Annotated in this window: 56 protein-coding genes, 2 tRNA genes and 2 pseudogenes (1 of these 60 only partly in view); 39 read left to right on the forward strand and 21 right to left on the reverse strand. The window is 63.2% G+C overall.

What is annotated here, in order from left to right:
• A partial coding sequence (locus tag R3E49_RS13055; RefSeq protein WP_371295457.1) for a peptide chain release factor 3 occupies positions 1 to 1,319 on the forward strand: 1,319 nt, incomplete at its 5' end.
• Between the two features lie 15 nt (positions 1,320 to 1,334).
• Here R3E49_RS13055 and R3E49_RS13060 read toward each other — a convergent pair.
• The 9 genes and pseudogenes from R3E49_RS13060 to R3E49_RS13100 all read right to left on the reverse strand — a co-directional run bounded on the left by R3E49_RS13060 (position 1,335) and on the right by R3E49_RS13100 (position 8,789).
• A complete protein-coding gene (locus R3E49_RS13060) occupies positions 1,335 to 1,820 on the reverse strand; it encodes a glutathione peroxidase (protein WP_290742100.1) in 486 nt (161 codons plus the stop codon).
• Positions 1,821 to 1,905: 85 nt separating this feature from the next.
• Positions 1,906 to 3,090, reverse strand: coding sequence for a fatty acid desaturase (locus tag R3E49_RS13065; protein ID WP_371295458.1), 1,185 nt, complete (start codon positions 3,088 to 3,090; stop codon positions 1,906 to 1,908).
• 68 nt (positions 3,091 to 3,158) lie between these two features.
• Positions 3,159 to 3,932, reverse strand: a complete 774-nt coding sequence (locus R3E49_RS13070; protein ID WP_371295459.1) for an endonuclease/exonuclease/phosphatase family protein — start codon at positions 3,930 to 3,932, stop codon at positions 3,159 to 3,161.
• 143 nt (positions 3,933 to 4,075) lie between these two features.
• Complete coding sequence (locus R3E49_RS13075) at positions 4,076 to 4,315, reverse strand: hypothetical protein (protein ID WP_371295460.1); 240 nt, start codon at positions 4,313 to 4,315, stop codon at positions 4,076 to 4,078.
• Between the two features lie 28 nt (positions 4,316 to 4,343).
• A pseudogene (locus R3E49_RS13080) lies at positions 4,344 to 4,445 on the reverse strand (hypothetical protein); the annotation flags it as partial.
• Between the two features lie 22 nt (positions 4,446 to 4,467).
• Positions 4,468 to 5,421, reverse strand: a pseudogene (locus R3E49_RS13085) (glutamine synthetase family protein); the annotation flags it as partial.
• A gap of 101 nt (positions 5,422 to 5,522) precedes the next feature.
• Entirely contained in the window at positions 5,523 to 6,371 is an 849-nt protein-coding gene (locus tag R3E49_RS13090) for a helix-turn-helix transcriptional regulator (protein ID WP_290742088.1), read from the reverse strand.
• 100 nt (positions 6,372 to 6,471) lie between these two features.
• Positions 6,472 to 7,041 (reverse strand): transglycosylase SLT domain-containing protein, encoded by a 570-nt coding sequence (locus R3E49_RS13095; protein WP_371295461.1) that lies wholly within the window; start codon positions 7,039 to 7,041, stop codon positions 6,472 to 6,474.
• Positions 7,042 to 7,076: 35 nt separating this feature from the next.
• Positions 7,077 to 8,789: a proline--tRNA ligase gene (locus R3E49_RS13100; RefSeq protein ID WP_371295462.1), complete on the reverse strand. Its 1,713-nt coding sequence runs from the start codon at positions 8,787 to 8,789 to the stop codon at positions 7,077 to 7,079.
• Positions 8,790 to 9,098: 309 nt separating this feature from the next.
• Here R3E49_RS13100 and R3E49_RS13105 point away from each other — a divergent pair, with 309 nt between their 5' ends.
• The 28 genes from R3E49_RS13105 (at position 9,099) to R3E49_RS13240 (ending at position 32,343) form a co-directional block, all read left to right on the forward strand.
• Positions 9,099 to 9,533 (forward strand): HU family DNA-binding protein, encoded by a 435-nt coding sequence (locus tag R3E49_RS13105; RefSeq protein WP_290742079.1) that lies wholly within the window; start codon positions 9,099 to 9,101, stop codon positions 9,531 to 9,533.
• 191 nt (positions 9,534 to 9,724) lie between these two features.
• On the forward strand, positions 9,725 to 10,012 hold the full coding sequence (locus tag R3E49_RS13110; RefSeq protein ID WP_290742076.1) for a zinc ribbon domain-containing protein: 288 nt from the start codon (positions 9,725 to 9,727) through the stop codon (positions 10,010 to 10,012).
• Between the two features lie 45 nt (positions 10,013 to 10,057).
• Positions 10,058 to 11,836 carry an aspartate--tRNA ligase gene (aspS, locus tag R3E49_RS13115; RefSeq protein WP_371295463.1) on the forward strand — a complete coding sequence of 593 codons (1,779 nt, stop codon included), beginning with the start codon at positions 10,058 to 10,060 and terminating at the stop codon, positions 11,834 to 11,836.
• 93 nt (positions 11,837 to 11,929) lie between these two features.
• A complete protein-coding gene (gene ruvC, locus R3E49_RS13120) occupies positions 11,930 to 12,448 on the forward strand; it encodes a crossover junction endodeoxyribonuclease RuvC (protein WP_290742070.1) in 519 nt (172 codons plus the stop codon).
• Between the two features lie 15 nt (positions 12,449 to 12,463).
• The gene (gene ruvA / locus R3E49_RS13125; protein ID WP_290742067.1) at positions 12,464 to 13,078 is read left to right on the forward strand and encodes a Holliday junction branch migration protein RuvA; all 615 of its coding nucleotides are present in this window, start codon (positions 12,464 to 12,466) and stop codon (positions 13,076 to 13,078) included.
• The gene (gene ruvB, locus R3E49_RS13130; RefSeq protein ID WP_290742064.1) at positions 13,078 to 14,136 is read left to right on the forward strand and encodes a Holliday junction branch migration DNA helicase RuvB; all 1,059 of its coding nucleotides are present in this window, start codon (positions 13,078 to 13,080) and stop codon (positions 14,134 to 14,136) included. The genes ruvA and ruvB overlap by 1 nt, the downstream gene beginning before the upstream one ends.
• Positions 14,133 to 14,546 (forward strand): tol-pal system-associated acyl-CoA thioesterase, encoded by a 414-nt coding sequence (gene ybgC, locus R3E49_RS13135; protein ID WP_290742061.1) that lies wholly within the window; start codon positions 14,133 to 14,135, stop codon positions 14,544 to 14,546. The genes ruvB and ybgC overlap by 4 nt, the downstream gene beginning before the upstream one ends.
• A gap of 15 nt (positions 14,547 to 14,561) precedes the next feature.
• Positions 14,562 to 15,272, forward strand: coding sequence for a protein TolQ (tolQ, locus tag R3E49_RS13140; RefSeq protein ID WP_290742057.1), 711 nt, complete (start codon positions 14,562 to 14,564; stop codon positions 15,270 to 15,272).
• A gap of 38 nt (positions 15,273 to 15,310) precedes the next feature.
• A complete protein-coding gene (gene tolR / locus R3E49_RS13145; protein WP_290742562.1) occupies positions 15,311 to 15,703 on the forward strand; it encodes a protein TolR in 393 nt (130 codons plus the stop codon).
• A complete protein-coding gene (gene tolA, locus R3E49_RS13150) occupies positions 15,700 to 16,527 on the forward strand; it encodes a cell envelope integrity protein TolA (RefSeq protein WP_371295464.1) in 828 nt (275 codons plus the stop codon). Before tolR ends, tolA begins: the two co-directional genes overlap by 4 nt.
• Entirely contained in the window at positions 16,527 to 17,828 is a 1,302-nt protein-coding gene (gene tolB / locus R3E49_RS13155) for a Tol-Pal system beta propeller repeat protein TolB (protein ID WP_290742051.1), read from the forward strand. Before tolA ends, tolB begins: the two co-directional genes overlap by 1 nt.
• Positions 17,829 to 17,877: 49 nt before the next feature.
• On the forward strand, positions 17,878 to 18,402 hold the full coding sequence (pal, locus tag R3E49_RS13160; protein ID WP_371295465.1) for a peptidoglycan-associated lipoprotein Pal: 525 nt from the start codon (positions 17,878 to 17,880) through the stop codon (positions 18,400 to 18,402).
• Between the two features lie 14 nt (positions 18,403 to 18,416).
• Entirely contained in the window at positions 18,417 to 19,373 is a 957-nt protein-coding gene (gene ybgF / locus R3E49_RS13165) for a tol-pal system protein YbgF (RefSeq protein WP_371295466.1), read from the forward strand.
• 13 nt (positions 19,374 to 19,386) lie between these two features.
• Complete coding sequence (gene queE / locus R3E49_RS13170) at positions 19,387 to 20,082, forward strand: 7-carboxy-7-deazaguanine synthase QueE (protein WP_371295467.1); 696 nt, start codon at positions 19,387 to 19,389, stop codon at positions 20,080 to 20,082.
• Positions 20,066 to 20,767, forward strand: coding sequence for a 7-cyano-7-deazaguanine synthase QueC (gene queC / locus R3E49_RS13175; RefSeq protein WP_371295468.1), 702 nt, complete (start codon positions 20,066 to 20,068; stop codon positions 20,765 to 20,767). The genes queE and queC overlap by 17 nt, the downstream gene beginning before the upstream one ends.
• Before the next feature lie 75 nt (positions 20,768 to 20,842).
• A tRNA-Lys gene (locus R3E49_RS13180) sits at positions 20,843 to 20,918 on the forward strand.
• A gap of 150 nt (positions 20,919 to 21,068) precedes the next feature.
• Positions 21,069 to 21,749 (forward strand): Crp/Fnr family transcriptional regulator, encoded by a 681-nt coding sequence (locus R3E49_RS13185; RefSeq protein ID WP_371295469.1) that lies wholly within the window; start codon positions 21,069 to 21,071, stop codon positions 21,747 to 21,749.
• Between the two features lie 139 nt (positions 21,750 to 21,888).
• Complete coding sequence (locus tag R3E49_RS13190; protein WP_371295470.1) at positions 21,889 to 23,457, forward strand: acetolactate synthase large subunit; 1,569 nt, start codon at positions 21,889 to 21,891, stop codon at positions 23,455 to 23,457.
• A gap of 131 nt (positions 23,458 to 23,588) precedes the next feature.
• Complete coding sequence (locus R3E49_RS13195) at positions 23,589 to 24,107, forward strand: fasciclin domain-containing protein (protein WP_290737996.1); 519 nt, start codon at positions 23,589 to 23,591, stop codon at positions 24,105 to 24,107.
• Between the two features lie 166 nt (positions 24,108 to 24,273).
• Positions 24,274 to 25,293 (forward strand): hypothetical protein, encoded by a 1,020-nt coding sequence (locus R3E49_RS13200; RefSeq protein ID WP_371295471.1) that lies wholly within the window; start codon positions 24,274 to 24,276, stop codon positions 25,291 to 25,293.
• Positions 25,294 to 25,435: 142 nt separating this feature from the next.
• Positions 25,436 to 27,154 carry a DUF4331 domain-containing protein gene (locus R3E49_RS13205; RefSeq protein ID WP_371295472.1) on the forward strand — a complete coding sequence of 573 codons (1,719 nt, stop codon included), beginning with the start codon at positions 25,436 to 25,438 and terminating at the stop codon, positions 27,152 to 27,154.
• A 21-nt stretch (positions 27,155 to 27,175) separates the two neighbouring features.
• Complete coding sequence (locus tag R3E49_RS13210) at positions 27,176 to 27,433, forward strand: hypothetical protein (RefSeq protein ID WP_371295473.1); 258 nt, start codon at positions 27,176 to 27,178, stop codon at positions 27,431 to 27,433.
• 55 nt (positions 27,434 to 27,488) lie between these two features.
• Positions 27,489 to 28,394, forward strand: coding sequence for a tetratricopeptide repeat protein (locus tag R3E49_RS13215; RefSeq protein WP_371295474.1), 906 nt, complete (start codon positions 27,489 to 27,491; stop codon positions 28,392 to 28,394).
• Positions 28,395 to 28,397: 3 nt separating this feature from the next.
• A complete protein-coding gene (locus R3E49_RS13220; RefSeq protein WP_290737983.1) occupies positions 28,398 to 28,925 on the forward strand; it encodes a sigma-70 family RNA polymerase sigma factor in 528 nt (175 codons plus the stop codon).
• Positions 28,922 to 29,623 carry an anti-sigma factor domain-containing protein gene (locus R3E49_RS13225; RefSeq protein ID WP_371295475.1) on the forward strand — a complete coding sequence of 234 codons (702 nt, stop codon included), beginning with the start codon at positions 28,922 to 28,924 and terminating at the stop codon, positions 29,621 to 29,623. The genes R3E49_RS13220 and R3E49_RS13225 overlap by 4 nt, the downstream gene beginning before the upstream one ends.
• A 192-nt stretch (positions 29,624 to 29,815) precedes the next feature.
• Positions 29,816 to 31,060: a hypothetical protein gene (locus tag R3E49_RS13230; protein WP_290737977.1), complete on the forward strand. Its 1,245-nt coding sequence runs from the start codon at positions 29,816 to 29,818 to the stop codon at positions 31,058 to 31,060.
• 2 nt (positions 31,061 to 31,062) lie between these two features.
• Positions 31,063 to 31,926, forward strand: a complete 864-nt coding sequence (locus R3E49_RS13235; protein WP_290737975.1) for an oxidoreductase — start codon at positions 31,063 to 31,065, stop codon at positions 31,924 to 31,926.
• 81 nt (positions 31,927 to 32,007) lie between these two features.
• The gene (locus R3E49_RS13240) at positions 32,008 to 32,343 is read left to right on the forward strand and encodes a YegP family protein (RefSeq protein WP_371295476.1); all 336 of its coding nucleotides are present in this window, start codon (positions 32,008 to 32,010) and stop codon (positions 32,341 to 32,343) included.
• A 2-nt stretch (positions 32,344 to 32,345) separates the two neighbouring features.
• Here R3E49_RS13240 and R3E49_RS13245 read toward each other — a convergent pair whose 3' ends face one another.
• The 9 genes from R3E49_RS13245 to R3E49_RS13285 form a co-directional block, all read right to left on the reverse strand.
• Complete coding sequence (locus tag R3E49_RS13245; RefSeq protein WP_371295477.1) at positions 32,346 to 33,557, reverse strand: EAL and HDOD domain-containing protein; 1,212 nt, start codon at positions 33,555 to 33,557, stop codon at positions 32,346 to 32,348.
• Between the two features lie 158 nt (positions 33,558 to 33,715).
• The gene (locus R3E49_RS13250; RefSeq protein ID WP_371295478.1) at positions 33,716 to 35,998 is read right to left on the reverse strand and encodes an arylsulfatase; all 2,283 of its coding nucleotides are present in this window, start codon (positions 35,996 to 35,998) and stop codon (positions 33,716 to 33,718) included.
• Positions 35,999 to 36,058: 60 nt separating this feature from the next.
• Positions 36,059 to 36,718, reverse strand: coding sequence for an EthD domain-containing protein (locus R3E49_RS13255; RefSeq protein WP_371295479.1), 660 nt, complete (start codon positions 36,716 to 36,718; stop codon positions 36,059 to 36,061).
• A 17-nt stretch (positions 36,719 to 36,735) separates the two neighbouring features.
• Entirely contained in the window at positions 36,736 to 38,280 is a 1,545-nt protein-coding gene (locus R3E49_RS13260) for an arylsulfatase (RefSeq protein WP_371295480.1), read from the reverse strand.
• Positions 38,281 to 38,379: 99 nt separating this feature from the next.
• On the reverse strand, positions 38,380 to 38,823 hold the full coding sequence (locus tag R3E49_RS13265; RefSeq protein WP_371295481.1) for an ion channel: 444 nt from the start codon (positions 38,821 to 38,823) through the stop codon (positions 38,380 to 38,382).
• 19 nt (positions 38,824 to 38,842) lie between these two features.
• Positions 38,843 to 39,898, reverse strand: a complete 1,056-nt coding sequence (locus R3E49_RS13270; protein WP_371295482.1) for a DUF2955 domain-containing protein — start codon at positions 39,896 to 39,898, stop codon at positions 38,843 to 38,845.
• Positions 39,898 to 41,046 (reverse strand): HlyD family secretion protein, encoded by a 1,149-nt coding sequence (locus R3E49_RS13275; RefSeq protein WP_371295483.1) that lies wholly within the window; start codon positions 41,044 to 41,046, stop codon positions 39,898 to 39,900. Before R3E49_RS13275 ends, R3E49_RS13270 begins: the two co-directional genes overlap by 1 nt.
• Entirely contained in the window at positions 41,043 to 42,563 is a 1,521-nt protein-coding gene (locus tag R3E49_RS13280) for an efflux transporter outer membrane subunit (RefSeq protein WP_371295484.1), read from the reverse strand. Before R3E49_RS13280 ends, R3E49_RS13275 begins: the two co-directional genes overlap by 4 nt.
• Before the next feature lie 9 nt (positions 42,564 to 42,572).
• The gene (locus R3E49_RS13285) at positions 42,573 to 43,670 is read right to left on the reverse strand and encodes an AI-2E family transporter (protein ID WP_371295485.1); all 1,098 of its coding nucleotides are present in this window, start codon (positions 43,668 to 43,670) and stop codon (positions 42,573 to 42,575) included.
• Between the two features lie 122 nt (positions 43,671 to 43,792).
• Here R3E49_RS13285 and R3E49_RS13290 point away from each other — a divergent pair, with 122 nt between their 5' ends.
• Positions 43,793 to 45,091: an NADH:flavin oxidoreductase/NADH oxidase family protein gene (locus R3E49_RS13290; protein ID WP_371295486.1), complete on the forward strand. Its 1,299-nt coding sequence runs from the start codon at positions 43,793 to 43,795 to the stop codon at positions 45,089 to 45,091.
• A 19-nt stretch (positions 45,092 to 45,110) separates the two neighbouring features.
• Here R3E49_RS13290 and R3E49_RS13295 read toward each other — a convergent pair.
• From R3E49_RS13295 to R3E49_RS13305, 3 genes are all read right to left on the reverse strand, one after another.
• Positions 45,111 to 45,184, reverse strand: a tRNA-Gly gene (locus tag R3E49_RS13295).
• 68 nt (positions 45,185 to 45,252) lie between these two features.
• On the reverse strand, positions 45,253 to 46,167 hold the full coding sequence (locus tag R3E49_RS13300; protein ID WP_371295487.1) for a cation diffusion facilitator family transporter: 915 nt from the start codon (positions 46,165 to 46,167) through the stop codon (positions 45,253 to 45,255).
• 69 nt (positions 46,168 to 46,236) lie between these two features.
• Complete coding sequence (locus R3E49_RS13305) at positions 46,237 to 47,058, reverse strand: DUF429 domain-containing protein (RefSeq protein ID WP_371295488.1); 822 nt, start codon at positions 47,056 to 47,058, stop codon at positions 46,237 to 46,239.
• Positions 47,059 to 47,194: 136 nt separating this feature from the next.
• On the opposite strand from R3E49_RS13305, the gene R3E49_RS13310 reads away from it, so the two are divergent.
• The 9 genes from R3E49_RS13310 to R3E49_RS13350 all read left to right on the forward strand — a co-directional run.
• On the forward strand, positions 47,195 to 48,439 hold the full coding sequence (locus R3E49_RS13310) for an NADH:flavin oxidoreductase (protein WP_371295489.1): 1,245 nt from the start codon (positions 47,195 to 47,197) through the stop codon (positions 48,437 to 48,439).
• 22 nt (positions 48,440 to 48,461) lie between these two features.
• Positions 48,462 to 49,256, forward strand: coding sequence for an SDR family oxidoreductase (locus tag R3E49_RS13315; protein WP_371295490.1), 795 nt, complete (start codon positions 48,462 to 48,464; stop codon positions 49,254 to 49,256).
• Positions 49,257 to 49,361: 105 nt separating this feature from the next.
• On the forward strand, positions 49,362 to 50,498 hold the full coding sequence (locus R3E49_RS13320) for a diguanylate cyclase domain-containing protein (RefSeq protein WP_371295491.1): 1,137 nt from the start codon (positions 49,362 to 49,364) through the stop codon (positions 50,496 to 50,498).
• A 92-nt stretch (positions 50,499 to 50,590) separates the two neighbouring features.
• Positions 50,591 to 51,769 (forward strand): acyl-CoA dehydrogenase family protein, encoded by a 1,179-nt coding sequence (locus R3E49_RS13325; protein WP_290737921.1) that lies wholly within the window; start codon positions 50,591 to 50,593, stop codon positions 51,767 to 51,769.
• Between the two features lie 18 nt (positions 51,770 to 51,787).
• Positions 51,788 to 52,927, forward strand: a complete 1,140-nt coding sequence (locus R3E49_RS13330) for an acyl-CoA dehydrogenase family protein (protein WP_371295492.1) — start codon at positions 51,788 to 51,790, stop codon at positions 52,925 to 52,927.
• 17 nt (positions 52,928 to 52,944) lie between these two features.
• Positions 52,945 to 54,654 carry an AMP-binding protein gene (locus R3E49_RS13335; protein WP_371295493.1) on the forward strand — a complete coding sequence of 570 codons (1,710 nt, stop codon included), beginning with the start codon at positions 52,945 to 52,947 and terminating at the stop codon, positions 54,652 to 54,654.
• 43 nt (positions 54,655 to 54,697) lie between these two features.
• Entirely contained in the window at positions 54,698 to 55,948 is a 1,251-nt protein-coding gene (locus tag R3E49_RS13340) for an acyl-CoA dehydrogenase family protein (RefSeq protein ID WP_371295494.1), read from the forward strand.
• A gap of 61 nt (positions 55,949 to 56,009) precedes the next feature.
• The gene (locus tag R3E49_RS13345; protein WP_371295624.1) at positions 56,010 to 56,468 is read left to right on the forward strand and encodes a MaoC family dehydratase; all 459 of its coding nucleotides are present in this window, start codon (positions 56,010 to 56,012) and stop codon (positions 56,466 to 56,468) included.
• 58 nt (positions 56,469 to 56,526) lie between these two features.
• Positions 56,527 to 57,039, forward strand: partial view of an SDR family NAD(P)-dependent oxidoreductase gene (locus R3E49_RS13350; protein ID WP_371295495.1) — the 5' portion only. Its footprint extends 408 nt past the window's final position; only the first 513 of its 921 coding nucleotides appear in the window; the start codon lies at positions 56,527 to 56,529; its stop codon lies beyond the right edge, outside the window.

The raw sequence follows: 57,039 nt of genomic DNA on the forward strand, positions 1-57,039 counted from the left end.
CGGGTCACGAGGATTTCTCCGAGGACACCTATCGAACGCTGACGGCCGTCGACTCGGCGTTGATGGTGATTGACGGCGCGAAAGGGGTGGAGGACCGCACCATCAAGCTGATGGGGGTCTGTCGCCTGCGCGATACGCCGATCTTCAGCTTCGTCAACAAGATGGACCGGGATATTCGCGATCCGATTGAGCTGCTCGATGAAATCGAGTCGGTACTGGACATCGCCGGCGCACCGATCAACTGGCCCATCGGCATGGGCCGGGACTTCAAGGGTGTCTACAACCTGTATACGGATGTGATCCACGTGTTCACTCCGGGACAGGGCAGCACACTGCCCGACGACCGCCGCATCGAAGGCCTGGCGAGTGCCGAGGGGCGCGCGCTGCTGGGCGATGACTGGGAGGCGTTCGCAGAGGAAATCGAGCTGGTTCGCGGTGCCAGCCACCCCTTCGATCAAGCGGCGTTTCTCGCCGGCAAGCTGAGCCCGGTCTTCTTCGGCACGGCACTGGGCAACTTCGGCGTGCGTGAAATGCTGGACGATTTCGTCGAGTGGGCACCGGCTCCCCAGGGTCGGGAAGCGACCCCGCGCCAGGTGAGTGCGGCGGAACCGACCTTTTCGGGCTTTGTGTTCAAGATTCAGGCCAATATGGATCCACGGCACCGGGACCGCATTGCCTTCCTGCGCGTTTGTTCCGGTCGCTACCAGAAGGGCATGAAGATGCGCCATACCCGTATCGGCAAGGATGTGCGTGTGGTCGACGCGGTGACTTTCAAGGCCGGCGAGCGGGTGCTGGTGGAGGAGGCTTTCGCCGGCGATATCATCGGCCTGCACAACCACGGCACGATCCAGATCGGTGACACCTTTACCGAGGGCGAGGAGCTGCAGTTTTCAGGCATTCCGCACTTTGCGCCGGAACTCTTTCGCCGCATTCGCCTGCGCGACCCGATGAAGTCCAAGCAACTGCAAAAGGGGCTGCAGCAACTCTCCGAGGAAGGCTCGACCCAGGTGTTTGCACCCCTGAATTCATCGGACCTGATTGTGGGTGCGGTCGGCCAACTGCAGTTCGATGTGGTGGTGTACCGACTGGCGGACGAGTACAAGGTGGAGGCGGGCTATGAGCCGGTCAACGTGTACACGGCGCGCTGGGTACACAGCGACGATCCGCGCAAACTGGAGGAGTTCCGCAAGAAGGCCTCCGACCAGCTCTCGATTGATGGCGGTGGGCACCTGACCTACCTGGCGCCTACGCGGGTCAACCTGTCGCTGATGGAGGAGCGCTGGCCGGACATCGACTTCCTGGCCACGCGCGAGCACTAGCCCGCAGCGGCCGCCTCAGGGCAGCAGGGATTCGATATCCCGGGCGATATCTTCCGGGCGCGTGGTCGGTGCGTAGCGTTTGACCACGTTGCCCTCGGTGTCGATCAGGAACTTGGTGAAGTTCCACTTGATGCCCTGTGATCCGAGTGCCCCGGGTGCCTGCTTTTTCAGGTGCTGGAACAGGGGGTCCGCCGAGGCGCCGTTGACGTCCACCTTGGCAAACATGGGGAAACTGACCCCGTAGTTCACCTGACAGAACTCCATGATTTCATCGTTGCTGCCGGGGTCCTGCTTGCCGAACTGGTTGCAGGGAAAACCGAGCACGGCAAAACCGCGTTCGCTGTAGGTTTCATAGAGTTTTTCCAGCCCGGCAAACTGGGGCGTGAAGCCGCACTTGGACGCGGTATTGACCACCAGCAGCACTTTGCCGCGGTAGTCTTCCAGGGTGGCGGCCTTGCCATTCGGCAGGGCGCAGGTGAAGTCATACAGTGAACGGGTCATGGGGCGTCTCCTGTGTGGGCGGTCGCTGGCACTGTAGCGCTGCGCCGCCGGTGTGGGACTGTTACGCGCGAGGGCGCCTGCGGGATCAGGCGCTCGCGGCGGCGGCAGGCATCTGCAGTTGCTGCAGCAGCATGCCCAGCCGCTTGCGCTGGTTCTCCAGTGCGTACTCCAGCTCCTTCAAACGAGAGCGCAGGGCTGCGTGCTCCCATTTGTCCAGCATCTGCAGGCGGCGTGCTTCCAGCGCATCGCCGAGGTCCGCCACCTTGCGTTCATAGCGCTCGGATTGCAGTGCCCGCCACTGGTTGACGGATTCGGTGAACAGCTGGTACTCGCGCTCCAGCAGCTCGCGCAATGTCTCATTGCCTGCCTTGGCCTCCAGCTCGCGCCGTGCCCGGGCAAACTGGGTGTCGAGCATGGCCCGCTGGATACGGAAGTCCGGCACCCGCACCAGGTTGCGCGCCAGTCCCACGCTGGCGCACAGTCGAATCATCCACTTGGTGGGATCCCACTGCCACCAGCGTATGCCGTTGCGGTAGTCATTCTGGAAGATGTGGTGGAAGTTGTGATAACCCTCGCCGTAGGTCAGGAAGGCCAGAAAACCGTTGTCCCGGGCGCTGTTGGCCTCGGTGTAGGGGCGGCTGCCCCAGAAATGCGCGAGTGAGTTGATGAAGAACGTCACGTGGTGGTTGACCACCAGTCGCAACAGACCCACCAGCAATACGGTACCCACCACGTCACCCAGAGCCAGGCCCAGCAGCAGCGGCAGTCCCAGGTTCATGAACGTGGTCAACGCCACGTAATGGCGGTGTTGCCACATCACGATCGGGTCCCGCTCCAGGTCCCTGGCGTTACTGAAATCATTCTCGCCACTCGGGTAGTTGCGCAACATCCAGCCCATGTGGCTGAACCAGAGACCACGCCCCGCGGAGTAGGGGTCCTTGTCATTGTCGTCGACGTGCCGGTGGTGCCGGCGGTGATCGGAGGCCCAGATCAGGATGCTGTTCTGCAGTGCGCCGGCACCCCAGAAGGCGAAAAACCACTTGAGTGCGGGGTGTGCCTCGTAGGCCTTGTGTGCCCACAGGCGGTGATAGCCGCCGGTAATCGACAGACCGTTCAGGTACAGGAAGACCAGTGCCCACAGCCACTGCGGGGCGGAAAACCCGTGGTATATCGCCCAGAGGGGCACCAGGATCAGGGCCAGCAGGGGAAAGCCGACAAAAATCACCGTGTTGACGGCAATCAGTGGGGGTTTAACTACGTTCTCGGGCATGGATTGCAATGCTCAGGCAGGTGGAATTCTGGGGGGCATACTAGCGTGCCGCGGTGAAAAAGTCTTGCTCACGGCAACCGCAGGCTGACCAGCAGCGGGTTGTGATCAGAGGTCTCCACGGGGATCACCACGGCGGATGCAGTCTGCAGGCCGCGCACCAGCACATGATCCAGCGCGTTGCCGAAAACGGTGGTGCGCAGGTCGGGCAGGAAGCGCACGGCGCTCAGGTCGTGGGCCGCCATGAAGTCGTTCAGTGCCTGCATCCGGTAGTTGTTCCAGGTGTTGAGATCACCAGCGATCAACACCGGGCCGGTATGGCGCTGGATCAGTGTGGACAGCGCCGCCAGCTGCTCCCGGTACCGCTGCAGGCCGAAGCTGAAGTTCACCGAGTGGATGTTGATCGCCAGCAGGCGTTCGTCGCGACCCGCCAGGGGATATTCAGTCACCGACGCCGCCTTGGGGGTTTGCAGCAGGGGCTCATCGGAGGAAAAGTCGCACTCGAGGCTGGGTGGGTACCGGCTCAGGGTGAGCACACCGGTGACGTCGCTGTCATTGCGGTAGCCCGGCGCGAAAGCGAGGAAACCCGCCTCCGGCAGGTTGCCGGGAATGGCGGCGGAGACGGAGGCCTCCTGCAGGAAGGCCAGCTCGGCGCCGCTGGCGAACAGCTGCAGGTCTTCCGCCCAGCCCGGGTTGCCTGCCTTCTGTATGTTCCAGCTGACGATATGGATATCAGGGCCCAGCGGCACCGCGTTCTGCCGCTGCTCAGCGCCCAGCCCGGCAATGCAGTGCGCTGTATCCTGTGACTCCGCTCCGGCCAGGACGGCCTGGCACAGCAGTAGCATGCCCAGCATGCAGCGGGCGATAGCGGCGGTTGCAGGGGAAGGGAAAGGGGGTTGTCATGATGCGGAGTATACTGCGCTTTGGGGCAAAAAGGGCGGGTGTAGACCCTGCCACCTGCGGGAGCGGCCGAAGGTTCCCGCGGTGCTCAGGTGCGTTCCAGGTAGGACTGGTATTCCAGTAGCGAGACCCGGCGGCGGAACTCCGCCACCTCCTGCTCCTTGGTGAGCGTGAAGATGCGCTGCATCTCGCCACCCAGCGAGGCGCGGATAAAGTCGGAACTGCGGAAGCGGTCCAGTGCCTCGTGCATGTAGCCGGGCAGCGAGCCGGTTTTCTGGGAGTAGCCATCGCCGCGCGTCGGGGCTGCCCGGCGAGGCCTGGGTTTCAATGCCTTCCAGCATCGCCGCCAGGATCACGGCGAGCAGCAGGTAGGGATTGGCGTCCGCACCGGGAACCCGGTGCTCGAGACGGCGAGCGGCATGGAGAACCCGCCGGCACCCGAACTGCGACTGTGCGATTCTCGTAACCCCAGCTGGGGTAGGTCGGTGCGTGAGTACCCGGCTGGAAGCGGCGGTAGCCGTTGTAGCCGGGGGAGAAAATGATCATGGAGTCGCTCATGTGCTGCAGGCAGCCGGCGATGGCCTGATGCAGCAGTGGTGTGCCGCGTTCCGTGCCGTCGTCAAAGACGTTCCGACCTTCGCCATCAAGCATGCTGACATGCACGTGCATGCCGTTGCCTGCCTCTTCTTCAAAGGGCTTTGGCATGAAGCTGGCCACCAGCCCGTGCTGGTGCGCGACGCCCTTGATCAGGCGCTTCATCATCAGGATCTGCTTGGCGGCAAGCACCGGGCTGGGCACGTGTTGCATGTTGATTTCGTATTGTGACGGTGCCGACTCCTTGACCACGCCGTCGAAGGGCAGGTCCTGCAATTCGCAGGCGATGCGCAGGTCCTCCATCATCTGCTGGTGTTGGTTGAGGACGTCCAGGCCGTACATGTTGCCCCCCACAGGGGAACCGCCGGCCGGCGATGGGCAGGTATGCAGGGGCACCACGTTTTCCCAGCGTACCAGGCTGAATTCGAGCTCGGCGGCGACCACCGGGGTCCAGCCGGCTTCCTGGAAGCGCGACACCACCTGCTTCAATACATGGCGCGGGTCGCCGAGGTAGGGCATGCCATCGGCATCGAACATCGACAGCATGATCTGCCCGTGCTGACCGCCGGGCGACCAGGGTGTAGGCAGCAGTGAGCCTTCCACGGGGCGACAGATACCGTCAGCATCACCGGAGGCGAACACCAACTCTTCGACATCGCGGCCCCAGATGTCCAGGCTCAAGGCGGTTTTGGGCAGCTTCAGCTCCCCGTCGAAGATCTTTCCGAGTTTGTGTCTGGGCAGCCACTTGCCGCGCATGATGCCGTTGCAGTCGGGCAGCAGCGCCTCGACGGTGGTGATCTCCGGGTGGGCCCGCAGGAACCAGTCGGCTTCAAGGGACATTCGGACACCGCGACTCAATCGTGTAAAGCGGCACTATCGGCAAAGTCGCTCCGTGCTTCAATGACCCACCCGGGGCAGGGTATCCACTTGCGCTGGCGCGCTCACTGAGAGGGTGCCATGTAAATACGCAGCGGGTCGTCGCCCGCCGCCTGCCCGAGACAGGTGAGCGAGTTGATGAACAGTGAAAACAGGTCAGTCTGTGAGCTCACGTCGAGCTTGCGGTAGATGCTCTTGCGATGCCGCCGAACCGTCTCCAGGGCGATCCCGAGGCGGTCGGCGGAGGTGTCCGTGCCGTAGCCGCGGAGCATCAATTCGAGGACATCTTTCTCACGCGGTGACAGCATCGAAGCGCCAAAGGTGCGAAACGCCAGGTCGATCTGGTGGTCAATGCCCGGCTGGATCAGGTGGGTAACCGCGAAGTCGTCGTGCTCACTGTGGGTCTTGATCAGTTCGGATATCGGCTCCGCGAGCAGGTACAGCGTTTCATACTCCTGTTCGGTGAACGCCCCGGTGCGCGGCAGGCGCATCATGCACACGTTGATCACGTTGCCGGCGCGCAGGCGCGACAGGTAGATGGCCTCGTCTACGGTCCCCGTATCGGCATAGTAGTCGCGGTAATACTGTGTTTCGCGCAGCTTTCCCGCAGTAATCCGCGACAGTCGGTAGAACTTGGAGCGCGGCTGGTTCATCGACGTCTGGTAGAAAGGGTCCTCCCGGTAGGGGCCGTCGAGGTAGGTGTCCACCTGCGCGCCCAGGGCGTCGGCAGGGATTTCGTGATACAGCACCTGCGGTGGCAGGTCCTTGTGATACAGCCATATCTGGGGGTAGTCGAAGCGAACCTGGCCCTGGATCGCGGCGATCAACGCGGGGAAGAAAGCGTCGGTGCCAAGCGCGGCAATCGCCTGGGAGAGGTCGCGGTTCCACTTGCTCAGTTGTGTTATGTCGGTCATCGCAGTGGGGTTGCCTGAGTCTGCGTACAGTGGCGCATAGTGGGCAGGCTGACGAGGCTTGTCAAATAGTGGCCCCGGCGTGGTTCGCCGTCAACGCGCCCTACCAGGGCAGGGGTGCAGTGCGCCAGCGTCTGGACCAGGCCTCATAGACCTTGTTGCTGTAGCGACGGCTGCCGAGGCTGCCGTTGTAGGCGGCCAGCGCGCGGTGCAGGTCGCCCTTCTCCCTTTTCAGGTAGAACTGCAGGATACGGCTGCCATACTCGAAATTGGTGCGGTTGAGAGTGAGGTTGTCGTCCGCCCGCCCGATCTCGTTCTTCCAGAAAGGCATCACCTGCATCATGCCCTGGGCGCCGACGCGGGAAATCGCGAAGCGATCGAAGTGGCTCTCCACCTCGATCACCGCCAGCACCAGTTCCGGCGGCAAGGAGGCGCGTGTTGCGGCCGAATGTACCTGGCGCAGAATCAACAGGCGCTCTTCCGGATCCTTGATAAAGCGCTCGAGGCGCGACGACATGTCAACCAGCCAGACCTCCGCGTCGTAGCGGTCCTGAAAACTGTTGGCGCTATTGATGGTTTCATTCAGGAAGGCGCGCAGGGCTTCGCGCTCTTCCGGGTCTTCGGGCTGGGCGAACGCTGTGCCCGCCGTGACCAGGGTGAGGATCAACCCCACCAGCCAGTGTATCCCGCCGGTGCGCCGGCTCCGCATCAGCCTTGCAGGCGCTCGAGTACGCGAGCCAGGGCATCGGCGACGGGCAGCAGTGTGGCGTCTTCGTCGCGACGTCCCTTGTACTCCAGGTGGCCCTCGGCGAGCGTCCGGTCGCCGATGACGAGGCGGTGGGGGATGCCGATGAGCTCCATGTCGGCGAACTTCACGCCGGGGCGCTCATTGCGATCGTCGAGCAATACGTCTACGCCCGCCTCGCGAAACTGTTGGTAGAGCGCCTCTGCACAGTCCGCCACGGCCTGCGATTTCTGCATGTTGAGCGGCACCAGCACGAGCTGGAACGGGGCCATGGCGGCGGGCCAGGTTATGCCGCGCTCGTCGTGGTTCTGCTCAATGGCCGCAGCCACAATGCGACTGACGCCGATACCGTAGCAGCCCATGGTCATGGTGACGCTCTTGCCCTGTTCGTCGAGTACCGTGGCGTTCATGGCTTCGCTGTACTTGCGGCCAAGCTGGAAGATGTGCCCCACCTCAATGCCGCGACGAATCAGCAGATGTCCCTTGCCATCGGGGCTCGGGTCGCCTTCAACCACTTCGCGCAGGTCCTCGACACGGGTCAGCGGGCAGTCGCGCTCCCAGTTGACGCCCGTGAGGTGGGTATCATCGCGGTTCGCACCGCAGCTGAAATCCGCCAGCTGGGCGGCGCTGTGATCGACGATGATCGGCAGGGGCAGGCCGACGGGGCCCAGGGAGCCAAAGCCGGCACCGCAGGCGGCGCGCACGGCCTCTTCGCTGGCCATGGTGAGCGGGTTGCCGACGCCGGCCAGCTTTTCTGCCTTGATGCTGTTCAGCGTATGGTCGCCGCGCAGCACCAGTGCTACCAGCGCGCCGGGCTCCTCGCCGTGCACCACCAGCGTCTTCACCGTCGCCTCCGCAGGTATTGATAGCTGCCTGCTCAGGTCTTCGATGCTGCGCACGCCCGGTGTGGGTATCTCGGTCAGGTCGGCTGTTGGTGGACGGCGTTCACTATTGGGCGGCAGCGCCGCGGCCATTTCCACGTTGGCGGCATAGTCACTGCCATCGCTGAACGCTATCGCGTCCTCGCCGGCGTTGGCCAGCACATGGAATTCGTGTGAGCCGCTGCCCCCGATGCTGCCGTTGTCGGCGATCACCGGGCGGAACTCCAGTCCCAGGCGGGTGAAGATGTTGCTGTAGGCCTGGTACATCGTCTGGTAGGTCACTTCCAGCGACGCCTGGTCGATGTGGAAGGAATAGGCGTCTTTCATCAGGAATTCGCGCCCGCGCATGATGCCGAAGCGCGGCCGAATCTCGTCGCGGACCTTGGTCTGGATCTGGTAGAGGTTGAGCGGCAACTGCTTGTAGCTTTTTACCTCGTTGCGAATCAGGTCGGTGATCACTTCCTCATGGGTGGGTCCCAGGCAGAAATCGCGCTGGTGCCGGTCCTGGATGCGCAGCAGTTCCGGCCCGTACTGTTCCCAGCGTCCGGACTCCTGCCACAACTCCGCGGGCTGCACGACCGGCATGCTCACCTCCAGCGCGCCGCTGGCATCCATTTCCTCCCGCACGACCTGTTCGACCTTGCGCAGGACACGCAGGCCCAGCGGCAGCCAGGTGTAGAGTCCGGCGGCCAGCTTGCGCACCAGGCCAGCACGCAACATCAACTGGTGGCTGATAACCTCCGCGTCGGCGGGGGTCTCTTTCTGGGTGCTTATGAGGTACTGGCTGGTGCGCATGCAACGGGTTCCGGGGCAGGGTTTCAGAGCCGCCCAGTTTACGTCTGAAGGGCGCTGCGGTACAGCGCCCCGGCGTGGCAGATTGGTGCAATCGAGGCCCATCCTGGGTAGCAGTTGCGCCAAAACGAGCCGAAACCCGATTAAAACAGCGTTTTTTTCGTCCTCGACCCCCTAAAACCCTTGTATTGTAGCGTTTGATGGTTAATATCTTGCGGAGAGCCTGTTGGCAGCGGTGCTGTTGCGCGAGCGGCAGTGGTCAGTGTGGCTTCAATGCGGGTCCCTACTCAACAAGACGAAGGTTTAAAGACTATGGCGACGAAAAAAGCAGCAGCGAAAAAAGCACCTGCCAAGAAAGCGGCGGCCAAGAAAGTAGCCAGCAAGGCGGCACCGGCCAAGAAAGCCGCGGCTCCGGCGAAGAAGGCCGCTCCGCTGATCAAGGACAAACTCACCAAAACCCAGATTGTGGCATCCATCGCGGAGAGCACGAGCCTGAGCAAGAAGCAGGTGTCTGATGTTCTGGCTGAGCTCGAGTCACTGATGGAGCGCAGCCTCAAGAAGCGCGCTGTGGGCGAGTTCACCCTGCCGGGCCTGATGAAAATCACCACGGTGAAAAAGCCCGCCAGAAAGGCGCGCAAGGGCATCAACCCGTTCACCGGTGAAGAAACCACCTTTGCCGCCAAGCCCGCCAGCGTTGCGGTCAAAGTGCGTGCGCTGAAGAAAATGAAGGACTTCGCCGACAGCTGAGCGCGGCCCGACTGGCCCGCTCTCGGCGAGAGCGGGCATCCCCAACTCCCCGCCTTGCGCCTTCCGGTGCAGGGTCTTACTCCCCACCTTGTTTTCCACCGGTTTTTGCGGTATTGGCCTTCGACTTGCCTTGGGGTAGAATCCGCGCCTCGATTTTTCGCTGTCCTTTCTTCTACAGGCGAGCACACAACATGCCGATATACGAGTACCAGTGTCAGTCCTGCGGCCATTTGCATGAGGCCCTGCAGAAAATCAGTGATGCGCCGTTGGTGGATTGTCCCGCCTGCGGCAAGGCCGAGTTGCGCAAGAAGGTCTCGGCCGCGGGCTTCCGTCTCAAGGGCGGTGGCTGGTACGAGACCGACTTCAAGACCAGCGGCAAGAAAAACCTGGCAGCGGGCGGCGGCGACGGCGGGGCAGCACCTGCTGCGTCGGCGGACAGTGGCAGCCCCAAGGCCAGCGAGGCCAAGCCGGCCAGTTAGCTTCCCGGCCCCCGGGCCTCATTCGACATAGACGGAAACGGAATTATGCGCAGTCACTATTGCGGCGCCCTGGGCACGGCCGACATCGACCAGACAGTCACCCTCTGCGGATGGGTGGATCGGCGTCGCGATCACGGTGGGGTGATCTTCCTCGACATGCGTGACCGCGGCGGCATCGTGCAGGTGGTTTTCGATCCGGATACCGAGGAGCACTTCCGCGCCGCGGATCGTGTGCGCAGCGAGTACGTGCTCCGTGTCACGGGGCGTGTTCGTGCCCGGGCAGCGGCGACGGTGAACCCGTCGATGGCCACCGGCGAGATCGAGGTACTGGGCAAGGAACTGGAGATCCTCAATTCCGCTGCCACGCCGCCGTTCCAGCTTGATGAGCACACGCAGGTGGGGGAGGACGTTCGCCTGCAGTACCGCTATATGGATCTGCGCCGCCCGGAAATGCAGAACCGTTTGATCCTGCGCGCGAAGATCACCACCGCCGTGCGCAATTTCCTCGACGGTGAAGGCTTTCTCGACATCGAGACCCCGATACTGACGCGTGCGACGCCGGAGGGTGCACGCGATTACCTGGTGCCGAGCCGCACGCACCCGGGCCAGTTCTTTGCCCTGCCGCAGTCGCCCCAGCTGTTCAAGCAGCTGCTGATGGTGTCCGGGTTCGACCGCTACTACCAGATCGCCAAGTGCTTCCGGGACGAGGATCTGCGCGCTGATCGCCAGCCCGAGTTTACCCAGATCGATATTGAAACCTCGTTCATGGACGAGGACGGCATCATGGGTATTGCCGAGCGCATGGTGCGCCAGTTGTTCGAGACGGTGCTGGCCGTGGATCTCGGCGACTTTCCACGTATGTCCTGGGCCGAGGCGATGGACCGTTTCGGCTCGGACAAGCCCGACCTGCGCATCGACCTGGAACTGGTGAGCATTGACGACCTGATGCAGCAGGTCGACTTCAAGGTGTTTCGCGGTCCCGCCGATGACCCGTCTGGTCGCGTCGCTGCGCTGCGCGTGCCGGGTGGTGCGAGCATCAGCCGCAAGGAGATTGACGATTACACCCGTTTCGTGGGTATTTACGGGGCACGCGGCCTCGCCTGGATCAAGGTCAATGACCTCGCGGCAGGTATTGAGGGATTGCAGTCGCCGATTCTGAAGTTCATGCCCGACGCGGTGGTCGCGGAAATGATGCAGCGTCTGCGGGCCGAGAACGGCGACATCGTTTTCTTCGGCGCGGATAAAACCTCCGTGGTCAACGAGTCGCTCGGCGCGTTGCGCCTGAAAGTGGCGCAGGATCAGGGCCTGGTGCGCGACGGGTGGGCCCCGCTCTGGGTGGTCGACTTCCCGATGTTTGAAGACAACGGCAAAGGTGGCCTGACGCCCCTGCACCATCCCTTCACCGCTCCGTCCTGCACGCCGGAGGCGCTGGCGGCCGACCCGGCAGCGGCGCTTTCCCGGGCCTACGACATGGTGCTCAACGGCACCGAGCTCGGCGGTGGCAGCGTACGTATCCACCAGCGCGAGATGCAGCAGGCGGTCTTCCGTATCCTCGGCATCAGCGATGCAGAGGCGGAGGAGAAATTCGGCTTCCTGCTGCAGGCCCTGCAGTACGGTGCGCCACCCCACGGCGGGCTCGCCTTCGGCCTGGACCGCCTGGTCATGCTGATGACCGGTTCGCAGTCCATCCGTGACGTCATCGCCTTCCCGAAGACACAGAGCGCCCATTGTGCACTGACCGACGCGCCGGGTGATGTTAACGATGCCCAGCTGAAAGAGCTGAACATCCGTTTGCGACAGGCCCGGGTGACGGCCGCTGAGTGACGGGCGCGCTGCTGTCTGTGGCGGTTGGAACCCGCCCCATAATACTGTAAATTTATACAGACAACGGTTTCCTGGCAGCGCTCGGAGCACACTATGGCGGTCATCCTCGGGATCGACCCCGGGTCCCGCAAGACGGGCTTTGGCATCATCAACCACGTTGCGGGGCGCAGTGAGTACATCACCAGTGGGGTGATTCGGCTGCCCGCCGGCGACCTCCCCGAGCGCCTGCGCATCATTTTCGAAAGCGTCACCGAACTGGTCCTGCTGCACTGTCCCGCGGAGCTGGCCATCGAGCAGGTGTTCATGGCCAAGAGTGCGGGGTCTGCCCTCAAGCTGGGGCAGGCACGCGGCGCGGCAATCGTCGCCGGTGTCGCACAGAACCTCGCGGTGGCCGAATACTCGGCGCGACAGATCAAGCAGGCCGTGGTGGGTACCGGCGCCGCGGACAAGGCGCAGGTGCAGCATATGGTCAAAGTGCTGCTCCAACTCCCCGCCAACCCGCAGGAAGATGCCGCCGACGCGCTGGCAGCGGCCCTGTGTCACGCGCACAGCCAACAAAGTATGATACACATTGCCGGCGCCACCGCGGTGCGCCGGCGCCGGATGCGCTAGGAGGCGACCGCAGGCATGATTGGCAGGATTCGTGGCACCCTGGTCTACAAGCAGCCCCCGGATATTCTGGTGGACGTGGGGGGAGTGGGCTACGACATCCAGGTGCCAATGAGCACCCTGTTCCAGTTGCCCGCGCTCGGCGCCGATGTCACGCTGTTGACGCACTTTGTCGTCCGCGAGGACGCCCAGCTGCTCTATGGCTTTGTCGATGAGCGCGACCGCGCGCTGTTCCGGCAGCTGGTCAAGGTGAGCGGTGTCGGCCCCAAGCTGGCGCTGACCATCCTCTCCGGCATGGATGCGGTGGCTTTCGCGCGCTGCGTTGAGCGCGACGATCTGTCTGCGCTGGTGGCACTGCCCGGCGTGGGCAAGAAAACCGCTGAGCGCCTGCTGGTTGAAATGCGCGACAAACTCAAGCATCTGCTGGGCCAGTGGGCGGGTGCGGATACCGGCCCGGTCGCCGATCCGTACATGGCGCACAGCGACCACGTGGCGGATGCCGAGGGCGCGCTGATTGCGCTCGGCTACAAACCCGCGGAGGCCGCGCGCATGATAGCCGCGGTAAACGATGACAATGCGATGGACAGCGAAGCCCTGATTCGTCGCGCCCTGAAAGCCGTGGTACAGCGCTGATGATTGAAACCGACCGCTTGATCGCGCCCCAGGCAACGGGTGACCGTGAGGAGGCCATGGACCGCGCCATCCGCCCGAAATCGCTGGCCGAGTATGTCGGCCAGCCGGCGGTGCGCGACCAGATGGCCATCTTCCTGCAGGCTGCGCGAGGGCGAGGCGAACCGCTGGACCACACGCTGGTATTCGGGCCGCCGGGTCTGGGCAAAACCACACTGGCCAGCATCATCGCCAACGAAATGGGCGTATCGCTGAAAACCACGTCCGGGCCCGTGCTGGAGAAGGCGGGCGACATCGCGGCGCTGATGACCAACCTGGAGCCCGGTGATGTCCTGTTTATCGACGAGATCCATCGGCTCAGTCCGGTTGTCGAGGAGATCCTCTACCCCGCCATGGAGGATTACCAGCTCGACATCATGATCGGTGAGGGGCCCGCCGCGCGCTCGATCAAGCTCGATTTGCCGCCGTTCACCCTGGTGGGTGCGACTACCCGCGCCGGCCTGCTGACCTCTCCCCTGCGCGACCGGTTCGGCATTGTGCAGCGCCTGGAGTTCTACCAGGTGGAGGATCTGGCACAGATCGTGGCGCGCTCCGCGGCCATCCTCGGCATCGGCATGGACAGCCACGGCGCGATGGAAATCGCGCGCCGCGCACGGGGCACCCCGCGCATTGCCAACCGGCTGTTGCGGCGGGTGCGGGATTACGCGGAAGTGAAGGCAGACGGTCACATCACGGCCGAGGTGGCGGATCATGCGCTGGATATGCTGAGTGTCGACCACCGCGGCTTCGATCACCAGGACCGCCGCCTGCTGTTGGCCATGATCGAGAAATTCGACGGCGGCCCGGTCGGGGTGGACAGCCTGGCCGCGGCGATATCCGAGGAGCGGGGTACGATTGAGGATGTGCTGGAACCCTACCTCATCCAGCAGGGGTATATGGTGCGCACCCCACGCGGGCGCATGGTCACCCGCAGCGCGTACCTGCACTTCGGTCTGCCGGCTGCGAGCCACCCGGAAGTGGCACAATTACCATTGGAGCCTGATCAGGACGACAGCGCGTGAGCACGGCGGAATTTTCGATTAAGCTGCGCGTCTACATAGAAGACACCGACGCCGGTGGCATCGTCTACTACGTCAATTACCTGAAATTCATGGAGCGCGCCCGGACGGAGTTCATGCGCAGCCTGGGCTTTGGCAAAGACTACATCTTCAACCACGACCTGATGTTCGTGGTGCACGACGTGGCCGTTCGCTACCACCGGCCGGCCCGTCTGGATGATGAGTTGCAGGTGAAGGTTCGCCTGCGGGAGGCGCGCGGTGCCACGATGCGCCTGCAGCAGGAGGTCTGTCTCGACAACGCGTTATTGGCCTCGGCAGAGGTCACGATTGCCTGTGTTGACCGCTCTGGACTCAAGCCCCGGCGGTTGCCACGCATCATGTTGGATACCCTGCGCAGCGCGCAGGTTCACTGAGGGGGAGCCCGACACTTGGAAGCGCAATTAAGTATTGTTCACCTGATTATGGAAGCGGGTGTCACCGTCAAGCTGGTGATGCTCACGCTGCTGCTCGCCTCTATGGCCTCCTGGTACATGATCGTTCAGCGCTTCATCTATTTCCGCAACAGCCGGGAAGATATGTACGACTTCGAGGAACGGTTCTGGTCGGGCATCGACCTCTCCCAGCTCTACCGTGAGGGCAACGAGCGCGCCGAGGACGGTGCACTCATCGTCGGTATGGAGAGCATTTTCCGCGCGGGGTTCAAGGAGTTCTCGCGGCTGGCCAAGCAGTCTGAGATGGATTCGGAAGCCGTCATCGAAGGCTCGCGCCGCGCCATGCGGGTGGCCATGTTGCGCGAAGAGGAGCGGCTGGAAAAGCACCTGTCGTTTCTCGCCTCGGTAGGCTCCACCAGCCCCTATATCGGCCTGTTTGGCACGGTCTGGGGCATCATGAACTCGTTCCGCGGCCTGGCCAATGCCACCCAGGCGACGCTGGCCACGGTGGCGCCCGGTATATCCGAAGCGCTGATTGCCACGGCCATGGGCCTGTTTGCCGCAATACCCGCGGTGCTGGCCTATAACCGGTTTTCCAACCGCATGGACAACTTCCTGAATCGCTACGACACCTTCGTCGATGAGTTTTCCAGCATCCTCTACCGGCAGGCCTACGCCCTCCGGTCACGTGATCGCAAAGCAGGGTAGCCGCCACCGTGTCCAGATCGCGCGATAAACACCGTGCCATGGCCGACATCAACGTCGTGCCCTACATCGACGTCATGCTGGTGCTGCTTATCATTTTCATGGTGACCGCCCCCATGCTCATGCAGGGGGTCAAGGTCGACCTGCCGACGGCAGACGCAGACCCGGTGGAGAACCAGGACAGTGAGCCGCTCATTATCTCTATCGACAGTGCGGGCCAGCTGTTCCTCAACCTCGGGGAGGAGCAGGAGCAGGCGCTTACCCTGGCCACCATCTCCCAGCGCGTCGGCGCCGTGATGCGACGCAGCCCCGAGAAGCCGGTGCTGGTCTGGGGTGACCGCGCGGTGCCCTACGGTGAAGTGGTCACGCTCATGGCCGCCCTGCAGGAAGCCGGTGCACCCAGCGTTGGACTGGTGACAGAGCCCCCGCAGTGACATCGCTGTATGCCAAACCGGTCACGCCGCGCATTATTGTGCGCCCTGCGCTGGCGACTGTCGCCCTGCACGGGTTGGTCATTTTTCTGTTGACCGCGAACTGGACCTTGTCCGATGAGCGCGTGGTGAAGCCGAAGCCGGCTCCCAAGGTGATCAATGCAACGCTGGTGACCATGAACGAGGCCCAGCCGAAGCCGGCACCCAAGCCGGAGCCCAAGCCTGTGGCCAAGCCGCCACCGAAGCCCGAACCGAAGCCGGTGCCGAAGCCGGTGCCAAAACCGGAGCCCAAACCGGAGCCCAAACCGGAGCCCAAGCCCGCGCCGAAGCCGGAACCCAAGCACGAGCCCAAGCCCGCTCCCAAGCCGGAGCCAAAGCCAGCCCCCAAGCCGGCGGAGAAACCCAAGCCCGAACCCAAACCGGAGCCCAAGGGGCCGACGGCGCAGGAACTGGCCGAGCAGGCACGCCAGGAAGCCGCGCGGCGCGAGGCGGCAGCCCAGGCCGCGCGCGCTGCGGCGGCGGCAGCGGAGCTGGCGGCCAGCTATGCTTCACTGATCCGACAGACGGTGGAGCAGCGCTGGAGCCGGCCGCCCACCGCGCGCAACGGGATGGAGGTTTTGTTGTCCATACAATTGATACCCACGGGCGAGGTGGTCAGTGTCAGCGTGCTGCGTAGCAGCGGCGACACGGCGTTTGACCGCTCGGCCATCGCCGCGGTGGAGCGCGCCGGGAACTTCCCGGAGTTGAAGAACCTGCCGCCCCGTGAGTTTGAACAGAACTTCAGGCGCTTCCGCCTGTTATTCCGACCAGAGGATCTACGTTACTGATGAAACACCTGACAGCAGTGCTGGTCGCGACTGTGTTCGCGCTGGCAACGACGAGCGCCCGGGCCGAATTGGTGATTGAGATCACCCAGGGCATGGATAACCCCACTGCCATTGCAGTCGTGCCGTTCGCTTGGCAGGGCAGTGGAACGGCGCCCGAGGATGTCGCGCAGGTCATTGACAACGACCTGGCGCGCAGCGGCCAGTTCGATCCGGTGGGGCGCGGCGATATGCTGGCCCGGCCCTCGACACAGCAGGAAGTGTTCTACCGCGACTGGCGGGCCATCAACACTGAGTATGTGCTGATTGGTCGGGCCTCGGTGACCGGGCAGGTTCAGATGCGCATTGAGTATGAGCTTTTCGATGTCAATCGTCAGGCTCGGGTCCTGAGCGGTTACGAGGAGGGGCATGTCAACGACGCCCGCATGCTCGCCCACCGCGTCGCCGACGAGGTGTACGAGACGCTCACCGGCATCCCGGGCGCCTTCGCCACCCGTCTGCTGTACGTATCGGTCACGCGCAATCCCGGGGGCAAGGACTTCTACCGCCTGACGCTGTCCGACTCCGACGGGGCCCGCCCCATCGTGCTGCTGGAGTCGCGCGAGCCGATCATGGCGCCCTCCTGGTCGCCGGACGGCAAGCACATCGCCTATGTCTCGTTTGAAACCAGCCGACCCGCTATCTACCGTCAGGAACTGGCCACGGGGGCCCGGGTGCAGCTCACCAATTTCCGCGGTCTTAACGGTGCTCCGGCCTGGTCGCCGGACGGCAATTCCATGGCCATGGTGCTATCCAAAGATGGCAACCCGGATATCTACCTGATGGATCTGCGCACCCGCGAACTGACCCAGTTGACGCGACACTACGCCATCGATACCGAGCCCACCTGGATGCCGGATGGTCGCTCCATCCTGTTCACGTCGGACCGCGGCGGACGCCCGCAAATCTACCGGTACGACCTGCGTAGCGGTGCTACCGAAAGGCTGACCTACGAAGGCAGCTACAACGCCCGGGCGCGGGTCGCCCAGGACGGTCGCAATCTGGTGATGGTGCATCAGGCCGGCGGGCAGTTTCATATCGCCCTGCAGGATCTGGTCACCAACCGTCTGCAGATCCTGACGGGTACTGATCTGGACGAAAGTCCCAGTATCGCGCCCAACGGCTCTATGGTATTGTACGGCACCAAGTCTGGGGATCGTGGCATTCTGGCTGCTGTATCCGTGGATGGAGGCGTGAAATTCCGTTTACCGGCGCGCGAAGGCGATGTCCGTGAACCGGCATGGTCACCGTATATGAGCCGCTAACGCGGCTCTTGTAACCAATGTCATCATTTATCCGAAGGAAAGCAAAGCAATGAAACAACTGACTGTTGCCGGTAAGGTGTTCACCCTGCTCTTCGCGGCAGTGTTTCTGGCCGCCTGTTCGAGCAAAGACACGAAAGACGAGTCTTCAGCCGCCGATGCCGCTGCCGCCGAAGCTGCGGCACGCTCCGCCGCTGAGCGGGCTGCCATGGAGGACGCCGCGATGGCTGAGCGTCGTCTGCAGGATGCCGTTGCTGCTGTGGGCAACGTGTTCTATTTCGACTACGACAGCTCCACGTTGAAGCCCCAGGCGCAGGCCGCCCTGGACGCCCACATCGCGCTGCTGCGGACCAATGACCGCAGTGTTCGCCTTGAAGGCCACACCGACGAGCGCGGTACCCGTGAGTACAACATGGCGCTGGGCGAGCGTCGTGCCAACACGGTTCGCGACTACATGGTGGTTAACGGCATCGCCAGCTACCGCATCGAAACGGTCAGCTACGGCGAAGAACAGCCCATCGCTTACGGTTCCGGCGAGGCCAACTGGTCCCAGAACCGCCGCGTTGAGCTGAAGTAAGGCGCGGGTAGCGCATGCTGTTGTTTGGCAAAGCGTTCACTCGAACGCTGCTGGCAAACGGGCTGGCCCTCGCGGTCGGCCCGTTCTGCGTTCTGGCTCAGGCCCAGGAGTACATCGACCTCGAGGCGGAGCGCGCAGCCTCCGAGGGTCGTCCGGCCAGTGCCAGCGGCACGCAGGCTGCACAGCCGGCTCAGGCCTATCCGGTAACCAGCTATGGCATCGGCACCTCGGCCAGGCCGGAGCAGTCCGCGTCCACCGCCCCGGCCACCACCGTGGCCCCGGCGCCCGTTGCCGCCAGCGGCGCTAACGCGGGGCAGTTGATGCTGCAGGTCCAGCAGTTGCAGCAGGAAGTCATGCGCCTCAATGGCATTGTGGAAGAACAGGCCCACGAGCTGCGAACCCTCAAGAGCCAGAGTCTGGAACGTTACCTGGATATCGACCGTCGCCTGAGCCTGCTGGCCGGTGGCAGCGTTGATGAGGTGGCGCCCCTGCCGACCGAGGGTGCGACCTCAACGGGCTCCCCTTCGGCGCCGGCCGCGTCTGCTCCGGCGTCCGCCCCTGCGGCCCAACCGACGGCGGCCCAACCGGGCGAGTCGGCGGCCTACCAGGCGGCATATGGGTTGGTGCGCGAGCAGAAGTTTGATGAGGCGGTCAGCGCATTCCAGCAGTTCCTGCGCGATTATCCGGCCGGTCGCTTTACGCCGAACGCGCACTACTGGTTGGGAGAACTCTATCTGGTCACCACGCCACCGGACGTGGAGGCGGCGCGGCAGTCCTTCATGCTGCTGCTGGACCTGTATCCCGCCGATTCCAAGGTGCCTGATGCCCTGTTCAAGCTCGGCAAGATTCACTACACCAAAGGTAACCGCGACCGGGCTCGGGAGTTTCTCGATCGGGTAATCAACGAGTATGGGTCCTCCAACAGCGCGGCGGTCAAGCTGGCGCAGGACTTCATCAACGACAACTACTGACCCCGGTCAGACCATGACATACCTGGCATCCATCACAGGCGGCGGCGCAGCTGATACCGCCGCAGAAACGACGCTGCGGATCACCGAGATCTTCTATTCCCTGCAGGGTGAGGCGCGCACGGTAGGCCTGCCAACCGTGTTTGTCCGTCTCACCGGCTGCCCGCTGCGCTGCGTCTACTGCGATACCGCCTACGCCTTCAGTGGCGGTGAGCAGCGTGGACTCTCGGATGTGCTCGCCGAGGTCGCCCGCTTTGCACCCCGCTTTGTGACGGTCACCGGCGGTGAGCCACTGGCGCAGAAGAGCTGCCTGCCCTTGCTGGCCGCACTGTGTGATGCAGGCTACGAGGTGTCGCTGGAGACTTCCGGGGCGCTGCCGGTCGCGGAGGTGGATGCGCGCGTGGTGAAGGTGCTCGACCTGAAGACACCGGCCTCCGCAGAGGCTCACCGGAACGACTACGCCAACATTCAGTACCTGACCCCCCGCGACCAGATCAAGTTTGTGATTTGTGACCGGGCTGACTACGAGTGGGCGCGCTTCAAACTGGACGAATACGACCTGGCCCGCCGTGTGTCGGATGTGTTGTTTTCCCCCAGCCATGGCCAGCTGCACGGGCGCGACCTCGCCGAGTGGATACTGGCTGACAAACTGCCTGTACGCCTGCAGTTGCAACTGCACAAACTGCTGTGGAACGATGAGCCCGGCCACTGAGAGCCCCGGCCGTGGGCGGCGCGCGGTCATCCTGGTGTCGGGTGGCCTGGACTCGACCACGGTGCTCGCGATGGCGCTGAGGCAGGGCTACGAATGCTATACCCTGAGTTTTGACTACGGTCAGCGCCATCGCGCCGAGCTGGTGGCCGCGTCGCGTGTTTCCGCCGCTGCCGGGAACGTGCAGCACAAGGTTGTCACCCTGAACCTCGACAGTATCGGTGGTTCTGCGCTCACGGACCCGGAGATCGCCGTACCTGAAGTAGCCACTACCGGCATACCCGTGACCTATGTGCCGGCGCGCAATACGGTGTTTTTGTCCATCGCGCTGGGCTGGGCCGAAGTGCTGGAGGCCCGCGATATCTTCATTGGCGTGAATGCCGTGGATTACTCCGGCTACCCGGATTGCCGGCCCGACTATATCGCCGCCTTCGAGGAGATGGCCAATCTTGCCACCCGGGCCGGCGTGGAGGGGCACAGGCTCACCATCCACACGCCGCTGATGCACCTGTCCAAGGCGGAGATCATTGCCGCTGGCATCGCACATGATGTCGACTACTCCCTGACCGTCTCCTGCTATCAGGCAACGGACCAGGGCCTGGCCTGTGGCCGCTGCGACGCCTGCCGCCTGCGCCGCGACGGATTTCTGCAGGCTGGGGTTCCCGACCCGACGCGTTACCGGCCATAGCGGGATTATTGCAGGCGTTGGCGTAAAAACCCCTTGAGTTTTATTGCCAAATCCGTACTATACGCTCCTCTTTCGGGGCCGTTAGCTCAGTTGGTAGAGCAGTTGGCTTTTAACCAATTGGTCGCTGGTTCGAATCCAGCACGGCCCACCATAACCCGAAAATGCCGCCTCACAAGGGCGGCATTTTTTTTGCCTGATTTTTGGCGACTCCTGCGAATATCGCCGGCTGTGATTGCGGCTGGTACGGTCTCTGTCTTTTCTGCTTTACTGTGCCTTCGGCGATGGTTTCATGGGTCAGGGCATGTATTTGTGGCAGCAGGACTGGATTGGCGAGCTTCCCGGAGAGGTGCAGGAACAGGTTCTTGCGGGCATGCCTCGTCGGCACTATCACAGCGGTGAGACGATCTACCGCTGTGGCGACGCTGGCGATGAGTTGTACCGCGTTGAACAGGGTGTTGTGCGTATCTACAACGTCACTGATGCCGGTAAAGAGCTGCTTTATGACCTGTTCCCGCCGGGGACCTGCTTCGGTGAGTCCAGCCTGATTGACGATGATGTTCGACCGCACAGCACCCAGGCGGTTGGGGAGGTGGTCCTCCGAGTCCTGTCGCGCAGTCTGTTCCAGCAGCTCTGGCGTACGCACGAGGAGATACCCTGGGCGGTTGCGCGACTGCAAACGGCGAGGGCGCGGCGTTTCTACCTCATTTATGAACAGGTCAGTCTCGGCGTCCTGTGTCGACGTATCGCACGCCGTCTCTACGGGCTGGCGCGGACTGTGGGTCGCAAGCACGAGGATGGCGGGATTCATTTTGATATCCGTCTCACCCAGGAGGATATCGGGGCGCTGGTGGTAGGTTCCCGCCAGTCGGTCAACAAGGTGCTGCGTCAGTGGCAGGAGGATGGGATGATCGACCTGACCTATGGCTCGTTGCTGATTCGTGACCTTGACGCACTGGAACAACTGGCGCTGGAAAACGACTGAATCCACATCCAGATTATCGCCTGGCTGACAGTCTTGCGATGGGATATAACGTATTGTCGCCACAGTCGGAGCTGCTGCAGGGCAACTCCTCCCGCGGATACGTCGCCAGCGACGGCGACACGAACAATAAGGAATCGCCATGAACGGTGCAGAAAGTCTGATTCAAACCCTGGTCAACGGTGGTGTGGATGTCTGTTTCACCAACCCGGGCACCTCCGAAATGCACTTTGTGGCTGCCCTGGATGAAGTGGATGGCATGCGCTGCGTGCTGTGCCTGTTCGAGGGCGTCGCCAGCGGGGCAGCGGCGGGTTACGCCGCGATAGCAGGCAAGCCTGCGTCCACGTTGCTGCACCTGGGGCCGGGGCTGGGGAATGCGCTGGCCAATGTGCACAACGCGAAAAAAGGCAACCTGCCCATGGTGAATATCGTGGGCGACCACGCCACCTACCACCTGCAATACGATGCGCCGCTGACGTCCGATATCGCAGGCATCGCAGGCCCGGTGTCGCACTGGGTGCATGCGTCAGGCGCCGCAGCAGACATCGCCCGGGATGGCGCTGAGGCGATTCGCCAGGCCGGCCGGGGTCAGGTAGCCACGCTGGTGCTGCCGGCTGATGTGTCCTGGGGTGACAACCCCTCCGGTGCAGCTGATGCGCCGGTCCTGGATGCCGCAACTCCCGTACCCGAGGACCGGCTGGACAAGGCCGCCAGCATGTTGGGGAACGGCAAGGCTACCGTTATCATGCTCGGCGGCCGTTGCGTCAGCCAGGCACAGGGAGAGCTGGCCGGCAGATTGGCCCAGGCCACGGGTGCCCGCGTGCTGACCGAGACCTTCCCGGCCCGGGTGCGCCGCGGTGCCGGAACCGCGGCGATTGAACGTCTGCCCTATCTGGCGGAGCTGGCGATCGCGGAACTGGAGGGTACGGAACAGTTGCTCCTGTTGGGCGCCAAAGCGCCGGTGTCTTTTTTCGCCTACCCGAATGTGGCCAGCGTGCTGTCGCCGGAGGGCTGCGACATCCTCAGTCTGGCAGGCCCGAACGACGACATTGAGGGCGCATTGCAGGCTCTTGTCACGCGTGTGGGCGCCGCCAGTCAGGCGCCAGCGCTGCGTGAGCTGCAGTTGCCCGAGGCGCCCACGGGCGAGCTCAATGCGGGCACCGTCGCCCAGGCGTTGGCCTGTTACCTGCCCGAGAACGCCATCGTGGTTGATGAGGGCATCACCTCCGGGCTGGCCTGTTTTCCCGCGACGGCGCATGCCCGGGCCCACGACTGGCTGAACCTGACCGGTGGCGCTATCGGGTGGGGGCTCCCGGCGGCCGTGGGTGCGGCGATCGCCGCGCCGGAGCGCAAGGTGCTCTGTCTGGAGGGTGACGGCAGTGCCATGTACACAATTCAGGCGCTGTGGACCATGGCGCGCGAGCAGCTGGACATCACCGTGGTGCTGCTCAACAACGGCAAGTACAGCGTACTTGAGGTCGAGTTTGCACGCACCGGTGCCCGCGGGGGCAAGCCGGGGCCGAAGGCGGCCAGCTCGCTGGCCATTGGCAACCCCGGCATGGACTTTCAGGCGATGGCGGCCGGTATGGGTGTGCTGGCCACGGTGGCAACAACTGCGGAGGCGTTCAATGAGCAGCTGGCGTCAGCGATGGCGGGCAGGGGCCCGCGTCTGATAGACGCCCGTATCCCGCCGCTGGATCTGAACTGGTAAGGTCTTGCCCGGGGCCGTCTGGCGCATGGGCAAAAGGTCTACAGTGCAGGTCTGGGCTGCAGGGCACCTCGTAAGTTCCTGTGACGTTGGGTCGTCGATCCAACATATCTGGTAACTTGCGAGGTTCCATCATGCGATTCATTACGAAGTATCTGTCCTTGGCCGCGATCAGCGGTCTGCTTCTCACGTCTTTTGCCGCGACGGCAGGTGATCATGAGCACCACGGGTCAATGGCCAAGCCGACGATTGTAGAGATCGCGGTCGGCAATCCGGATTTCTCCACGCTGGTCGCCGCGTTGCAGGCGGCTGGCCTCGTTGAAGCCCTGTCTGGCGAAGGTCCGTTCACCGTATTTGCACCGACCAACGCTGCCTTCGCGGCGTTGCCGGCCGGCACGCTGGATGATTTGCTCAAGCCCGAGAACAAGGATCAGCTGACGGCTATCCTGACCTACCACGTGGTATCCGGCAAAGTGATGGCGGCTGATGTGGTCACCTTGACGGAAGCGACCAGCCTGCAGGGCGACACCATTGCCGTATCGGCATCCGATGCCGGCGTGAAAGTGGATGCCGCAAACGTCACAGCGACGGATATCAGCGCCTCCAATGGCGTGATTCACGTCATCGATGCGGTGATCCTGCCCAACAGCTAGCATCTGCTGCTACCGATGGTCTATCGGGACTATCGGTAGCACCCCTCCCTGTTTACTGGCCGCTCGGCGAATCCACGTTCCTTGCGCAGGGCGTTCTGCCCTGATTTTGTAGTTAAGCGCATCGCGTCGTATCATGTGGAGCTGCAACACGGCTGGAGGGAGAAGAATGCTCACACTCCGATATCTCCTCGTTTTACTTTGTACTGCCGTATTGGGTGCGTGCAAGATTTCAATCTCGGTGCCTGAAGGGGGTTCTGTCACCACCCGCTCCGGGTCACTCAGCTGTCCCGGCGGCGAAACCTGTGTCGTTAACGTGGTAGATCTCCTTTTTGATGAAACCTTTGTCGCCCGGCCTGCGGACGGCTACCGCTTCGAAGGATGGCGCAAGCAACACCGGGGTCTCTGCGGTGGTACAACTGCCCCCTGTCGCCTGTTCACCTCGGGGTTTGCAGGCAATGATGCGCTGATGGCCTTCCTCGCCAGCGACGAGGTCTTCTTCCTCAACCCGGTGTTCGAGGCCGCCTCTGGCAATGACTATGGCACGCAGCCGTTAAGTGCCTGTTTCAGTCCGGATCTTTTCCGGCAAGGTACGCGGTTCGTGTCTGAGTACCGCAGGCCAGGGCCCGGTGGTGGCTATTTTGTTGCCGAGTTCGATCAGGTGATTGACGGCACGGGGCTTTTCCAGGGTAACCCTGCTATCCGCATGCGGCTGGAACAGCGCAGCGAGGGGGAGCTGTTGGCCACCAATTTGACCTGGTTTTCGATCAACCCGGGAGCCCAACGGTTGCGATATTATGGCAGCGAGGTCGAAACCGCTCAGCCTCCGCTTACGTCGGCAACGTTGACACTGGCGCCGTTCAAACTCAACCGTTGGGATTTGGCGGCAGGGCAGAGCTTTCAGCAGAATTATTCTTCGACGCTGCAGGACAGCCGTGGTAGCTCTTCAAGCCAAACCGTCGAACTGAAGACCACTTACCTGGGCACGGAGACCATCACCGTGCCGGCTGGCACTTACACGGCCTGCCGGGTACTCGAGGAGTCGGTGGAAACTGGCGGTACTGGCGTTCCCGCTCGCTCCTCGGAAACACAGTGGTATGCATTGGGCACTGGAATATTGTTGCGCTCGGAATCCGAGGATTCGTATCAGGAGTTTTTGCGCGGCGCGATCAATGGGGTCCCACAGTGATCCGATTGCACCAGACTCACCCGATTTGAGCCGATCAAGCATTTCCCCGTTTCTACGGCCACTCCTTTCGGGAGAAGTAGTGCTGCGTTGAAGCCTGTTGCCGGCCGATTCCCGAGGGCTGCATCGGTTGGCAGGGCTCCGTGTGCGCACCCCGCCACGAACGCCGATTTCTGAGCGGTTGAAAATTTTTTACGCACGCTATGCATCTTTTGCTCTTCCGGGGGACGTAACGCCAGTGAAATCCCGGAATTGGCAGGAGATGCACATGCAAAAACTGGTACTGGCGGCTTCGGTCGCGATGACGTTATCGCTCCACGCGGGGGCGTCCAGCCACCGCGAGGCCCCATTCATCACGAAATATCCGCAGGTCGACGCCACGGATTTCTATCTCTTCATGAGTTACGAGCCCGCCCGATCGGGTTACGTTACGATGATCGCCAACTATATCCCGCTGCAAGCGGCGTACGGTGGACCAAACTACTTTCCACTGGACAGCAACGCACTCTACGAAATTCACGTCGACAATGACGGGGATGCGGTCGAAGACAAGACTTTCCAGTTTCGCTTCAGCAGCAACGTGCCCGCTGGTGGCGTAGTACCCCTGACCATTGGCGATAAATCGGTCACGTCTGTACTGCGCAATATCGGGCCGGTATCCGCTGACAGCGCGCCCGGTTTAAGCCACTTCGACACGTATAGCGTCGATATGGTGGAAGGCGCGCGCCGCAGCAGCGGCGAGTCAGTCACTGATGCGCGCAACGGCAGCGCAGAATTTGGCAAGCCATTCGACTACGCGGGGACCAAGACGTTTGGCGGTCCCGGCAGTTACGAAACGTATGCTCGCAGCTTTGTGCATAGGATTGATATCCCGGGCTGCAATCAACAGGGACGGGTTTTCGTTGGACAGAGGTATGAGGCGTTCAAACTGGCGCTGGGGGAGATTTTTGATCTCGTCAATTTTGTGCCCGTGGAGGGCGACAGTGCCCCGGGAGCTGGTGATGGCGGGGGATTTCCGGGCGGCATAACCCAGGACCCGGCGCGGAATGTCCTGTCACGCCACAACGTCACCTCCATCGCACTGGAGGTGCACCGCGAGTGTCTTGCGGGAGACGAGGGCATCATCGGTGCATGGACGACGGCGAGCCTGCCGCAGGCAACGATCCTGAATCCACAAGCGACGCTTGAAAAACCCGAGGTTGGTGGCGGAGCGTGGACTCAGGTCTCAAGGCTCTCCGCCCCGCTCGTGAATGAACTGGTCATCGGTTACGACCAGAAGGACAGGTTTAACGGAAGCCGACCTGCAGACGATGGACAGTTTGCAGACTTTGTCACGAATCCGGTGCTTCCCGCGATTCTTGATACGTTGTTTCGCGATGCCGTCAACGCAACGCTCGGCACATCGCTGACAACCCTGGCGCCGGTGAACCTTCCGCGCACGGACCTTGTCGCGGCCTTTCTAACCGGATTTGCCGACGTGAACCAGTTTTCCAATGCTGTGCCAGCGGAAATGTTGCGACTCAACACCATGGTTGAACCCACCCCGCGTTCACAGCAGCAGCCTCTGGGGCTTGCTGCGGGTGATCTTGCGGGGTTTCCCAATGGCAGGCGGCCTGGCGACGATGTGGTGGATATCGCGTTGCGCGTGGTGATGGGCGCGCTGTGCCACGACTTGCCGTTGGGCCCCGGGGGATCAGGTGTAAACCTCGGTTTCTGCCTGCCAGAGGACGCGGCGATCGGCAATGTCGCCCTGACCGACGGTGCGCCACTGTCTGCGTCGGAACTCGACAATCGCTTTCCGTATCTGCTGGAACCGTATCCCGGTAGTCCCGCTGACGCGCCGCTGCCAACACCGACGTCCTGACAGGCAGAAGGAGTTATGTTTATGAGACATTCATGTGTGATTCTGCTCGTTTCCCTGTTCCTGGTTGCTTGCTCAGACGGCGGTGACCGGGTGGTAGTCCCGGCTCCACCGCCGGGCGGACAGCCGCCCGTGGCGCCCGAGCCGCCGCGCCTGCAGAGTTTTTCCGCCTTTGTGCGCGATGTGTTTGCCGATCCTGCAGACGCGTCGCCGCGTGACATCAACGATCTGGAGTTTGTTTCTGATGCTGAGGATGACGATTTCGCCGACCTGTTGCGTTAGCCTTGTCGCGCTCCTCCTGCTCGTTCTCGTCCAGCCGGAGGCTGATGCGCACAGTGTGCATCGACACACTGGCGCGGAAGCAGACTCGACGACCCGTGCGGCTACGCCACGGGATCTTCTGCAACGCTACTCGGTGTCTGGTGACGATCATTTGCTGGCCGTGGCCAGGCAGGCACTGGCAGACAGCACGGGTGCAAGTGCCGCAGAAAAACTGCTGTACCTCGCCTGGCTGGCGCAGGCGGAACACGATTTTAAGCAGGCCAGCGTTCTCCTGGGACGCTTGCTGGCCGAGCAACCCGGCAATGGCCAGGCATGGTTGTTGGAGGCTGCCGTCGCCCAGGTTGTGGGGGATATTGATCGGTATCGAAGGGCGTGTTCGCGAGTGGCACTGAGTGTTTCGCCCATGGCCTCGGTCACCTGCTTTGCGCGTCAGGCTGTTTCGCTGGAAGAGCGCAGACGCGCCTACGAGAGGCTGCAGGATCTGAACGCAAACACCGATGACGTCAACCTTATGGCGTGGCACTTTTCGGTGAGAGCTGAACTGGCGTGGAGTCTGGGCGAGATGGCTGCGGCAGAGCGGGACCTCCGCTACGCGATCGCGGCAGTTCCCTCAGTACAACGGCGTGCCGCACTGATGGATTTGTTGTTGCAGCAGCAGCGCTACACAGACGCACTCGCGGTTGATCCCGCGGCACACGCCGTCCCGGCGATTGCGGTGCGACAGGTGCTCGCAAAGCGCGGCCTTGGATTTCCCGTTGATCTCACTGTGCGCACTATGGATCTGCGCTTCAAAGAATGGCTGGACGCAGGCGATTACCGGCACGCTCGCGAGATCGCGATGTTTTATCTGGATGTCCTGCCTGATCCGGAGCTGGCCTATGATGTTGCGCGCAGAAATGCGAGACTGCAGCGCGAGGCCGAGGATATGGCGCTTCTCGCCAGGGCAGAGGGCATGCAGTAGCGGATGACACATCAGGCTGAGTTGGAAGTCATGCTGGCGCGGAGCGCGCTGGGGGACAGAGACGCCTTTCAGAGGCTCTACGAGGCGACGGCACCGCGCGTCTACGCCGTGCTGCTCAGCATGCTTCGTGACTCAGCCCTGGCCCAGGATGTGATGCAGGACGCTTACGTCAAGGTGTGGGGGCAGTCGCGCGACTACCACGCCGACCGCGGTCTGGTACTCTCCTGGATCATCGCCATCGCTCGCTATCGTGCGCTGGACTTGCTCCGGGCCTCGAAGCGACGGGATGCCCTGGAAATGGAAGCTGTCCAGCAGCAGTCGCTGACTGAGCCCACTCAGGAAGGGTTTTCGGACCTTCTTCAGGAATGCCTCGGCAAACTGGCAGACTTGCAGCGCCGGAGTATAGTCGCCGCATTTGTTAACGGCTTCACCCATGAAGAACTGGCGGCCAGGGAGGCGACCCCTGTGGGTACGGTAAAGAGCCGGATTCGGCGCGGCATGCAGCGGCTGAGAGAGTGTTTGCAACAGTGAACTACGATAGCGCAAGGCTGGTCGACCTCCTCGCTGGCGAATATGTTTTGGGGACTCTCCGCGGTGGCGCACGACGCCGTTTTGAGCGCCTGCTGCACCAGCGGCCGGATGTGCGTAGCGCTGTGTGGCGTTGGGAGTCCTCCCTGGGTGAACTCGGCCTCACGCTGGCTCCCGTGTCACCACCCTCGGCTGTGTGGTCGGCCGTTGCGCGCCGCATTGAGCCTGCGGATCTGCACCCTGCCTGGTGGCGCTCAATAGGACTCTGGCGTGCCTGGAGCCTGGCAGCCAGCACGGCGCTGGTTGTTCTCCTGGTGGTGTCTTCCCCGTTCACCACGTCCCCGCCGCCTCCTGATTCTGCGCCCGATCACGTCAGTGTGATCGGGGATGGCAGCGAGCCCCTCTGGTTACTCAGTGCAAACCTGGAGACAGGGGCAATCACAGCACGTGCGGTAAACGCCGTAGCGGCCGATGTCGATAAAGTCTTCGAATTGTGGATGCTGCCCGAGTCCGGACCTCCAATTTCAATGGGGCTGCTGCCGGTGGGTGGTGAATCAGTGACCCGCTCGCTGCCCGCGGGACTGCGAGCGCTGCTCAGGCAGTCCAAGGGTATCGCGGTAAGTATCGAGCCTGCCGGGGGTTCGCCGACCGGCGCGCCGACCGGCCCAGTGGTGCACACGGCCCGGGTAGTCTCTCTGTAGCCCTTGGAACCCGTGGTGCACCAAAAGTGTGCAATTCGGGTCGATAAAGCATACCGCCAGTGGGCATACGCATGCGCTGATAGGCAGAGCGGAGTGCTACATTGAGTCCCGTTGCCGGCCGCTCACCGAGGGTCGCAACAGACACTGTTAACGAGACCCGGTTTGTAGCCGGGCGAGTGAAGGGATCTCTGTATGCCACGCCCCAACAACCCTATCAGCACCGACGAACAGCGCGCCCACGAATTGCTGGCGCTGGAGTATTTCAACCACCCGGAGATTGTCAGCGCACGTGAGGCGGTGCGGACATTCTGGTTGGAGCACGCTGCACCCAGTGATGCCATGCGTCGCGCATTTGCATGGGCGTTTGAGGAAGTCATGTTCGGCGCCACGGTCTGGGCGCTGAACCAGGACCCACTGTATCCCAAGGTCATCACCATCAGCCGCCTGCCGCACACGGTAGCGGGAAAGCGTATCCCCGGCAGCCGCTGGGGCATCGACAATCCTGACTCGGTGTACCGGGTGATTCCCATCAGCGGTGCGGAGCGCTACGTGATTCGAGGCCGGGTTTCCGAGCCGCGTCTGGTGGAAAACTACTTCACACTGTGGGACCCCACCATGAAAACGGTAGGACTGCTGGATGGCAAACAGCTGAAGGTGGATGCGGAGGGATATTTCGAGATCACGGTGGACGGGAGTCCGGCGGCTGGGCGCGCCAACCACGTACAGGCGCCGCCAGAGAGCCATGAATTCTACATACGCGACGTGATCGCCCGCTGGGGAGAAGATCGTGTCAATGAACTGTCTATCGAGCGGCTCGGTTCGCCGCCCGCGCGGGCACCGTTCAGCGAAGCGGAAAACCTCGAGCGCATCAAGACCTACATGCGTCGCTGGGCCACAGAGACCACACGCTGGAATCGTCAGGCGATGGACAAGCCCGCCAATGGTTTTGAGTTCACGATTGATCGCGACAGTGACGGCGCGTTGCGCAACCAGATTTATATCATGGGCTACTTTCGGCTGCCGGACGCGGATACTGCCATGGTGCTGGATATCAACCTGGGTGGCGCGGACTACTTTATCGCACCCATCACCAACATCTGGGGCACGACCAATCGCATCACCGACCGCAATGGCTGCCTGAATCGACATCAGTCTCTGGCCAATCCGGACGGCACCCTGACCTATGTCCTGAGCCTTACCGACCCGGGCGTACACAACTGGCTCGATCCCTCAGACCTCGACGAGGGTATCCTGACCCTGCGCTGGGCCGAGTTCGCCGGTGGGGAGCCGGGTGCCGATCTGTCTGTACAGCAGCGGCTGGTGCCCCTGGCCGACGTGCAGCAGCATGTCTGCGAGAATCAGCGCATGACTGCGGCGCAGCGCGCGGAGCAGCTGCGCGAGCGGGCCGCGAGTTACGCGTGGCGACTGGAGGAATGAGCATGCCCGTAGTGCAGGATTCAGTGTGGTTGATTTCCGGGTGTTCCACCGGCTTCGGGCGCGAGATAGCGCGGACGGCCCTGGAGCGTGGCGCACGGGTGGCAGTGACGGCGCGGCGTCCCGAAGCGGTTGCCGATCTGGTAGAGGCCTGGCCGGAACGCGCGGTGGCGCTGGCACTGGATGTGACCGACCAGGGTTCCATCGCCGCCGCGGTTGCCGACACCGTCAGCACCTTTGGCCGTATCGATGTGCTGGTCAATAACGCCGGTTATGGTTACGTGGCAGCGGTGGAAGAGGGAGAGGATGCGGCGGTTCGCGCCATGTTTGAAGCCAATTTCTTTGGTGCGCTCGCACTCACGCAGGCCGTGCTTCCCCATCTGCGCGAACAGGGCAGCGGCCATATCATCAACAACTCGTCCCAGGCAGGCATCATGGCCAACCCGGGCACAGGCTTTTACAGCGCCTCGAAGCACGCTCTGGAGGGTTTGATGGAGGCGCTGGCGAAGGAAGTGGCGCCGCTGGGGATCCGGGTGACCTCGGTGCAGCCGGGCGCATTTCGCACCGACTGGTCCGGCCGTTCCATGCAGCGCAGCGGCGTGCGGCTGCCTGCCTACGAAGAGCATGTGCACAGCCGCCTCGATATGATCGCGCAGATGGATGGCAAGCAACCGGGCGATCCCGTGCGCGCTGCCGGGATCATGGTCGACCTGTATGCCATGGAGGATCCGCCGGTGCAGCTGCTGCTGGGCGCCGGTGTTCTGGCGGCGTACCGCGACAAGCTTGGCGCGCAGCACGCCAACCTGGAGCGCTGGCAGGCGCTGACGCAGGCGGCGGATTTTCCGGCGGATGAGGGTCAGGGCACATAGCTTCTAAGGTGTCCGGCAGTTGGCGGCACCGCAAAGCTGTATTAAGCTGGTTGCGTCCCATTCACAGGAGAGCAGTGCCCCATGGCCGGTAAATATGACCTGAAGAAAAGCCCCAGTGGAAAGTTCATGTTCAACCTGAAGAGCGGGAATGGGCAGATTGTCCTCACCAGCCAGCTCTACGACAGCCGCGCCGCGGCGGAAAAAGGGATTGCCTCGGTACGCAAGAATTCGCCTGAGGATGTCCGCTATGAGCGCAAGGTGGCGACCAGCGGCGAAACCTACTTTGTGCTGAAATCCGGCAACAGCCAGGTGATTGGCAAGAGCCAGATGTACAAGAGCAAGGCTGCGATGGAGAACGGTATCGCCTCGGTGAAGAAGAACGGCGCCGAGGCCGGCGTGGTCGATAACACCGCCTGAGGCTACTCCAGCCCGGCCTGGCGGGCGGCAGTATCGGCCCATTGCACGGCTGACATGTAAATGTCAGCCAGTTCCAGTGCGTCCAGGTTGCGAAAATCCACAGCGCCCGCTTCACCGGCCTCCAGGCTGAGGGCACAGCTCAGGGCTTCTCCCCGATCGCCGAGTCGCTGTACCAGCGCTTCCTGCAGTTCCTCGGGCAGGGGCAGGTATTTCAGCGCCTCTTCCAGCGGAACATCGAGCAGTGCGTCCAACACGGAAAACAGGCCGACGGTGAAGTAGCTGTCGGCGTTGGGCAGGCCACAGTGCTGCGCCAGCAGTTCGCAGAGCCGTCCGCGCACCAGGCCCATGGTGACAATCTCGTCGGCTTTGCCGTCAACCCCGCTCATGATGTAGAGCACGACCCAATTGCGGATGGTGCCGCGCCCCAGGTATACGATCGCCTCCTTGATGGATTCGATCTTGCGGTTCAACGCGTTGGCGGCGGAGTTCACGTAGGCCAGGGCCCTGACGCTGAGGCCGACGTCCTGGCTGATCAGGGTCTGCAATTCTTCGAGGTCGGTGTCCGGGTCGCTGATACGCGACAGCAGGCGCAGCAGCGCAATCTTGTTGGTGGGCAGTCGCTTGCCGCTGACAATCCGCGGGCGCGCAAAGAAATAACCCTGGAAGTAATCCACACCCAGCGCCTTCAGGGTCTGGAACTCCTCTTCGGTTTCCACCTTTTCCGCCAGGACCTTGCAGCCATATTGCTTGATGCGATTGATCTGCGTTTCCCAGTTGGCCTCCGGCATCGCGCGAATGTCGATCTTCACGGTGTCGATGTGCGGCATCAGGCGGTCATAGGCTTCCGACTCGACGACGTCATCGAGAGCGATTTTGAAGCCGGTTTCACGCAGGGACTGGACTCCTGCCAGAACATCATCATCAGGCACGACATCTTCGAGAATCTCCAGCATCACCCGCGCCGGGTCGATGGGCAGCAGGTTGGGGTCCAGCAGGAACTGGCGCGGCAGATTGATGAAGGTGATGTGCCCGCGTGACAGGCGATCAATGCCGATTTCCATCGCATTGGTGAGTACCTGCGCGGTGGCGGCGTCGCCGTCGAGTTCTTCGGGCGCGCTGTTCTCCGCCGATGAACGGAACAGCAACTCATAGGCGTAGAGTTTCAGGTTCCGGTCCAGAATCGGCTGTCGCGCGAGGAAGAAATGATTCTTCAAGAAACTCCTCCCTGTGTTTCCGTTGGCGTAACGTGCGGCGAAGTATAGCTCAACGGGGCCGTCTGCGCCGTTGGCGTGCCGGGACTGCGACACAGATCACGCTCCGGGGCGCGCGGCGCCGGTGCGTCAGTCCCCGGTGCGCAACGCCGCTGAGACCCTCAGGGCGCGGGCCCCGTGACGATGTCGACGCGGCGCAGGCTGGCGCCCGCCAGCGGGTAGCCGATGGGGCTGTCGGCAGGGTAAGTCCCGGCGGGCGAGCCGGTATCCACGCCCACATCGAAGGTCTCATCGATGGAGAAGTAGCTCGGCGGCGTTGCGGCAATGCGGCCCTGGTCGACGGGCTGTCCATCCACCAGCAGGCTGAATTCTCCCCCGCGGGCGTAGCCCCCACCGTCGTAGGCGAAGTTCACTGACAGCTGCACGTCACCGTCCACAGCGTTGTCACCCTGCAGGATGATCTCGCCCACCTCAAAGCTGCGATAGCGGAAAACCGGGCGCGAGTGATTGTCGAGATACAGGCTCCATCCCGCGACGGTGCCCCCCATGGTCGCGATAACGCCCCGGGGCGCGGGCCCTGTCAGGGTGGCGTCCAGTGTCCAGGAGCGATTGAACAGCGGTGGACCCTGTGCTTCAGGTATGCCCACGGCGTCGGGCCCGTAGCTGAACTCGCTGCGATCGCCGCGCAGGTTTGGCAGCGGGTGACTGTTCATGGTGTCCATGGCGCTGCGCAGTGGCAGTATGCCCAGGCGCTCCGCCTCCTGCTGGAACAGGGCCTGCAACTCGGCCAGCTTGCCAGGCTCGGCGCTGGCGAGGTTGTTTGCCTGGCTGAAGTCTTCATTGAGGTTGTACAACTCCCAGCGGTCGTCTTCCATGGGGCTTGGCGCGGTGCGCACGCCCACGGTCCAGGGCAGGCGCTGGTGAAAGGCCGAAGCCATCCAGCCCTCGTGGTAAATGGCCCGGTTGCCGTTCACCTCGAACAGCTGGGTGCTGTGGTGCTCTGCCGCATCGGCCCGTGTGAGGCTGGCCAGGAAGCTGCTGCCGTCCATAGGCCGCTGGGGGACGCCTCGTACTGTTTCCGGGACGCCGATGTTCAGTGCATCGAGTATGGTGGGTACCACGTCGTTCACATGGGTGAACTGCGAGCGCAACCCGCCGGCCCCATCACCGATTACCCGCGGCCAGCTGACTACGGCGCCGACGCGCGTGCCGCCCAGGTGTGACGCCACCTGCTTTACCCACTGGAAGGGGGAGGTCAACGCCCAGGCCCACCCCGCGGGATACTGCGGGTAGGTTGTTTCATCACCGATGCGCTCCAGGGCGGCCAACTGCTGTTCCAGGCTCTCGGGCAGGCCCTGCAGCGCGCCCATGTAATTGATGCTGCCGCCCAGTCCGCCCTCGGCGCTGCTACCGTTGTCCCCGGCGATGTACACAAACAGCGTGTTATCGAACTGCCCGCGCTGCCGCAGCGCACTGGCGAGTCGGCCGATCTGGGCATCCGTGTGTTCCAGAAAGCCGGCATAGGTCTCCATCAGTCGTTCAGCCACCCGCTTTTGGTCTGCGCTCAGGCTGTCCCAGGCAGGCAGTGCCTCCGGGGCGGGGGTCAGCACGGTGTCGGCGGGCACCACGCCAAGCGCCTTCTGCCGGTCCAGAATGGTCTCGCGCATGCGGTCCCATCCGTCGGCGAAGCGGCCTTCGTAGCGGCGAATCCAGGGGGCGGGTACCTGCAGCGGCGCATGGGCTGCGCCGGGTGCCAGGTAGACGAAAAACGGTTTGCCGGGTGAGATGGACTGCACGAGGTCGACCCAGCCGATCGCCTCGTCCACGATGTCCTCTGTCACATGGTAGCTTTCCCCGGCCGGGCGCCGGACAGCGGCTGTGCCGCGGTAGAGGGTGGGTTCGTACTGGTCTGTCTCGCCGCCGAGGAAACCGTAGAACGTATCGAAGCCGACACCCGTCGGCCAGCGGTCGAAGGGCCCCAGCGGGGAGGACTCCCAGTTCGGCGTCAGGTGCCATTTGCCAAACGCGCCAGTGCTGTACCCCTGCTCACGCAGGATCTCCGCGATGGTGGCGGTTTCTGGGCGCAGCACACCCTGATAGCCCGGGATGGTGCTGGCAGAGTTCAGCACAGCGCCGACGTTCGCGGCATGGGCGTCGCGGCCGGTGAGCAGAGCGGCCCGCGTGGGGGAGCAGATCGCGGTGGTGTGAAAGCGGTTGAAGCGCAGGCCAACCTGGGCCAGTGCGTCGAGTGCGGGCGTATCCACCGGGCCCCCGAAGGTGCTGGTGGCACCGAAGCCCACATCATCCAGCAGTACGATGACAATGTTCGGGGCATTCTCAGGGGGCTCTGGCAGGGTGATTGCGGCGGCGGGGTTCGGGAACAACAGTGCAGTGACCAGTAGCCACGCTGCGGGAGAAAAGACGTTCAGATCTCTAGCTTTCATCGTGAACACTGACGCTGGCCACATGGCATTGGAGTCCTCAAAAATGTGTTTCTAGGTTGGCTAGCCGGCATCCGGCTGATAGAGCTCGCGCAGAAGCTCGGGCGGGCTCTCACACACCTCCGTGAGCAGTGTGCTCGCCAATTCGATGCCTGCCGGTGGTGCGCCCGGTGTCGGAGGTTCCTCGCTTTCCAGCCAGAGGCTCAGCAGTGCCTGGTAGGGAAAGGCGTTGTCGCCGCCCGGTAGCGGGCTCATGGTCTGGTCCAGGGTCACCCGCAGCACACTGCCATCTGCCGCAAGCTGTTGGCCCCAGGCCGCTACGCTGGCGGCGAAGTCGCCACCGGCGCCCGTGATGGGGTTCAGGAGCAGCATCAGGCGCAGGCGCCCCGGTGCCTCCACGCCACGCGGTGCGCCTGTCACCAGTGTCTCCTCGGCGCCCGCCGGCCGGATCAGCCGCTGGTCCATGAAGCGGCGCTCGTCGGCGTCCAGTATTTCCCGTACGCGGCCACTGTGCACGCCCGCCACATCCAGGTCCGGTGCGAAGAAAAACTCCGTGATGACATCAAAATTCACAGCAGGTGACGCCGAGACGACGTGGTTGCGCACGTATTTCACGAAGGGGAAGTAGCGACTACCCAGCCGCGAGTGGTTGTTCTCGTAGTAGTCTCGGAAGCCCTCCGGTGTGGTGCCCGGCAGGCGACTCAACAGGCATACTGATTTCATGGGCAGAGCGGGGCGCCTTAGCGTCCCCCCTCCCGGAAATTCTCCATTTCCTGGTCTATCGTGAACGATGCCGGGCGCTGCCGAGGGGGGAATTCCTCAAACGTTGCGAGAAACTGCCGGACCAGGATGGCGCCGGGAATACCGCGTGCTGCGATCTTTTTGTCCCACCAGCTGTTGTACATGTTGGAATCTGTATCAGCGCGCTCGAAGGGGTCCTGCCGCAGGTTGAACACCTTGGGGATGCGCAGGGAGACAAACGGATCCCGCCAGACATCGAAGGAGTGCGCGCGCTGCTCGGCGAAGACCAGTTTCCAGTCGCCATCCCGCACCGCGAGCATGTCGCCGTCGTCACTGGCGTAGAAAAACAGCTTGCGCGGGCCCTGCTCCTCGCTGCCGGTCAGGTAGGGCAGGAAGTTGTAGCCATCCAGGTGCACCCGGAAGTTTTTGCCGCCCACGTTGTGGCCCTTCAGCAGCTTGTTTTTGATCTCGCTGTCGCCGGCGGCGGCCATCAGTGTGGGCACCCAGTCGAGGTGTGACATGATGTCGTTGGAGATGGTGTTGGACGGTACCTTGCCGGGCCAGCGCACAATGGCTGGTACCCGGAAGCCGCCTTCCCAGTTGGTGTTTTTCTCGCCGCGGAAGGGCGTGATACCGGCGTCCGGCCACTGATTGTAGTGCACCCCGTTGTCGGTGGTGTAGATGACGATGGTATTGTCGGCAATGCCCAGTTCGTCCAGCTTGGCCAGCAGTGCGCCCACGTGGTTGTCGTGTTCCACCATGCCGTCGTTGTAAAAGCCCTGGCCTGACAGGCCGCTGCTTTCGCTTTTCAGGTGCGTGTAGTAGTGCATACGCGTGGAGTTGAACCAGACGAAGAAAGGCTGTTCCCTGGCGTGGGCGCGGTCCATGAAGTTGAGTGACGCGGCGAGGAATTCCTCGTCCACGGTCTCCATACGCTTGCGGTTGAGGGGGCCGAGGTCCTCAATCTTGCCGTCGGCGCTGGAGCGGATAACCCCTCGCGGCGTCACCAGGCGCGTGATGTTGGGGTCGGTAGGCCAGGCTGGATCCTCCGGCGCTTCCTCCGCGTTCAGGTGGTACAGATTGCCGAAGAACTCATCGAAGCCGTGGTTGGTGGGCAGGAACTCGTCGCGGTCGCCCAGATGGTTCTTGCCGAACTGCCCCGAGGTGTACCCCAGGGGTTTCAGCAATTCGGCGAGGGTCGGATCCTGGGGCTGGATGCCGATTGCGGCGCCGGGTACGCCGACCTTGGTCAGCCCGGTACGCAGCGGGTGTTGGCCGGTGATGAATGCGGAGCGGCCGGCGGTGCAGCTCTGTTCACCGTAATAATCGGTGAACATCATGCCCTCGTTGGCAATACGGTCGATGTTGGGCGTTTGGTAACCCATCATGCCATGGCTGTATTTGCTGATGTTGGTGATGCCGATGTCATCGCCCATGATGACGAGAATATTGGGTCGCTCCGCCGCTGCCGCGCTCATGGCAAGGGACAGGGCTGAGCAGAGCAAAAGCAGATAGCGGTAAGGGCGCTGGCGACGCGGATTCATTATTGTTCTCCTGATGCGTGAGCGGTGAATAGCCGGCGCTAGGCTACCGGAAAGATGCAGCGGCTACCCGTTTGAGGTTATGGGCAGATCCCCCGGGTGTCAATGCGGCGGCGGCCCCGGGTGCGTGGTCACCAGTTCCTGTAGGGCCACGCCGAAGGCGCGCGACAGCGCTGCCGTGGACACGCCGATCATGAGTGCGCCGTTGATGGCTTCCAGCGGGCCGAGTAGCCGATGCTCCGCTGACATCACAACATCGCCATAGCCCAGCGTGGCGAAATTGACCGCAGAGTGATAGATGGCCTCATTGAGGGTGGAAAACTCTCCCAGCCAGTAGAACAAGAGCGCCCAGGCGGTAAACTGCAGCGTGTTGCCGGCAATGAGAATCAGCATCAGCGCACCGGTGACCCGCATGGAGGCCAGAAACCGCGAGGGCATCGCGTGCCGTTGACGGGCGTAATAGCGCAGGGCAGCGACGACCAGTATGCCCTGCAGCAGCAGGCAGATACTCATCATCGTCAGGCCCAGCAACAGATTCTGCAGCACTGGAATACTCCTTTCAGTTTCAACCACTTTCTGCGGTACGCGGCGGCCGCTGCGCGGCGAGCGCAGCGCGCACCCTTTCCAGCAACGTCATGGCCAACACGGCGTACAGGGTGACGGCAAAGAACAGTGCCATGCGCACAGCGAAGGCCTGGAACACGTCCTTGCCCTGGTCGCTGTCGGCAACGGATGCTCCCAGCAGAATGATCAGTGTGGTGAGTGTGTTGATCCAGAACGTGGGCGGCCAACGGCTTTTCCACACGCCGTAGATACGGCTGCCCAGGACGAGGCTGATCAGGCTCATCCAGCCGACAAAGAACCACAGGTTGACGGCCAGTTGCAGACAGAACCAGACAAGGACGGCGCAGGCGCCACCCAGCGCGGTCGATCCCAACAGTTCGCGGCTGGCGTAACGCAGCGAGACGGTTGTTGACTCACGGCCGAGGAGGATGCTCTTGACCGCTACGGGCACGTACAGCGCCGGGTTGACGAGTGTCAATAAAAAAGCGGGTAGCACGATGAGTGTGGCGCGCAGTGACAGCCAGTTCGCAGCAGCGGGGGCTGGCGGTTTGTCCTGGGCGGGCGCGGCATCCGCGTCTTCCGGGAACAGCAGGAAGGCGATCCAGTGGGTGAAGACCGCGCTCGCAATGCCGACCACCAGTGCGGCGATAACGGCACTTGCCAGTGCCTGACTGAGCACGCTGGTAGCCGGAATGACGGTCAGTCCCATGGCGACGAGCGTCGCGGGGGCCTGCTGGCCATGCGCCAGTGCCAGGCGGTTGCTGAAAAACAGCCCGAGCAGAATGATCAGCAGGGCAGAAGCTGCGGCGTATTGCAGCATGGGGCCGAGTACCACGCCGATGCCCAGGGAGGCCATTACGAACAGAAGCAGCACCAGTAATTTGCGGGGTCCCGGGGGTGGCCCGGGCAGGGCGCCAAGCATGACGGCGAACAGGGGTGCGATGTAGGCAATGGTCAGGCCCGAGCCGTAGCCCAGGGCCAGCGACAGACCAACGCTTGTCGCCAGCCGGAAGGTCCGGCGCGCTGTAATTGGCAGGGTGTGAGTACGGCCCATCATCAGTAGGCGTAGGACAACAGACTGAGGAAGCGTATGTAGAGCTTGCCCAGCATCCCGAGTATGCCGTGGCCCTCGGTGTAGGCGATGACCGAGGCCTGCCCGCCGATGCGCAGCTGTGCCCTGACCTCCTCCTGTAGCGGCAGTTCCAGCGCCACCTGCACCGGGAATCGCTGCGCCTGGCGCAGCCAGTCACGGCTGTTCTGCACAGTGGGTAGCGCGCCGGGTGGCGGTTTGCTGCTGGCGCTGACGCCCACCCCGATATTGCGAACCGTACCGCTGAGCACGCGCCCCGGGAGCGCATCGAGGACAATCTCCACGGGCGTTCCAGGGCGCAGGTTGCCCAGGTTGTTCTCGGTGTAGGCGGCGTTGATCCAGACATCCGCCACGGCGATCAGCGTCATCACCGGGGTTCCGGCACCGGCAAACTGGCCCACCTCGGCGCGCAGATCGGTAATGACACCGTCGGATTCGGCCACCACAGTGGTGTTGTCGAAGTCCAGCTGGGCGCGGGCGACACCGGTGCGGGCGGATTGCAGCATGGTGTTCTCGGCGAGGGAGTCGCCGCCCTTCTGCTCGATGGCGCGCTGGATGTCGGCCTCTGCAGCGGCGACGCGAGCGCTGGCCTGCTCCAGGCTGGCCGCTGATACCTCGAGTCGACGTTCGGAGAGGGTTCCCGGATCCTCCTCGCGCAGGCGCTTGAGGCGGGTATAGTCCTGCAGCGCCTGGGTCTCGCTCGCCAGCGCTGCACGCAGGTTGGCGCGTGCCGAAGTCACTGCGGCATCACCGGCATCTACCTGCTTTTCCGCGTTGGCCAGCTCCGCCTGTGCCCGCTGCAGGGCGAGCTCGTACTGCGACTGGTCAATGGTGAACAATGGCTGCCCTGCAGTTACCCGGCTGTTGTTCTCTACGGCGACGTGGGTAACGATGCCGGCAACCTTGGGTGCCACGCCGACCACATACCCCTCAATGCGCGCCTGGGAGGTGTAGGGCGTAAACCGGTCGGCCAGCAGGTACCAGCACAGGCTCACCAGTAGCAGGGCCAGCAGGCCCAGGCTGCCCCTGGTGACAGTGCCTGCTGCCGATGTGTCTGCCGCTGGCGTTTGGGTCGAATCCGCTGTATCGCTTGCGGCCTGCGCTTGTTCGCTCATTGTGTGGAATCCGGCTCTTGGGCAAGGGGGGGGTGCAACAGGTCGCCCCAGTCGGTGCGCCGCTGCATGGTGTCGCGAATGTCGGGGGGTAGCAGCGTATCCATGGTGGCCGGTGTCCAGCCACCGCCGAGCGCCCGGTACAGGTCGATGACGGCGTTGACATGCTGCCCCCGGTTGAGAACGGCTCGGTCAGACTGCGCGAATGTCACCGCCTGCGCGTCGAGCACCCGTTGAAACCCCGAATAGCCCTCCTGATAGCGACGGGTCGCAATGTCCAGTGAGCGCTCCGCTGCCTGCAGTGACTGATCGAGGATGTCCTGCGTGTCCCGGGTGCGAGTGATGCGGTTGGCGGCATCATCGATCTCGCGGGCGGCATTCAGGGTGACGCCGCGAAAGCCCTCGAGGGCCTGCTGCAGGCGCGCGTCCTGGATGCGCACGGCGTTTTCCAGTCGCCCGTAGTTGAACAGGTTCCAGCTGAAGCTGGGCCCGATGGCCAGCTGGGATGTCTCGCTGACCAGGTTAAGACTGTTGTCGCTCCAACTCAGTGTGCCAAACAGCGAAATTGCCGGGTACAGATCTGCCCTCGCGATACCGATTTGCGCCGACTGCGCAGCAGCCTGCCAGGCCGCTGTTCGCACGTCGGGTCGACGCAACAGCAGCCGTGCGGGGATGTTCTCCAGCATGCGGGGAGTGAGCGTGGGCAGTGTGCTGTCGACGGCCTCCAGTTCCGGCACATCTCCGGGCGCGCGTCCCAGTGAGGCCGCCAGTGCATTGCGCGTCTGGGTCAGCGTAAGTTTGAGTCCGGGTATCGTTGCCAGCGTCGACAGGTACTGTGACTTCGCCTGTTGCAGGTCCAGTTCCGAATCCTGGCCGCGCAGGTACAGGCGTTCGGTGATCTCGAAGCTGCGCTCCTGCAGTGCCACGTTGCGCTCGGCAATCTCGATGCGCTGCAGCGTGGTCTTGTATTTGAAGTAGAGTGAGGCAATTTGTGCGGTCAGGAGAACCTGGGCATCACGCTGGGCGGCGATGGAGGCAAAGTAGGCGGCATCGGCCGACTCAATGCCGCGCCGGAAGCGGCCCCAGAAATCCAGCTCCCAGCCCAGGCTGAAGGCGAGTTCCCCGGCGCTGAAATCGCTGGTGCCGCCGCCGGCGCGATGCTGGTTGACCCACGCCGCGTTCCCGCCCAGGGTCTGCACCTGTGGATAGTTCAGGCCGGAGGCGATGCCCGCCAATGCGCGGCTCTCAAGAACGCGCAGCCCCGCCACGCGCAGCGACACGCTCTCCGTGCGCGCCGCGGCGAGCAGTTGATTGAGCACCGGATCCTCCAGCTGCCGCCACCAGTCATCGAGGCTTGCCCCGCTGTCCGGCGCAGTGCCGCCCGCGGAGCCGTACAGCTCAGGCTGCCACTCGGCCAGCCAGGCCTGTTCAGGTTCCTGAAAATCCGGGCCGAGGGGTGCACAGGCCGCCACGGCCAGCGCCAGCACCAGGGCGAACGAAATTCTGCCGGAGAGGGTCACCCGCTGCGCTCAGTCGCTGAATTCTTTGGTGAAATCCGTCGCGCGTGTTTCGTTTACCCAGGCCATGAAGACCTGGTAAGCGATGGCCAGAATCACGGCGCCGGTAAACAGGCCGATAATACCACTGATCAACATGCCGCCCAGGGCGCCGAGCAGGATCACCGGCATGGGTGCGGCCACGCCGCGTCCCAGCAGCATCGGCTTCAACACATTGTCCGCGAGGCCGGCAATCACCAGGTAGATCGTAAGCAGACTATTCACCACATTGGAGCCGTCACCGGTGGTCCAGATATAGATGATGGCGGGCACGGTGAAAATCAGCGCGGGTACCTGCATGATGCCCAGGATCAGCGCCGCGACAGCAAAGATGCCGGGCGCCGGGATGCCGGCGAGCAGGAAGCCCACGCCAAAGAGCACGGCCTGTATAAAGGCCACCCCGAGTATCCCTGTAGCCACGGAGCGTACGGTGGCCACAGAGAGCTGGTGCAACTCGTCGCCGAACTCTGCACCGCAGATGCGCCGGAAAATGCGCGTGCTGGTGGCAGCGCCCGGCTGTGCATAGGCCATAAAAATACCCGCGATCACCAGCGCGAAGAGGAAAGCCAGCAGGCTGCCAAGGCCGCCGAGCAGCAGGGACGCGGCCTGCTCGGAAGCGGTGCGAATTTGCCCGGCATGCTGCTGCAGGAACTCGCTCAGGTTGCTGGAGGCGGCCAGCCAACCCTCGTAAACTCGCGGGCCGACCACCGGCCAGCCTGCCACGTTTTCCCCGGGAGGCGGAACGTGCAGTGTGCCCTCCATGAGCGCGGTGTAGGTGCGCAGCATGTCTTCGGTAAAGGACATGCCCAGCATGACAGTGGGTGTTCCCAGCAGCGCCAGGCCCAACACCACCAGCAGCGTGGAGGCGCGACCGGTGCTGGTGCCGAGTTTGTCTGCCAGCCCGCGGGTAAGTGGGTACAGGGCGATGGCAAGCACTGTCGACCAGATCATCAGGGAGAGAAACGGCGCAAAAACGCGCATGGCGAGCCAAACCAGGATGGCGGCCATGCCAAGGCGTACGGCAAGATCGACCGCTGGCGTCTGGGGGGAACGGTTATCGGTATTGGTCATCGGGGCGCATCCTGGCGGTTTGTTATTGGCGTGTGCCAGCGGCTGAGGCCTGTCACGCTTGCAACATAGCGAAAAATGCTGCTCGATACCACGCCGACAAGACCGATTCGCAAGGACACACCATGAAAAATGCGCTTCTTTCAGAGGCTCTGCAACTGCCCTGCGGTGTAGAGCTGCCAAACCGCTTGGCGAAAGCCGCCATGACGGAGGGGCTGGCGACGCCGGAGGGTGTGCCCACCCCGGCACTGAACACCCTCTATCGCCACTGGTCTGCTGGCGGCGCAGGCCTGTTGCTGACGGGTAACGTCATTGTCGACCGCGATCACCTGGAGCGACCGGGTAACGTGGTGATTGATCGTGAGCCGGACCCCGAGATGGCCCAGGCGTTGGCCGCATGGGCGCAGGCCTGCACCGTTGGCGGGAATCAGGCCTGGGTGCAGCTCAGTCATGCCGGGCGCCAGACCATGAAAACCGTCAATCCGCACCCGCGGGCGCCTTCAGCCGTCAAGCTGGGACTGCCGGGCGGACAGTTCGGCATCCCCGTGGCGCTGACCGTGGAGGAGATAGCCGGGCTGGTCGAGCGCTTCGCGGTCGCCGCCCGCGCTGTGTGCAGTGCGGGCTTCACGGGCATTCAGGTCCATGCGGCGCATGGCTACCTGCTTTCCCAGTTCCTCAGCCCGCGCAGCAACCAGCGGCGCGACGCGTATGGGGGCAGCCTGGAAAACCGGTCGCGGCTGCTGTTACAGGTCGTGGCGGCGGTGCGCGACGCGGTTGGCCCGGCGGTGGCGGTGGCGGTGAAACTGAACAGCGCGGATTTTCAGCGCGGCGGTTTTGATTTCGGGGAGAGTCTGCGCGTGGCGAAGTGGCTGGAAGCAGCCGGCGTCGACCTGATCGAAATCTCTGGCGGTACCTACGAACAGCCCCGGCTGCTGGGTGTGGAGGGGCTGGAGGCTCCAGATCCACAAAAAGTGGCGGCATCAACCCTGGAGCGGGAGGCGTATTTCGTCGACTTTGCCCTCGCCATGCGCCGCGAGGTCAGCGTGCCGCTGATGGTCACGGGCGGTTTTCGTACCCGCGAGGCCATGCAGGAGGCGCTGGCGTCGGGTGGCGTGGATGTCATTGGCCTGGGGCGGCCGATGTGTCTGCAAACCGACGCACCCGCGCGGCTGCTGGCGGGCGCGGTCGACGTGCCCCGCTATGAGCAGGGCCTCGGCCTGCTGCCTGATTGGCTGGGTTTTCTGAAACGCGTCAAAACGGTGCGCACGCTGGATACCTTCGCGGGCCAGTACTGGTTTTACGCGCAACTGGACGCGCTGGGCAAGCGCGGCGAGGCAGAGCCGGAACTCTCGGTGTTGCGTGCAGCCCTGCGGGTGGCCGTCGAGCAGCGGCGTTTGCTGCGTGGGCGCACGCTCAGGCCTTGAGTAACAGTGAGGGCGTGTTTGGAGCGGGTGATGGGAATCGAACCCACGCTATCAGCTTGGGAAGCTGAAGTTCTGCCATTGAACTACACCCGCGAAGACGTCGAAGATGGTAGCCCGAAGCGCAGGCGGCGTCAAAGCCGCAGTGGAGGTTCCGCGGGTGGTTACTGCAACTGCTCGTCCTGCTGCACTTCCACAATGCCCGCCGGATCCTGGTGGATCACCACGTCCGCGCCGGGCATGGCGGCGATAACCGCAGCCTCCACCTCATCCGAGATGCGATGTGCCTTGACCAGCGGCATGCTGCCATCCAGCTCCAGATGCATCTCCACAAAGTCGATGCGTCCTGCGCTGCGCGTGCGCAGGTCATGCACGCCCCGCACCTCCGGGTGGCCTTCGGCGATGGCGATGATCCGCGCGCGCTGACTGTCGGGCAACTCCCGGTCCACCAGCTCGTTGAAGGCCGAACCCATAATGCTGCGCGCCGACCAGAGAATGTACAGCGCGGCACCGATGGCGAACAGCGGGTCCGTGCCAGGCCAGCCAAACTGCGCCAGCAACAGTGCGACCACAACCCCGGAGTTGGTCAACAGGTCGGTGCGATAGTGCAGGGCATCCGCGCGGATGGCCGCGGATTGGGTGCGGCGGATGACATAGCCCTGGAACAGCAGCAGTACCGCCGTTGCCGCGATGGTCAACAGCATGACCGCCAGCCCGACCCCGAAGGCGCCGATGGGCTCGGGGTTGAGCAGGCGTCGGGTGGCTTCTACCAGCAGTAATACACCGGAGACGATGATAAATGCGCTTTGCGCAAGGGCCGCTATCGACTCCGCCTTGCCGTGTCCAAAACGGTGCTGGCGGTCGGCGGGCTCCAGTGCGTAGCGCACGGCGAACAGGTTGAGCAGCGATGCCCCGGAATCCATCAGCGAGTCCACCAACGAGGCGAGAATACTGACTGACGAGGTCTGCCAGTAGGCCATGGTCTTGGCCAGGATGAGCACGGCTGCTACGGAAACCGAGGCGTAGGTAGCCAGTTTCATCAGGCGCGCCGCTTGCGCGGGTGAAGCCGGGGATGTCATGGGTCTGGATGTCCACTGCGGGGATAAACGAACAGCAGGATAGAGCAGCGGCGGGGTATTGGCAAAGCGTCAGGGTTGGCTGTGAGGCTGCAGCCCCGGGTCCGCGATCCAGCCTTCAGCCGCCACCGCGGATGTTCCGAAGTCCGGCGGACCCTGACGCCAGGCCCATGCAGCCTGTACCGCGCACAACAGTGCATCCAGTGTGTCTGCACCCGGGTCTTCTGCGAGGTCGTCCGGGGCGTTCACCTGCAACCCGTAGCGTGCCAGCACGGGTTCGCCACAGACCGCTCGCAGCAGGTCCTGTCGTGCACGCCGCTGTGCCTCGGTCTGTTTGCTGCGCGTATCCTGTTTGTAGCTGCGCCTGCCGATGCAGTGCCTGGCGAGCAGGGCGGGGTACGCTTCGACTGCAATTCGCGCAGGATCGCCTGCTTGCAGGCCGGGAATCGATACGCCGCAGGTCAGCAGCCGCGGCGCGCCCTCGAAGAACATCAGTCCCACGGGAACGCCGTAGAGTTTCTGCGGGCTGATGGCGCCTGCCAGACTGTCGGCCTGCCGCCGGTGTTCGCGGTCGCCCGCCGGCCTGCCGCTGCGGTAGTCGTCCAGCGCACTGCGGAACCCCGCCCGCCCCAGGCTTTGGGCGAATCGCACGTAATCCGCCCATGCGGGCGGCCAGCCGATGTTGTGGACAAACCGGCTGGATTGGCCGAAGGGGAAGTCCAGCCCCGCGACCCACGGTCCGGGGCGGCGCAGCAGCCCCTCGAAGGCGTCAAAATGCTCAAGGCGAAAAAGCTCGCCGGCGGTCAGCCGGTTTCCCTGCAACGTGCACTGCAGGGCCGTGATCGGTTTTCCCCGGCGCGGCCGGCTGGTGAAATCGATGCCCCAGATCTGCATGGCAAAGGGTGTCTCTTCGTGTCGGGTAAGCGCCTGCCATATTAAACCGATCTGTCCCCAGTTTCAGAGCAACATCGCGGTGCTCTGCTGTCGGGAGTAAGATGGTGCGGGATCCACAATAACAGGACTGTCCGCCATGGCTTCGACCTCAACCCCCACGCCTTTCGACCCCGTCACCATCGGGCCCATCACCCTGCGCAATCGCTTTATCAAGTCTGGCGCCAATGAAGCGATGTGCCTGGAGGGCAAGCCGACCAAGGCGCTGGTCAAGCATCACCGGGACCTGGCGGCGGGCGGTGTGGGCATGACCACGGTGGCCTATATGGCAGTGGCGAAGGTGGGGCGGACGCTGCCCAATCAGATCTGGATGCGGCCCGAGGTGATCCCCGACCTGCGTGTGCTCACCCAGGCGGTGCACGCTGAGGGCGCGGCGATCTCGGCCCAGATCACCCACGGTGGTTCGTTTGTCACTGGCATGAAAGTGCCCGGGCGTACCATCAGTTCCTCCTCGGGCTTCAACCCCGCCGGCCTGATGAAAGGCAATATCCTCCAGCGTGCGATGAACGAGGACGATATGGCGCGGGTGGAGGCGGAATTCGTGCAGGCCGCGGAACTGGCCCGGGAAGGTGGCTTTGACGCCGTGGAGTTGCACATGGGCCATGGTTACCTGCTCAACCAGTTTATTTCGCCCCTGAGCAACCGTCGCACTGATGAGTACGGCGGCAGCGCGGAGAACCGGGTCCGTTTTCCGGCCCGGGTGCTGGCGGCGGTGAAGCGCGCGGTTGGCAAAGACATGGCGGTGCTGGCCAAGATCAACGTGGCTGATGGCACCCGGCGCGGCGCCACGGCGGAGGACGGTGTCGTCACCGCAGGTGCGCTGCAGGCGGCCGGTGCTGACATGTTGGTGTTGTCCGGTGGCCGCAACGTGGAATCCACCTGGTTCATGTTCGGCAGCAATATGAACCGGGAGATCATCGCCCGGGTGCTGAAGCAACAGGGTGAGTGGATCACGGCGCTGATGATGAAGGCGGCGGCCTCCAGCGAACCCAAGATCGACTTCAAGCCCATGTATTTTCTGGAGTATTCGCGCAAGATCCGTGCCGCGGTCGACATGCCGCTGGCCTATCTGGGTGGCGCGCGTTCGCTGGCCCATGCCGAGCAGTCGCTGGCGGAAGGTTTTGACTGCGTGGTGATGGCGCGGCCACTGATTCACGACCCGGCGCTGGTGAACAAGCTGCGCAGCGGTGAAGTGACCGAATCCGGCTGTGACAACTGTAATGGCTGTGTCGCCTATATTTACCATCCCGCCGGCACCTGGTGCGTGCACAACCCGCCCAACGACCCTGTGCTGAACACCATCCCCGCCGCGGCGGTGCAATAATCTCACCACTCAGGAGCCAATCATGGGCAGTATTCTCGATCGTTTCCGTCTCGACGGGCAGGTGGCACTCATCACTGGAGCGGGGCGCGGTATCGGTGCCGCTACCGCGCTGGCCTATGCGGATGCCGGCGCCGACGTCGCCATTTCAGCGCGTACCCTGAGTGAGTTGGAGGCGGTTGCGGAGCAGGTGCGGTCACGCGGCCGGCGCGCGCTGGTGGTCACCTGTGATGTGACCGATGGTGCACAGCGTGCAGCGCTGGTGGAGCGCACAGTGGCGGAGTTTGGTCGCCTGGACATCCTGGTCAACAATGCGGGCGGTTGGGGCCCCAAGCCGGCGCTGGAGACCACGGATGAGGACTTCGATGCCTGCTTCCACTTCAACGTGACTTCGGCGTTTTCCCTGTCCCGTCTCAGCGCGCCGCACATGGTGGCGACCGCGGGCAAGGGCGCTATCGTCAATATTTCGTCTGTGGCGGGCAGCCTGCCCCAGGCCGGTTTTGCCGCCTACGGCACCGGCAAGGCCGCGCTGTCCTGGCTGACACGGGCGCTGGCGCAGGACTTCGCGCCCAAGGTGCGCGTCAACGGCATCGGCGTGGGCGCGACCGTGACTACCGCGCTGGAAAACTTCATGACGCCGGAAATGGAGCAGACCATGTCCGCGCGCACACCGCTGGCGCGTCTGGGCGAGGCGGAGGATATCGCCGCCTGTGCACTCTATCTGGCGTCGCCCGCCGCATCCTATGTCACGGGCGAGATCTGCGGTGTCAACGGGGGGCTGACCTATTCTCAGGTAGAGATGCCCCGGGCGCAGTTCTAGCGGAGGTTTTTCCCTACGCGGTTATCCCAAAGTATGCCCGCGGTGCATTGACCCGCATCCCGGGCACGCGCACCATGGACGCTCCCGTTCGGTAGCGAGGGCGGCATGAACGCGCTCAGTATTCCCACCCTGTTCCTGGTCATCGCCATGGTGTCGGCCATGTGCACGCTGATTACCTTTGTGTTGTGGCGTATCAACCGGGATATGGAAGGGGTGTTTCCCTGGTTGCTTGCGGCGCTGGCAAACACCGTCGGTTTCCTGGTTGCCTTTCCGTTTGCCAATCGTGGTGGCATCGAACAGTACCTCACCGTTACCAACAACAGCCTCGCGTTGATTGGCGCCGCCCTGTTGCTGGAAGGCGCCCTGCAGTTTCGCGGCCACCACTCCGCCCGGCGCTGGCGTATTGGGCTGTTGCTGATACCGCTGTTCATCGCCATAGCCTGGGTCAACCGGCTGGACCCGGTGGCGCGCCACCTCGCGCATGATTTTCTGTCCGGCCCAATGATGCTCGCGTCAGCGCTGGTTATGGTCTGGCGCAGCCGAGGGCCGGCGTTGCGTGTATACAGTCTCGCGGCCCTGTTTCCTGCCCTGTTGGGCGTGGTCCTGCTCTACCGCGGCTGGTGGGCGCTGCAGGTGACCCTGAACCCCGAGCTGAGTATTGAAGCCCCGCGCGCCATTGCTTTCCTGACCGTGATGCTGTGCCTGATGGGCTGGACATTCGGCATTACCGTAGCCTGCTATTTCCGTGCCCACCTCAGCACCTTGCGGCTGGCCACGGAGGACGTGCTTACGGGGTTGCCGAACCGCCGCCATATCGATGATACCCTGCAGTCCACACTGCGGCGCGCTGAGCGCTATGCGGAGCCCTTCGCGGTATTGCTGATCGATCTGAACGAGTTCAAGCAGGTCAATGATCGCTTTGGCCACCAGTGCGGTGACCAACTGCTCGGGGAAGTGGCGCGGCGCTTGCGCGGATTCCTGCGTGAGGCGGATTTTGCCGGGCGACTGGGGGGCGATGAGTTTCTTGTTATCGTGCACGGCGTCGGCGACCGGGACAGCGCCCTGGTGGCCCGGGAACGTTTGCGGCAGGCGCTGGATGGCCCATTCGAGCTACGCGGTAACCCGGTAGCGGTGCGCAGCGCTATTGGTGTCGCCCTGTGGCCGGTGCAGGGTGACAGCGCGGATGCCATGATGCGCGCGGCCGATGCGGATATGTATGCCGACAAAACGGGGCATTCTTGAACGTTAGCAAAACATACTGTATGTTCAAATCTGCGCTGGGCGATCTGCTGCCCGTCCATTCATACGTTGTTTCGATCTGAAGAGGTGCCCTAGTGAGCGACCTGGAAAAATTTCGTGCCGACACCCGCGCCTGGCTCGAGGAAAATTGCCCCCCGGCCATGCGCGAGCCGGTGCGCGGCTTCGACGATCTTTATATGGGTGGGCGCAACCCGGAAGTTGACCACCCTGACCAGCAGGTCTGGTGCCAGCGCATGGCGGAGCGCGGCTGGACAGTGCCGCACTGGCCGCGTGAGTACGGCGGTGGCGGATTGAACAAGGAAGAGGCGAAGATCCTGCAGCAGGAGATGGCGCGGATAGGCGCGCGCCGACCGCTGGAGAGCTTCGGCATTTCCATGCTCGGCCCGGCGCTGCTCAAGTTCGGCACCGAGGCACAGAAGCAGGAACACCTGCCGCCCATCTGTCGCGGCGAGATCCGCTGGTGCCAGGGCTATTCGGAGCCGAACGCAGGGTCCGACCTGGCCAGTCTGCAAACCCGCGCCGAGGACCGTGGCGATCACTACCTGATCAATGGGCAGAAGGTCTGGACCTCGTACGCCGACAAGGCGGACTGGATATTCTGCCTGGTGCGCACCGACAACAGCGGCAGCAAGCATGAGGGCATCAGCTTCGTATTGTTCGACATGGCCAGCGAGGGCGTGACCACACGCCCGATCAAGCTGATCAGTGGCTCCTCGCCCTTCTGCGAGACGTTTTTTGACAACGTGCGTGCCGAAAAGCGCAACCTCGTTGGTGAAGAGGGCAAGGGCTGGGCAATCGCCAAGTACCTTCTGACGCACGAACGGGAAATGATTTCCGGCTTCGGTACGGCGCCGAAGAAGTCGCTGGGCTCTGTGGCCGTCGAGACCTACGGAGCGGATGCCAGCGGGCGGCTGCGCAACGGCATCCTGCGCCACACCATCGCCCAATATCAGCTGGATGCGCTGGCTTTCGGCGCCACCATGAGCCGCGTGGGCGACGAAGCCAAGGCGGGCCAGGGCCTGGGCGCCGCCTCATCCATTTTCAAGTATTACGGCACCGAGCTGAACAAGCGACGCAACGAGCTCAACCTGGCCATCGGCGGTGAACCGGCGCTGGGCTGGGACGGTGATGTGTATGAGGGTGGCGCCACCAGTCGGGACTGGCTGCGCTCCAAGGGCAACTCCATTGAGGGCGGCACCTCCGAGGTGCAGCTGAACATTATTGCCAAGCGCGTACTGGGCTTGCCGGACTGAGCGGGAGAGGACACTGACATGGCACTGGTACTGACAGAAGAACAGGTGATGCTTAAAGAGTCGGCAGCCGGGCTGCTGGCGGAGAAAGCGGGCGTGGCGCAGCTGCGCGCGCTGCGCGATGCTGATGATGCACTGGGTTTTGCGCCCGATGTGTGGCGCGACATCGCCGGGATGGGCTGGCCCGGTATCGCCATTCCGGAATCCTACGGTGGCCTGGGCTACGGCTACATCGGGCTGGGCCTGGTGCTGGAGCAGGCGGGCCGCCACTTGAGCCCGGTGCCGCTGCAGTCAACCGTGCTGCTTGGCGCAACCCTGCTTAACGCGCTCGGCAGCGAGGCGCAGAAGCAGGCGCTGCTGGCACCCCTGGCAGCGGGCGAGCTGCACGTCACCCTGGCACTACAGGAAGGGCCGCTGCACGCGCCGGAGGATACGGCACTGAAGGCGGAGGCAGACGGCGCGGGGTATCGCCTGCATGGCAGCAAGTGCCTGGTGCTTGATGCGCTGGCGGCGCAGCAGTTTGTGGTGATTGCGCGGACCTCCGGGGAACCCGGTGACAGTGCCGGGCTGACGGCTTTCCTGGTGCCGGCGGACGCTGCGGGCCTCACGGTGGAGCGTCGCAGCCTGGTGGATGCCCGCGGTGTGGGCGCGCTGCAGCTGGATGCGGTGCAGGTGCCTGCCGATGCGGTTCTGGGTGATGTGGATGGCGCCTGGGACGGGCTCAGCCGCAGCCTCGATATCGCCAATATCGGGCTTGCAGCAGAGTTGCTGGGTATCGCATCAGAGGCCTTCGAACGCACCGTGGGGTACCTCAAGGAGCGCAAGCAGTTCGGCAAGGTTATCGGGTCCTTCCAGGGCTTGCAGCACCGCGCCGCGGAGCTGTTTGCCGAACTGGAGCTGTCCCGCTCACTGGTGCTCAAGGCGCTGCAGGCGATTGATGCAGATGACCCCCAGTTGCCCGTGCTTGCGAGCGCGGCGAAGGCCAAGCTCTGTGAGGTGGCCCAGCGCGCGACCAACGAGGGTATCCAGATGCATGGCGGTATCGGCATGACGGATGAGTACGACATCGGTTTTTTCATCAAACGCGCGCGGGTGGCGCAGCATTGTTTCGGTGACTACAACTACCACCTCGACCGTTTCGCCAGGCTGAGCGGTTTCTGAGGCGCATAGCCGCCGCTATGCAGACATCTGACGATCTGTTCGCCGCCCGGGTTGCCGCATTGACGGCGCCCGGCCAGCCCTTTGCCCTGGAAACGGTCACGGTGGGTGGCGTGGCGTATCGCTCCTACTGCAACATGCCCCGTAACCTTGGGCAGTACTGCGCGTTGATGCGCCAGCATGGCGACCGCTGTTTCGCTGTCTACCGCGAGCAGCGCTACAGCTTCGAGGAGGCCTGGACGCACAGTGCAGCGCTTGCCACGGCGCTGCAGCAGCGCTTTGGCGTGACCCACGGCGACCGTGTTGCCATCGTCGGTCGCAACAACCCGGAATGGATGATGGCATTCATCGCGATTGTCTCGATCGGGGCGGTGGCGGTGCCGATGAACGCCTGGTGGACGAGCGAGGAACTGGATTACGGCATCGAGGACAGCGGCAGTCGCGTGGTGATTGCCGATCCCGAACGGGTCAGCCGTCTGGCGCCAATCGCGGCGCGCCACGCGCTGTCGATCATCGCGGTGGGCGATTGCAGCGGTATCCCCGTGGAATCCGTTGCCTTCGACACCTTGCTACAGTCCTTCCGGGGTGTGGACATGCCCGAGGTTGCGGTGGCCCCCGACGACGACGCCACCATCATGTATACCTCCGGTTCGACCGGGCATCCCAAGGGGGCCGTTTCCACGCACCGCGCGATTCTGGCGGCACTCTGGAGCTGGTTGCTGCAGGGTACTGTGAACAAGCAGCTGGCGGGTGCGGCAACCAGGCCGCCTTATCCGCCCGCAGGCCTGCTGACCATTCCGCTGTTTCACTGCACCGCCAGCCACTCGGCCTTTCTGCTCTCGCTGTTGGTGGGCCGAAAACTGGTGATCATGCACAAGTGGGATGCGCAGGAGGCCCTGCGGTTGATCGAGGCGGAGCGGATTACCTGGTTCAACGGTGTGCCCACCATGTCGGCGGAACTGCAGGCCGCTGCCGCCGAGAGCGCGTATGATCTATCCTCGCTGGCCGAAATCTTCTCAGGGGGCGCGGCCCGGCCCCCCGATCAGGTGGGGAAAATTGCGGGAACCTTTCCGGGGTCGGCACCGGGCATTGGCTACGGACTCACCGAGACCAATGCCCTCGGCGCCGTAAATGCGGGTGCTGCATACGTTGCGCGGCCTTCGAGTACCGGGCGCGCGGTGCCCGCAGTCACCGAGTTCAAGGTGATTGACGGCGCAGGCCACACCTTGCCCGCCGGTGAGCGTGGCGAGCTGTGCATCAAGTCCACGGCGAATGTCCGGGGCTACTGGAACAAACCGGAAGCCACCCGCGAGGCCTTCGTCGACGGTTGGTTCCACACCGGTGATGTGGCCCGCCTGGATGACGAGGGCTTTCTCTACATCGTCGACCGCATCAAGGACATCATTATCCGCGGCGGAGAGAACATCAGCTGCATCGAAGTGGAAGCGGCGATACATCGGCACCCCGCGGTGCGTGAGGCCGCGGTGTTCGGTCTGCCCGACGCACGTCTCGGTGAAAGTGTGGGAGCGGTTGTTACGGTGCGTGCCGGGGCAGCACTGGAAGCGGAGCAGCTGCAGGGCTTCCTGCGCGAACACCTGGCGGCCTTCAAGGTGCCGGAGCGAATCTGGCTGCAGGAGCAGCCCCTGCCGCGTATCGCCTCGGGCAAGATTTTCAAGCGTCAGCTGAAGGCCCAGTACAGTGCCGGGTTGACGCAGGCGGCCAAAGACTAATTGTTGGCTAATCTTAATCACACACAGCAAGAGCGAGCATGCCATGGATCTTGGAATCAGTGACAAACTACAACCCCTGCTGGCGCAGGTAAGGGCTTTCGTAGCGGAGGAAATCGAGCCGCTGGAAGAGGAGTACATGGCGGAGATCGGTGTGGGAGACCGCTGGCAGTTCACCCCCCGTCAGACCGAGATCATGGAAACCCTGAAGGGCAAGGCGAAAGCGGCCGGCCTGTGGAACTTCTTCCTGACCGACGGCGAGCATGGCTCCGGCCTGACCACCGTGGAATATGCCTATCTTGCCGAGGAAATGGGCAAGTCGCATATCGCCGCCGAGGTGTTCAACTGTGCCGCCCCGGACACCGGCAACATGGAGGTGCTGCACAAGTACGGCAGCGAGGCGCAAAAACGCGAGTGGCTTGAGCCGCTGCTGAATGGCGAGATTCGCTCCGCCTACGCCATGACCGAGCCCGGCGTGGCCTCATCGGATGCCACCAACATTAGCACATCCGCGGTGCTTGACGGTGACGAGTGGGTCATCAACGGCGAGAAGCACTATATCTCCGGCGCCGGTGACCCGCGCTGCAAGATCATGATTGTGATGGTCAAGACCGATCCCGATGCGCCCAAGCACCTGCAGCAGTCCCAGATACTGGTGCCCATGGATACGCCCGGCGTAGAGAACCTGCGCGCGATGAACGTGTTTTCCATGGACGATGCGCCCCACGGCCACATGCACCAGCGCTACACCAACGTTCGGGTACCCAAGGAAAACATGATCCTGGGGCCGGGCCGCGGTTTCGAGATCTCCCAGGGGCGGCTGGGCCCCGGTCGTATTCACCACTGCATGCGTGCCATCGGGGCGGCGGAGAAGGCGCTCCAGCTCCTCTGTGAGCGCGCGGTTTCCCGCACGGCGTTTGGCAAGCCTCTGGCGCGTCTCGGCGGCAATGTCGATATCATCGCCAACGCGCGCATGGATATCGAAATGGCCCGCCTGCTCACCCTGAAAACCGCGTGGATGATGGATAACGTGGACCCGAAGGAAGCCCGGATCTGGATCTCCATGATCAAGACCGCGGTGCCCAATATCTCCATTCGCATTGTCGACCAGGCAATCCAGATGTACGGTGCACTCGGCGTCTCCCAGGATACGCCGCTGGCCACCATGTACATGGGCCAGCGCACCCTGCGCCTGGCGGACGGCCCGGACGAGGTGCATCGCATGGTGGTGGGCCGTAACGAGCTCAGGCGCTACATGGAGCAACAGGAGGTCAACGCGACTTTCCGCGACGGCTGAGGGTCAAGCCCTGGCAGATTTCACAACCGATACACGTAACCGCAAGGACATACACATGACCATGAAAGTCGTTCCCAACAGCGAAATGGTGAACCAGAAGGGCCTGAAGCTGGAGCCCGGCCCCTGGGTTACCCTGGGCCAGGACCGCATCAACGCGTTTGCCGATGTCACCGAGGACCACCAGTTCATTCACATCGATGAAGAAAAAGCCGCGCAAACGCCTTTTGGTGGCACGATTGCACACGGTTTTCTCACGCTCTCCATGCTGGTGAAGATGTGCGAGGGTGTCGGGATCATGCCCGAGAAAGTGCTGATGGGTATCAACTACGGCTTCGACAAGGTGCGTTTCCTGACGCCGGTGCGCGCCGGCAAGCGTGTACGCGCGCACGTCGAGATTGTGGATGTGCAGCCGAAGGACGGCAACCGGTTCCTGATCAAGCAGGCCATTTCGGTCGAGATCGAGGGCGAGGACAACCCCGCACTGATCGCTGAATGGCTGTCCATGGTGGTTGCGGGCTGAATTGACGTGCCCGCTGGGCGGGCACACGACATTGATTGAATGAAGGGAGAGTAGAGTGATGAGTATTCGCTATGACGGTAAGGTCGCCATTGTCACCGGAGCGGGCCAGGGGCTGGGCCGCTGTCACGCCATCGCACTGGCCGCCCGCGGCGCCAAGGTGGTGGTGAACGACCTGGGTGGTGCAAAGGATGGTACTGGTGCCTCCAGCGACGCGGCACGCGCGGTGGTCGCCGAGATTGAAGCGGCCGGTGGCGAAGCGATTGCCAACGGCGCCAACGTGGCGCAATACACCGAAGTGGAAGGCATGGTGCAGCAGGCCATGGAGAAGTGGGGCCGCGTGGACATTCTGGTCAACAATGCCGGCATCCTGCGCGACAAAAGCTTTACCAAGGGTGGGCTGGATGATTTCCAGCTGGTACTCGACGTGCACCTCATGGGCACCGTGAACTGCACCAAGGCGGTGTGGGACATTATGCGCGATCAATCCTACGGCCGCATTGTGGTCACCACGTCCTCCAGTGGTCTCTACGGCAACTTTGGTCAGAGCAACTACGGCGCCGCGAAAATGGGT

The sequence above is a fragment of the Haliea sp. genome, assembly GCF_041395985.1.
In the GTDB taxonomy this organism is placed as follows: Bacteria; Pseudomonadota; Gammaproteobacteria; order Pseudomonadales; family Halieaceae; genus Haliea.

Coding starts and splice junctions, on each gene's coding strand:
- R3E49_RS13060 (WP_290742100.1), bottom strand. CDS start 1,820: ATGACCCGTTCACTGTATGACTTCACCTGCGCCCTGCCGAATGGCAAG.
- R3E49_RS13065 (WP_371295458.1), bottom strand. CDS start 3,090: ATGCCCGAGAACGTAGTTAAACCCCCACTGATTGCCGTCAACACGGTG.
- R3E49_RS13070 (WP_371295459.1), bottom strand. CDS start 3,932: ATGCTACTGCTGTGCCAGGCCGTCCTGGCCGGAGCGGAGTCACAGGAT.
- R3E49_RS13090 (WP_290742088.1), bottom strand. CDS start 6,371: ATGACCGACATAACACAACTGAGCAAGTGGAACCGCGACCTCTCCCAG.
- R3E49_RS13100 (WP_371295462.1), bottom strand. CDS start 8,789: ATGCGCACCAGCCAGTACCTCATAAGCACCCAGAAAGAGACCCCCGCC.
- R3E49_RS13105 (WP_290742079.1), top strand. CDS start 9,099: ATGGCGACGAAAAAAGCAGCAGCGAAAAAAGCACCTGCCAAGAAAGCG.
- R3E49_RS13110 (WP_290742076.1), top strand. CDS start 9,725: ATGCCGATATACGAGTACCAGTGTCAGTCCTGCGGCCATTTGCATGAG.
- aspS (WP_371295463.1), top strand. CDS start 10,058: ATGCGCAGTCACTATTGCGGCGCCCTGGGCACGGCCGACATCGACCAG.
- ruvC (WP_290742070.1), top strand. CDS start 11,930: ATGGCGGTCATCCTCGGGATCGACCCCGGGTCCCGCAAGACGGGCTTT.
- ruvA (WP_290742067.1), top strand. CDS start 12,464: ATGATTGGCAGGATTCGTGGCACCCTGGTCTACAAGCAGCCCCCGGAT.
- ruvB (WP_290742064.1), top strand. CDS start 13,078: ATGATTGAAACCGACCGCTTGATCGCGCCCCAGGCAACGGGTGACCGT.
- tolR (WP_290742562.1), top strand. CDS start 15,311: ATGGCCGACATCAACGTCGTGCCCTACATCGACGTCATGCTGGTGCTG.
- tolB (WP_290742051.1), top strand. CDS start 16,527: ATGAAACACCTGACAGCAGTGCTGGTCGCGACTGTGTTCGCGCTGGCA.
- pal (WP_371295465.1), top strand. CDS start 17,878: ATGAAACAACTGACTGTTGCCGGTAAGGTGTTCACCCTGCTCTTCGCG.
- ybgF (WP_371295466.1), top strand. CDS start 18,417: ATGCTGTTGTTTGGCAAAGCGTTCACTCGAACGCTGCTGGCAAACGGG.
- queE (WP_371295467.1), top strand. CDS start 19,387: ATGACATACCTGGCATCCATCACAGGCGGCGGCGCAGCTGATACCGCC.
- queC (WP_371295468.1), top strand. CDS start 20,066: ATGAGCCCGGCCACTGAGAGCCCCGGCCGTGGGCGGCGCGCGGTCATC.
- R3E49_RS13185 (WP_371295469.1), top strand. CDS start 21,069: ATGTATTTGTGGCAGCAGGACTGGATTGGCGAGCTTCCCGGAGAGGTG.
- R3E49_RS13190 (WP_371295470.1), top strand. CDS start 21,889: ATGAACGGTGCAGAAAGTCTGATTCAAACCCTGGTCAACGGTGGTGTG.
- R3E49_RS13195 (WP_290737996.1), top strand. CDS start 23,589: ATGCGATTCATTACGAAGTATCTGTCCTTGGCCGCGATCAGCGGTCTG.
- R3E49_RS13200 (WP_371295471.1), top strand. CDS start 24,274: ATGCTCACACTCCGATATCTCCTCGTTTTACTTTGTACTGCCGTATTG.
- R3E49_RS13210 (WP_371295473.1), top strand. CDS start 27,176: ATGAGACATTCATGTGTGATTCTGCTCGTTTCCCTGTTCCTGGTTGCT.
- R3E49_RS13220 (WP_290737983.1), top strand. CDS start 28,398: ATGACACATCAGGCTGAGTTGGAAGTCATGCTGGCGCGGAGCGCGCTG.
- R3E49_RS13230 (WP_290737977.1), top strand. CDS start 29,816: ATGCCACGCCCCAACAACCCTATCAGCACCGACGAACAGCGCGCCCAC.
- R3E49_RS13235 (WP_290737975.1), top strand. CDS start 31,063: ATGCCCGTAGTGCAGGATTCAGTGTGGTTGATTTCCGGGTGTTCCACC.
- R3E49_RS13240 (WP_371295476.1), top strand. CDS start 32,008: ATGGCCGGTAAATATGACCTGAAGAAAAGCCCCAGTGGAAAGTTCATG.
- R3E49_RS13250 (WP_371295478.1), bottom strand. CDS start 35,998: ATGAAAGCTAGAGATCTGAACGTCTTTTCTCCCGCAGCGTGGCTACTG.
- R3E49_RS13255 (WP_371295479.1), bottom strand. CDS start 36,718: ATGAAATCAGTATGCCTGTTGAGTCGCCTGCCGGGCACCACACCGGAG.
- R3E49_RS13260 (WP_371295480.1), bottom strand. CDS start 38,280: ATGAATCCGCGTCGCCAGCGCCCTTACCGCTATCTGCTTTTGCTCTGC.
- R3E49_RS13270 (WP_371295482.1), bottom strand. CDS start 39,898: ATGATGGGCCGTACTCACACCCTGCCAATTACAGCGCGCCGGACCTTC.
- R3E49_RS13275 (WP_371295483.1), bottom strand. CDS start 41,046: ATGAGCGAACAAGCGCAGGCCGCAAGCGATACAGCGGATTCGACCCAA.
- R3E49_RS13285 (WP_371295485.1), bottom strand. CDS start 43,670: ATGACCAATACCGATAACCGTTCCCCCCAGACGCCAGCGGTCGATCTT.
- R3E49_RS13290 (WP_371295486.1), top strand. CDS start 43,793: ATGAAAAATGCGCTTCTTTCAGAGGCTCTGCAACTGCCCTGCGGTGTA.
- R3E49_RS13300 (WP_371295487.1), bottom strand. CDS start 46,167: ATGACATCCCCGGCTTCACCCGCGCAAGCGGCGCGCCTGATGAAACTG.
- R3E49_RS13305 (WP_371295488.1), bottom strand. CDS start 47,058: ATGCAGATCTGGGGCATCGATTTCACCAGCCGGCCGCGCCGGGGAAAA.
- R3E49_RS13310 (WP_371295489.1), top strand. CDS start 47,195: ATGGCTTCGACCTCAACCCCCACGCCTTTCGACCCCGTCACCATCGGG.
- R3E49_RS13315 (WP_371295490.1), top strand. CDS start 48,462: ATGGGCAGTATTCTCGATCGTTTCCGTCTCGACGGGCAGGTGGCACTC.
- R3E49_RS13320 (WP_371295491.1), top strand. CDS start 49,362: ATGAACGCGCTCAGTATTCCCACCCTGTTCCTGGTCATCGCCATGGTG.
- R3E49_RS13330 (WP_371295492.1), top strand. CDS start 51,788: ATGGCACTGGTACTGACAGAAGAACAGGTGATGCTTAAAGAGTCGGCA.
- R3E49_RS13335 (WP_371295493.1), top strand. CDS start 52,945: ATGCAGACATCTGACGATCTGTTCGCCGCCCGGGTTGCCGCATTGACG.
- R3E49_RS13340 (WP_371295494.1), top strand. CDS start 54,698: ATGGATCTTGGAATCAGTGACAAACTACAACCCCTGCTGGCGCAGGTA.
- R3E49_RS13345 (WP_371295624.1), top strand. CDS start 56,010: ATGAAAGTCGTTCCCAACAGCGAAATGGTGAACCAGAAGGGCCTGAAG.